Here is a 56,416-nt window from a genome sequence, read left to right as displayed (position 1 = left end):
AACTGGAAGCGGTCTTCCGGCTGTGCATTGGCCAGCGAAGGCTCGGCACGACAACCGGTCAGCACTTGCAGCGAATCAGGGTTGATGTTGTCCAGGAAGGTCTGGCCTTCCTCGGCCTTTTCCGGGCTGGACGAACGGAACAGACGATCGTACAGGCGCACTTCGCATTCCACGCTGGCGGCGGCCGGCACCCAGTGGATCACACCCTTGACCTTGCGGCCTTCAGGGTTCTTGCCCAGGGTATCGGGGTCGTAGCTGCACAGCAGTTCGACGATGTTGCCGTCGGCGTCCTTGATGGCCTCGTCGGCGCGGATCACGTAGCTGCCGCGCAGGCGCACTTCACCGGTGGGCTCCAGGCGCTTGTAGCCCATTGGCGGCTCTTCCATGAAGTCGTCGCGGTCGATGTAGATTTCGCGGGCGAACGGCAGCACGCGAACACCCATGTCTTCTTTCGGGTGGCGCGGCAGCTCCAGGGTTTCTTCCTGGCCTTCCGGGTAGTTGGTGATGGTCACCTTCAGCGGGCGCAGCACGCACATGGCGCGCGGGGCGTGGCGGTCCAGGTCGTCACGGATGCTGAATTCGAGCATGTTCATGTCGACCACGCCGTCGGAACGGTTGGTGCCGATCATTTCGCAGAAGTTGCGAATCGAGGCCGCGGTGTAGCCACGACGACGGAAGCCCGACAGGGTGGACATGCGCGGGTCATCCCAACCATGCACGTGCTTCTCGTCGACCAATTGCTTGAGCTTGCGCTTGCTGGTCACGGTGTAGCTCAGGTTCAGGCGGCTGAACTCGTACTGGCGCGGCTTGCATGGCACCGGCAGGTTGTCCAGGAACCACTCGTACAGCGGGCGATGGCCTTCGAACTCCAGGGTGCAGATGGAGTGGGTAATGCCTTCGATGGCATCCGACTGACCGTGGGTGAAGTCATAGTTGGGGTAGATGCACCATTTGTCACCGGTCTGGTGGTGATGGGCATGGCGGATGCGGTACAGGATCGGGTCGCGCAGGTTCATGTTCGGCGAGGCCATGTCGATCTTGGCACGCAGCACGCGCTCGCCGTCCTGGAACTCGCCAGCCTTCATGCGGGCGAACAGGTCCAGGTTCTCTTCCACCGAACGCTCACGGAACGGGCTGTTCTTGCCCGGCTCGGTCAGGCTGCCGCGGTATTCGCGGGCCTGCTCGGGGGTCAGGTCGCAGACGTAGGCGTTGCCCGACTTGATCAGGTCAACGGCCCAGTCGTGCAACTGGTCGAAATACTGCGAGGCGTAGCGCACCTCACCGGCCCAGTCGAAGCCCAGCCATTTCACGTCGCGCTCGATGGCGTCGATGTATTCCTGGTCTTCCTTGGCCGGGTTGGTGTCGTCAAAGCGCAGGTGGCACACGCCACCCAGCTCTTTGGCCAGGCCAAAGTTGACGCAGATCGACTTGGCGTGGCCGATGTGCAGGTAGCCGTTGGGCTCTGGGGGGAAGCGCGTGACGATGCTGGCGTGCTTGCCCGAGTCCAGGTCGGCCTGCAGGATGGGCCGCAGGAAATTGGTGGGAACTACCGGCGCGCCTTTGGCGTTTGCGGCATTGGGAGCGTTATCGGCGGTGGGCTTGCTCATAGGATCCTTGAAAACGTACCTGTGGCCATGGGTAGGCCGACTAAATCAAAGCGCTTATCATAGCCGAAGCTGTCAAGTCGCTGACAGGCCAGTCTGCCGGGTTTCGCCGGCCGTCTGCGAAAAAACAGCCTCGAAATGCGTATCGCGACCTGTAAACTGCGCGTCAGGGTTATAACGACCCGCCAAATTCTCCAGAAAAGAGCGAATCCTGAAATGTCCAAAGTAAAACTGACTACCAACTTCGGCGACATCGTGCTGCAGCTCAACGCTGACAAAGCGCCGAAAACCGTGGAAAACTTCATCGAGTACGTCAACGCTGGCCACTACGCCAACACCGTATTCCACCGCGTCATCAGCAACTTCATGATCCAGGGCGGCGGTTTCGAGCCAGGCATGAAGGAAAAGAAAGACAAGCGCCCAAGCATCCAGAACGAAGCCAACAACGGCCTCTCCAACACCAAGTACACCGTTGCCATGGCCCGCACCATGGAGCCGCATTCGGCATCGGCGCAGTTCTTCATCAACGTCGCCGACAACACCTTCCTGAACCACAGCGCACCGACCGTTCAAGGTTGGGGCTACGCCGTGTTCGGTGAAGTGGTTGAAGGCAACGACGTGGTCGACAAGATCAAGGGCGTGGCCACTGGCTCCAAGTCGGGCCACCAGGACGTACCGGTTGAAGACGTGATCATCGAGAAAGCCGAGATCGTTGAGTGATTCTGCTGATCTCCGATCTGCACCTGCAGGAAGAACGCCCGGACATTACCCGGGCGTTTCTGGAGTTTCTCGCCGGGCGCGCGCGCTCGGCGAGCGCTCTTTATATACTGGGGGACTTTTTCGAAGCCTGGATTGGCGACGATGGTGCCAGCCCCTACCAGCTTTCGATCGGCGAGGCCCTGCGCGCATTGAGCGACAGTGGCACGAAGATCTTTCTGATGCACGGCAACCGCGACTTCCTGATCGGCAAGCGCTTCTGCAAGGCCGCCGGCGCCACCCTGCTGGCCGACCCCACTGTGGTCGACTTCTACGGCGAGCCGGTGTTGCTGATGCACGGCGACAGCCTGTGCACCCTGGATGAAGGCTACATGCGCATGCGCCGTATCCTGCGCAACCCCCTGACGCTGTTCATCCTGCGCCACCTGCCCTTGCGCACCCGCCACAAGCTGGCGCGCAAGCTGCGCAGCGAAAGCCGCGCGCAAACCCGCATGAAGGCCAATGAGATTGTCGATGTGACGCCTGAAGAGGTGCCGCGGATCATGGCCCAGTACAAGGTGGCCACGTTGATCCATGGCCACACCCACCGGCCGGCCATCCACAAACTGCACGTGGGCGATGCGCCCGCGCGGCGGATTGTGTTGGGGGATTGGGACAAGGAGGGGTGGGCGCTGCAGGTGGATGAGCAGGGGATGTCGTTGGCGGCGTTTGCTTTTTAGACCGCGGTGCCCTTTTCCCGAGCTTCGCTCGGTCCCACACCTTTCGCGGCAGTGGTGTCAGCGAGGCAAAGCACTTAGCCCCTGGTGGCACCACAGATATTCCTGCGGTGCCACCAAGGGCTAAGTGCTTGATGTCATTGACTCAACTGCCGCGAAAGGTGTGGGACCGAGCGAAGCTCGGGAAGCAGGCACCACCGATCAGTGCCCTGAAGCCTCCGGCCCCGCCTTGGCCGCAAACGGCGGCTTGGCCAGCCACACGATCAACACCAAGCCCATGAACATCCAGCCCAGCAGCGTGAAGTAATCCACGGTGGAGAGCATGTACGCCTGCGCCTCGACGATCCCATCCAGCTGCTGGTAGGTCTTGAGCCCTGCCCCACCCATTTGCTGGATGGTGTGCTGGGTGGCCGGGTCGTACACGGTCACGCTTTCCGTCAGGTAGGCATGGTGCTGGTCCGCCCGGCGGATCCAGATCCAGGTGGTCAGCGACGCCGCGAAGCTGCCGCCCAGGGTGCGCAGGAAGGTCGCCAGGCCCGAGCCGTCGGCGATCTGGTGCGGCGGCAGGTCCGACAGCAGGATGGTCAGCGTCGGCATGAAGAACAGCGCCACGCCAATCCCCATGAACATCTGCACTAGGGCGATGTGGTTGAAGTCCACCTCATTGGTGAACCCGGCCCGCATGAAGCAGCTGGTACCAATGGCCAGGAACGCCAGCCCTGCCAGAATCCGCAGGTCGAACTTGGTGGCGTACTTGCCCACGAACGGCGACATCAGCACCGGCAATATGCCCAGCGGCGCCACCGCCAGCCCTGCCCACGTAGCGGTGTAACCCAACTGCGTCTGCAACCACTGCGGCAGGATCAGGTTGATGCCGAAGAAGCCGGCATAGCCCAGGATCAGCACAATGGTGCCGTAGCGGAAGTTGCGGTACTTGAACAGCTTGAGGTTGACCACCGGGTGCGCATCGGTCAGTTCCCAGATGACGAAGAACGCCAGGGCAATGGCCGAGATCACCGAGCCGATGATGATGAAGTTGGACTCGAACCAGTCGGCGTCGTTGCCCTTGTCCAGCACGATTTGCAAGGCGCCGACACCGATGATCAAGGCAATCAGCCCCACGTAGTCCATGGGCTGGCGACTGGTGACCACCGGTCGCGCAGCCAACTGCTGACGCACCACCAGGCAGGCAAAGATACCGATCGGCACGTTGATGAAGAAAATCCACGGCCAGCTGTAACTGTCAGTGATCCAGCCACCCAGGATCGGCCCGGCAATGGGCGCCACCACCGTGACCATGGCCAGCAGTGCCAGTGCCATCCCCCTTTTCGCCGGGGGGTACACCGCAATCAGCAGCGTCTGGGTCATGGGGTACAACGGCCCCGCCACCACGCCTTGCAGCACGCGGAAGCCGACCAGCTCGGGCATGGAGGTGGAAATACCGCACAGGAACGAGGCCAGCACGAACAGGATGGTGGCCCACAGGAACAGTTTCACCTCGCCAAAGCGTCGGCTCAGCCAACCGGTCAGCGGCAAGGCGATGGCGTTGCTCACCGCAAACGAGGTGATTACCCAGGTGCCCTGCTCGGAGCTGACGCCCAGGTTGCCGGAAATGGTCGGCAGCGCCACGTTGGCGATGGTGGTGTCGAGCACCTGCATGAACGTCGCCAGCGACAGGCCGATGGTGCTGAGCAACAGGCTGGGCGGCTTGAAGGAAGCGTTACTCATCGCAAATCCCCAGGAAAAAAGTCAGACAGGCCCCGCGCATGGGCGGCGGGGCCTGGGATCGGCGAATCAGCGTTGGGCAGTGCCGGCGGCAGCGCCGACGCTGTTGTCGTGGATCAGGCGGGCGATCATGTCGTCGGCCTCACCCAGTTGGCGGTCGTAGACCTGGGTGCTGAACGTGGCTTTCTGCGGCGGCTGCTGGGCCAGTACCGGGCCGCTCTGGTCGTGCAGGTTGACGTCGACCACGGTGGACAGGCCGATGCGCAGCGGGTGGTTTTTCAGCTCGTCGGCGTTCAGGTGGATACGCACCGGCACGCGCTGGACGATCTTGATCCAGTTGCCGGTGGCGTTCTGCGCCGGCAGCAGGGCAAAGGCGCTGCCGGTACCGGCGCCCAGGCTGTCGACGGTGCCGCTGAACTTGACGTCGCTGCCGTACAGGTCGGCGGTGATGTCCACCGGCTGGCCGATGCGCATCTTGCTTAGTTGGGTTTCCTTGAAGTTGGCGTCGATCCAGATCTGGTCCAGCGGGATCACGGCCATGGTCGCGGTGCCCGGCTGGATGCGCTGCCCCAGTTGCACGGTACGCTTGGCCACGTAGCCGGTCACCGGCGCGATCAGCGTGGTACGGGCGTTGGCCAGGTAGGCCTGACGCAGTTGCGCGGCGGCCGCCATTACGTCCGGATGAGTCGCCACGGTGGTGTCATCCACCAGCGCGTTGCTGCCCTTGAGCGCTTGCTGGGCGTTGGCCACGGCCGCCTGGGCGGCGTTCAGGTCGTCACGGGCGTGGGACAGTTCTTCCTGGGAAATCGCCCCGCCGGCCGCCAGGGTACGACGACGGTCGTAGTTGTCCTGGGCCTTTTTCAGGTCGGTCTGGCGCGACAGCAATTGCGCCTTGGAACCGTCGACGTTGCTGTACAGGCTGCGCGCCTGGCGCACGGCCTTGGCCAGGTTGGCCTGGGCGCTTTGCAGGTTGACCTTGGCATCGGCCGGGTCGAATTCGAGCAGCACTTGGCCGGCGTGCACCAGGTCGCCGTCGTCGGCGCCGATGCTGGTGACGGTGCCGGTGACCAGCGGGGTGATTTCCACCACGTTGCCGTTCACATAGGCGTCATCGGTGCTTTCGCTCCAGCGGCCGTACATTTCGTACCAGCCCCAGGTGCCCAGGCCGCCGAGGATCACCACCAACAGCAGAATGAACAACATCACCTTGCGCTTGCGCGGGTTGCCAGCGTTGGGTTGTTCCGTGCCCGGAGCCTTGTCCGGCGATTGTGTAGCGGAGGCAGTAGCCATGACAGATACCTTGCTTATTCAGTCTGTGTTGCGTGTGCGGGAGTGGCGGCTGCCTGGGTGACGTCTTCACCCTGGTAACCGCCGCCAAGGGCTTGCATCAACTGGATCGACAGATCGATCTGCTCGGCGTTGAGGCTGGCCAGTTGGCGCTGTGCTTGCAGCAGTTGCTGTTCGATGGTCAGCACGTCCACGTAGTTGCCGATACCCGACCCGTAACGCAGGGTGCCGGTGTCGAACGACTGTTTGGCGATGCTGGCGGCGCGTTCCTGCGCCTTGATCTGCAGGTCGATGGCGTGCAACTGGTTGATGGTGTCGCTGACATCGCCAAGGGCCTTGACCAGGCTCTTGTTGTACTGCGCCACGGCCAGGTCGTAGTCGGCGTCCTTGGCGTCGAGGGCGGCGCGCAGGCGGCCACCGTCGAAGATCGGCAGCGACACGGTCGGGGCGATAGTGAAGAACTTGCTGGCGCTGCCGAACAGCGCGTCACCCAGCAACGACTGCGTACCCGCTTGGGCGCTCAGGTTGAGGTTGGGGTAGAAGCGCGTCTTGCTCGCGGCCACGTCCTTGCTCGCCGCCTCCACGCGCCAGCGCGCGGCGACCAGGTCGGGACGGCGGCCCAGCAGCTCGGCGGGCAGCACTGACGGCAGGGCCACGGCGCTGGCTTGCAGTACTTTCGGGCGGGCGATTTCGTTGGCGCGGTCCGGGCCTTTGCCCAGCAACACGGCCAGGGCGATACGGGCGCTTTGCAGGCGTTTCTTGGCGTCTTCGGCCGAAGCCTGGGAGCTGGCCGCCAGGCTCTCGGTCTGCTGGAACTGGTAGTCGCTGTCGATGCCGGCCTTGAGACGGCGCTGGCCCAGATTGAGCATCTGCTGGGTGCGTTTGAGGTCCTCTTGGGCCAGGTCGTCCATGATGTACGCCTGGCCCAGGTCGCTGTAGGCACGGGCGACGTCGGCGGCCAGGGTCAGGGCAGCGGCCTGGCGATCGACTTCAGCGGCACGGGCCTGGCCCAGTGCGGCTTCCCAGGCATCACGCTGGCCGCCCCACAGGTCGAAGCTGTAATTGAAGGCCAGGTCGGCCTGGCGCACGGTGGCGTAAAGGCCGCCCACGCCTTGCGGGTCCTGCACCTTGGGCAGGCGCTCGCGGGTGACGCCGGCCTGGGCGTCCAGGGTCGGCATGCGTGAGGCGTCGACGGCATAGGCGGCAGCGTCGGCCTGGTGGGCACGGGCCGCGGCCACCTGCATGTCAGGGCTGTCACGCAGCGCTTCGCGGATCAGGCCGTCGAGCTGGTCATCGCCCAGGCTCTTCCACCAGTCGGCCTTGGGCCAGGCGGCCGGCGACAGGGTCACGCCCTTGAGCGTGCCATCGGCGTGCAGGGTTTTGGCGTCGGTGGCGACGCCCGAAGTGTTCAACCCGTGGAAATTGGCGCAGCCAGCCAGGCTCATGGCCAAAAACACCAGGCTGAACCGGTTGCGTAAGGACTTGCCGCTCATTTTGCACCTACCCGCAAGGCGGTGAGGGTGTCCCCTGCCGCCAGCAATACTTTGGTTAAGATTCGTTCCAGGCTTTCCAGTTCATCCGGCTCCAGCACGCCCACCAACTCGTTCATGGCGTCGGAACCCACCACCGGCAACTTGCCTGCCAGCTCAAGGCCGGCATCGGTCAGCCCGACCCGCACCTGGCGGCGATCGTCGGCACAGGGGCGGCGCACAATCAGTGCCTTCTGTTCCAGACGGTCGAGCATGCGCGTCATCGAACCGCTGTCCAGCGACAGGTAGCGGCACAGCTCGGCCGGCCGGTCGACGCCGAACTGTTCCATGATCAACAGCACCTTGAATTGCGCGGCGGTAACGCCCTCGGGCACCAGGTGGGTATCGAGGATGCGGTCCTTGACCGACGACGCACGGCCCAGCAACAGGCCGATGGTGCAGTTGCGGAAATTTTCGGGGGTGAAGTGTCTCATCGTGTAAAAGCCTGCCTAGGCAGTAATGTTCACACAATGTTACTGCCTAGGCAGCTAATGTCAAACTAAATTGTTAGCTTGCTTATTATTTAGACGATACCCACGCGGGAAAGTTTAGAAACTCACAAGGCGGGCAACGCCAACCTGACAGGCCATGGCACATTGCAACAAACGTGGGAGCGGGTTCTACCCGCGAAGCGCCGCGCGGGCGGCGCTCGATCTCGAGGGCGCCGTTACAACATCGCCTGGCACCTGGTGGCCGTGACGCTGTCTCCAGGCGGGACCTTCGAAGAAAGCTCGGTATGCCTGTCTTGAAACCGCGTCATGGCGCCTAGGTGCATGTCTTGGTTTTTTTATCGCTCTTGAGATCGAGCGCCGCCCGCGCGGCGCTTCGCGGGTAGAACCCGCTCCCACATCTGTTGCAACGTGCCATGGCCTGTTTGAGCGGCGTTGGCAGCTTTGTTCGCCAGACGTTGGAGAAGTTACGCGGTCGCAGGCACGCCGCTATGGAACCGGAATTCGGGGTCGGGACTGAGGATCAGGTCGGCCTCCACGGCGCGGACCTTTTCGATGGTCTGGGCGATGTCTTTCGCCTCGCCATACTGATGCGCCAGCTTCAGGTAGCCCTGGTAATGCCGCGCCTCGCTCTTGAGCAGGCCGTGATAGAAGGTGCCCAGCTCTTCGTCCAAATGCGGCACCAGCGCCTCGAAACGCTCGCAGCTACGCGCTTCGATGAAGGCGCCCACCACCAGGGTATCCACCAGCTTCACCGGCTCATGGCTGCGCACCACCTTGCGCAGGCCCGAGGCGTAGCGCCCGGCGTGCAGCGGCCGCAGTTCGATCTTGCGGCGTTTCATCAGGCGGATCACCTGCTCGTGATGCACCAGTTCTTCGCGGGCCAGGCGCGACATCATGTTGATCAGGTCGGCGTGGGTGCAGTACTTGGCGATCAGGCTCAGCGCGGTGCTGGCGGCCTTGAATTCGCAGTTCTTGTGATCGATCAGCATGGTTTCCTGATCGGCCAGGGCCGCCTCGACCCAAGCCTGCGGCGTCCTGCAACCGAGGAACTCATGGATTTCAGACAGCATGCGCAACTCCTGGCGGTGGGCAAAAGCGGGCGATTATACGGACCCCACGGCAGATCGCCAGCCGCTATGCTTTAGAGAGGTGAATGAGCCTGACTGACGGCTGTCTATAGTAGACAGGCGCCTACATCCCTACCCCCGCGGGAGAACCGTCATGCAAGCGATCCGCAGCCTTCTGGTGGTGCTGGACCCCGAACACGCCCACAGCCAGGCGCTGACCCGTGCCAAGCTGATCGCCGGCGTCACCCAGGCGCACATGCACCTGCTGATGTGCGATCCGCATCAGGAGCACAGCGCCCTGCTCTCCCTGCTGATCAGCCAGCTGCACGACGATGGCTTCACCGCCACCGCCGAGCAAGCCTGGGAAGGCAGCCTGGAGAAAACCATCATCAAGGTGCAGCAGGCCGAAGGCTGCGGGCTGGTGATCAAGCAGCACCGGCATGAAAGCGCCCTGAAGCGCTTTTTGCTCACGCCCACCGACTGGAAACTGCTGCGCCATTGCCCCTGCGCGGTGCTGATGGTCAAGAGCGAGCGCCCCTGGACCCATGGCGTGATCCTGGCTGCCGTCGATGTGGGCAATGCCGACGGCGAACACCGGCACCTGCACGGCAACATCGTCGAACACGGCTTCGACATCGCGCGCCTGGCCAAGGGCGACCTGCACGTCATCGCCGCCCACCCCTCGCCCATGCTGTCGGCGGCCGACCCGACCTTTCAGCTCAAGGAAACCATCGAGGCCCGCTACCGCGAGCAGTGCGCGGCGTTTCAGGCAGAGTTCGACATCGATGATGGGCACCTGCACATCGCCGAGGGGCCGGCGGACGTGCTGATTCCGTTTACCGCGCACAAGCTCAACGCGGCGGTGACGGTGATCGGTACGGTGGCGCGCACCGGGGTGTCGGGGGCGTTGATCGGCAATACCGCAGAGGTGGTGCTCGATGCGCTGGAAAGCGATGTGCTGGTGCTCAAGACCGATGAGATCATTGCGCATCTGGAGGAGTTGGCCCGCGGCTAACCCGTAGCCGCTGCCGAAGGCTGCGCTGGCCCTATGCCTCACTGCAGATCTCGAGGGTTCACACCGGCCTGCGCAGCCTTCGGCAGCGGCTACAGGTTATTCGCCCTGCAAGGCATCCTGCAAAAACCCCGGCGCGATGTAGCGCTCGTAGTGCGCCTCGGACAGAAGGAAAAATTCCCGATCAATGGCATCGCGCAGATCCGGCAGCTCCCAGTCACGGAATTCGGGCAGCAAGACCATGCCATAGGCCTCCAGCTGGTTGATCACCCGCGCGCCACGGGCAATCAACTGGTACGCCCAGCAGTATTCGGATTGATTAGGGACAAAACGGATCTTGCGTTGCTCCAGCTGAAGGCGCAGCTTGTCCTTGTCGAAGATTTCCAGCTTGGCGACCATCACCTGCACCAACAGCTGTTCCAGACGCAGCCACACGGCGCGCTTGGCTTCGTCGTCATACCCGTTCCAGTGGATCACTTCGTGATGGAAGCGCTTGCAGCCGCGGCACACGAGGTCCCCGTAAACCGTGGAGCAGAGGCCTACGCAGGGGGTCTTGATGGACTGGTTGGACATGGCTTGGCAACGCATTGAAAAGTAAGACAGGCGGCCATGTTAGCCCTTTGTCTAAGGATGATCACCCCCGAAGTGGTAGGGCTTAACTTACCTTTCTGGAATTTTTGCCGTAGAATCACGCTGCCTTTTTAGGCACCAATGTCCGCTAGAAGCTGTTTTCAAAGCGTCACGAGCACAGTTATCCGACAGAACGGCGTTGGCGCAGGTATTTGCAGGCTCGAATACCTGGCGCCAGCCCTCATCAGCTCCCCGTTCTGGAGGCGTAAAACTTTGAAAGCAGCTTCTACAAGGAATTTCTGCAGCCCAGGCTTGACGGCTCATAAAGCCGTGCGGCGCATGGGCGCAGAAGTGACTGGATGAGCGTCCCGGACAGGGACCACTGATGAGGGTAATAACTGTGCTTGAAGCCTACCGCAAACACATCGAAGAGCGTGCCGCCCAGGGTATCGTGCCCCAGCCGCTTAACGCCGAACAAACAGCCGGCCTGGTCGAGCTGTTGAAGAATCCTCCCGCTGGCGAAGAAGCCGTCCTTGTCGACCTGATCACCAACCGCGTTCCACCCGGTGTGGACGAAGCGGCCTACGTGAAGGCCGGCTTCCTCTCCGCTATCGCCAAGGGCGAAGCCACTTCCCCGCTGATCGACAAGAAACGTGCCGTCGAGTTGCTGGGCACCATGCAGGGCGGCTACAACATCGCCACCATGGTTGAGCTGCTGGACAGCGCCGAGCTGGCCGCTGTTGCCGCCGAACAACTCAAGCACACCCTGCTGATGTTCGACGCCTTCCACGACGTGGCGGAAAAAGCCAAGAACGGCAATGCTCACGCTCAAGGCGTGCTGCAGTCCTGGGCTGACGGCGAGTGGTTCAAGAAGCGCCCGGTACTGGCCGACAAGATCAGCCTGCGCGTATTCAAGGTCACCGGCGAAACCAACACCGACGACCTGTCGCCTGCCCCTGACGCCTGGTCGCGCCCGGACATCCCGCTGCACGCCCTGGCCATGCTGAAAATGGCCCGTGACGGTATCGTCCCGGACGTGCAAGGCTCCATCGGCCCGATGAAGCAAATCGAGCAGATGCGTGGCGAAGGCTTCCCGATCGCCTACGTGGGTGACGTGGTAGGTACCGGCTCGTCGCGTAAATCGGCGACCAACTCGGTGCTGTGGTTCTTCGGCGACGACATCCCTTACGTGCCTAACAAGCGCGCCGGTGGTTTCTGCTTCGGCTCCAAGATCGCCCCGATCTTCTACAACACCATGGAAGACGCCGGCGCCCTGCCGATCGAATTCGATGTCTCGAACATCAACATGGGCGACGTGATCGACCTGTACCCGCACGCTGGCAAAGTCTGCAAGCACGGTACCGACGAAGTCATCACCACCTTTGAAATGAAAACCCCGGTGCTGTTGGACGAAGTCCGCGCCGGCGGCCGTATCCCGCTGATCGTCGGCCGTGGCCTGACCGAAAAAGCACGCGCCGAGCTGGGCCTGGGCCCAACCGACCTGTTCAAGCTGCCAGAAGCCCCGGTCGACACTGGCAAGGGCTTCACCCTGGCGCAGAAAATGGTCGGCAAGGCCTGCGGCCTGCCAGTGGGCAAGGGCGTGCGCCCGGGCACCTACTGCGAACCGAAAATGACCACCGTGGGTTCGCAAGACACCACCGGCCCGATGACCCGCGACGAGCTGAAAGACCTGGCGTGCCTGGGCTTCTCCGCTGACCTGGTCATGCAGTCGTTCTGCCACACCGCTGCCTATCCGAAGCCGATCGACGTGGTCACCCACCACACCCTGCCGGACTTCATCCGTACCCGCGGCGGCGTTTCGCTGCGCCCAGGCGATGGCATCATCCACAGCTGGCTGAACCGCATGCTGCTGCCGGACACCGTTGGTACCGGTGGTGACTCGCACACCCGCTTCCCGATCGGCATCTCGTTCCCGGCAGGTTCGGGCCTGGTCGCCTTCGCCGCAGCCACTGGCGTGATGCCACTGGACATGCCGGAGTCGGTGCTGGTGCGCTTCAAGGGCAAACTGCAACCGGGCATCACCCTGCGTGACCTGGTACACGCCATCCCTTACTACGGCATCCAGAAAGGCCTGCTGACCGTCGAGAAGAAAGGCAAGATCAACGCCTTCTCGGGTCGCATCCTGGAAATCGAAGGCCTGGACGAGCTGACCGTTGAACAAGCGTTCGAACTGTCCGACGCCTCGGCCGAGCGCTCTGCCGCCGGTTGCACCATCAAGCTGCCGGAAAAGGCCATCGCCGAGTACCTGAAGTCGAACATCACCCTGCTGCGCTGGATGATCAGCGAAGGCTACGGCGATGCGCGCACCATGGAACGTCGTGCCCAAGCGATGGAAGCCTGGCTGGCCAACCCTGAACTGCTGACCGCCGATGCCGACGCCGAATACGCCGAAATCATCGAAATCGACCTGGCCGACGTCAAGGAGCCAGTCCTCTGCGCCCCTAACGACCCGGACGACGCTCGCCTGCTGTCCACCGTTCAAGGCCAGAAGATCGACGAAGTGTTCATCGGTTCGTGCATGACCAACATCGGTCACTTCCGCGCTGCCGGCAAGCTGCTGGACCAGGTCAAAGGCCAACTGCCAACCCGCCTGTGGCTGTCGCCGCCAACCAAGATGGACGCCCATCAGCTGACCGAGGAAGGCTACTACGGCATCTACGGCAAAGCCGGCGCGCGCATGGAAATGCCGGGCTGCTCGCTGTGCATGGGTAACCAGGCACGCGTTGAGCCGAACAGCACCGTGGTGTCGACCTCGACCCGTAACTTCCCGAACCGTCTGGGCGATGGCGCCAACGTGTTCCTGGCCTCCGCCGAACTGGCTGCCGTTGCCTCGATTCTGGGCAAGCTGCCAACCGTGGAAGAGTACATGGAATACGCGAAAAACATCGACAGCATGGCTGCCGACGTTTACCGCTACCTGAGCTTCGACCAGATCGCCGAGTTCCGTGAGGCTGCTGCCAGCGCGAACATTCCGGTGGTTCAGGCCTGAGGCCACGCTGAACGCCTGGGTGGTTGACGGGTGAATGAAGAAGGGTTGCCCCTGTGAGGGGGCAACCTTTTTTTTTCGGTAATGGGTGAGGGACTACATTACGGAGCCCCCCTATAGGCGTATTGCCGAAAATCCCGCAGCTCTCATGGGCAGTGATCGCGTAGTGATAGCGGCCTTTAGGCTTCTTTAGATATTTACCTTTCAATACCCCGGCCAAGTCCCTCCACGGCGTCGCCACCAACCACCCCCCCTGCGCTATTTTACCCCTCGCAATGGTGATGTAATATTTGCGACGGCCAACTCGGCAGAATAAGCTGGCAATAAAAGAATCGCCCATAAATCTTTTCATGACGACCTCCGTGGTCAATGTAAAGGCCGAGTGAAACTTTCAGATTTCAACCGGTTTGTGTCAACCTCGTGAACGAGGAGCCAGAATGCACGCAAAAACGTTCATCATCGCCGACAGTGGCGTACTGGGCTCTCACCCAACAAGCGTTGCGCGGAATACCGCAACGGTATCGGCGCCAAGCGTCAAATAGGTATCGTTGTAAATACCCACTTGGCGCCCGGCCTCGGAGCGAAGCGTGAAGTCCAGTAATGCCCCGCCCTGCCATTCCCCCATCGGCTGCACCTTCCAATAATCGGCCGTGCCGCTGTATTCCGGACGGTACATACCCAGATAATGATTACGACTAACATCAAGGATCGTGTCTTCCCAGATGCCTTTACGGGCATTATGGACTTCGAAGTGAATGCGATCCTCGGTCTGCTTCAGGTATTTGAAATAGAACAGCATGGGAGCCGCACTGGGGTCCAACGTCAACCACCCGTTATCCGTGGGCAAGGCGGCATTTTCTATAATATTGACCGCCCGAGGGTTCTCCGGACCTTCATAGCCGAGGGTCAGGCATTCCAGCTTTGCATAGAACGAGGACTGCGCGAACTTGTTCATCATATTCTCCTGATTGTTGATAATGCACATTTGGCTTGAGGGGCAGCGCGCCTGCTATTACAGCCACTTCAAGATGCGGGCATGAAAGCCTGTATCACCACTGCCGTAAACACCCATATAATGAACAATAAGATTGGCGCCATGAGCCTGATAGATAAACTCATCCTTTCGACCAACTTTATTCCCCGCTTTATCCAACCAATCAAAATCAAATTCAGTGTCACTGACCTGCCGGGTAACGTTAACCACCCAACGATTATCGGCCTCCGAAACCTTGTAAAAGCCCATGAAATTTTTAAGACTGAGGTCTAGTTTTCCATCGGCATATTCTCCGGCCGCCGGGGCGCCGCTAATCCGGAAGCACAGCCCTGTCTTCACCACCTCGACAAATTCGAAGCGTAACTCCACCTGCTCACCCTGTGGCTGAAGCCATCCCCCCTGAGCGGGCAGTATCGAATAACTGCAGGAAACCGGTCCGGACTCGCCTTTATCGGACCATTTAAGCGTTGCAATGAATGATTTACCTTCCAATGATTTCATGTTGACTTCCTTTTCTTATGAGTGCTACTGACAGGAAGGCGCTGGCGCCTCAAACAGGATGGAAATATGAATCGGTCCAACGCCGAACCCATACACAGAGCTTTGCGGACGAAAACCCTAAGATCTGACGTCCTCCAGGGTAAACTCCAGTATTGTCCCGCCCGAAGTGTTCAAGTAAGGAATGCTCACGGGCAGGTTCCCAACTCCGACTTCGATGGCTGTTACACGATATCCATCTTTGTCCCGCAGGAAAAAGCGCCCGTCCCGGTAACTGACGCTGACCAAATCGAACTTCCAGACGTTCTCGATACTGGCCAGGTGGTACAACCCCAGATATCCTCGGCTGCTGACGCCCAACGTGGCATTGGCGTAGTAGCCCGCGCTATCGGCGCCGGTAATGGCGTAATGAAAGCGGTCTTTGGTCTGGCTCAGGTAGGTGAACTTGAACTCCGCCGCTGGCCATTCACTGTCCGCAAAAGTAAGCCAACCCGACTGGCCTGCAATGACAGTGTCCGAGAGGGCAATCCTTCTTTGGTACCCTGGGGTAACGCCTCGAATCTTGGCAACGAATGACGTGCCCATTAAATCTTTCATGGTGACCTCCTTGGTCATTACCGCGATGCGGCCTGATGTGCTTCCTTCCACAGTTGATACGCTACAGGGCTTGAGCTTGGGCAGGCGTTACATAATTAAGCGCAATGGCCAGACGCTGCGGTCGCAGGCATAAAAAAACCCGTCGATGTCGACGGGTTTTTTTTGAAGCGCTTACGGTTTAAGGATTAGAGGTCCCACTCAGCGCCAGGTCCATCAACTCCCGGTTCGCCACGGCGTACATGGCGTAATCGGTCCCGGTCGCGGCTTTGAGCTCCTCTAGCATGGCGCGCCAGCGCACCACCATGTTTTTGTGCTGCTCGGCCCACAACTCCACACGCTCATCCATGTCCGCCGGGGCATCGGCCATCTGCAACACGGAGATGGTGATGGCCCGCTGCTGGAAGTCGATGTCATCGCGGAACGCCTCGCGGGCCAGGGCCTGCCAATTGTTTTCCACCGGCAGGCTGCTGATTTGCTGCAGGTACCAGTTCAGGTCCAGCGAGCTGCCCACCGCGAAGAACGCCTTGGCCACTTCGGCAGCGTTGTGCCCGGTGACGTCCGACGCCTCGATGATCGGCAGCAGCGTGTACAGGTGACTGGTGCCGGCAACCATGCGCGCCAGCAACTCCGGCACCCCCGCTTCCACGTAGGCTTGGTAACGGGTTTGCCAGACTTCGCGGGTCGGGCCTTCCAGCAACTCGTCGAGCTTGAGGCCCAATGCGGCGATGTGCGGCCCGAAGTGGGCCACGTCGCGGCCGGCGTCCTGCTCGTTGCGGCGGCTACGCAGGAACCAGCGCGTGGCACGACGACCCAGGCGCATCAGCTCATCCATCAGCGTCAGTTGCACCTCGGCAGCCACTTGGTAGTCCAGCGCCTCGATCTGGCGGAACCAGTGCGGCAGGTGGAAGATGTCGCGCACGATCACATACGCGCCGGCCACGTTGGCCGGGCTCATGCCGGTGGACTCCTTCAGGCGCTGAACGAAGGTAATGCCCATGTTATTGACCAGGTCGTTGGCGATCTGGGTGCTGACGATTTCACGCTTCAGGCGGTGACGGCGCATGGAATCGGCGTACTTGTTCACCAGGCTTGGCGGGAACGCGGTTTCCATGTCGCGGGTCAGGTAGTCGTCGTCCGGCACCTGAGACTTGAGCAAGGCTTCCTTGAGGTCGATCTTGCTGTAGGAAATCAGCACCGACAGCTCGGCACGGGTCAGGCCCTGACTGGCCGCCACGCGCTCTACCAGTTGCTCCTCGGTAGGGAGGAATTCAATGGCGCGGTCCAGCTTGCCGCGGCTTTCCAGATCGGCCATCAGACGCTTGTACTCGGCCAGGCGCTCGTAGGCACGGCGCGCGGCCAGGGACAGGGCCTGGGTCTGCTTGTAGTTATTGCCCAGCACCAGGTTGCCGACCTCATCGGTCATGCTGCCCAGCAGCTGGTTGCGCTGCTTCTCGGTCATGTCGCCGGCCTGCACCACTTCGTTGAGCAGGATCTTGATGTTGACCTCGTGGTCGGAGCAGTCCACGCCCCCGGCGTTGTCGATGAAGTCAGTGTTGGTGGCACCGCCCAGCAGGCCGAACTCCACGCGGCCCAGTTGAGTCATGCCCAGGTTGCCGCCCTCGCCCACCACCTTGCAGCGCAATTCGTTGCCGTTCACGCGCAGGGCGTCGTTGGCCTTGTCGCCGACGTCGGCATGGCTTTCCTGGCTGGCCTTGACGTAGGTGCCGATGCCGCCGTTCCACAGCAGGTCCACCGGCGCCTTGAGCAGCGCGTTGAGCAGCTCGGTCGGCGTCAGGCGATCCGCCAGGATGTCGAAGCGCGCCTTCATCTGCGGGCTGATGGCAATGCTCTTGGCGCTGCGCGGGAAGATGCCGCCACCCTCGGACATGATCGAGGTGTTGTAGTCGCTCCAGGCCGAGCGCGGCAGGTCGAACAGGCGCTGGCGTTCGGCGAAGCTGGTGGCCGGGTCCGGGTTGGGGTCGATGAAGATGTGCAGGTGGTTGAACGCGGCCACCAGTTGCAGCTTGTCGGACATCAGCAAGCCGTTGCCGAACACGTCACCGGCCATGTCGCCGATGCCGATGACCGTGGTCACGTCCTGCTGCACGTTGATGCCACGCTCGCGGAAGTGGCGCTGCACACCCACCCACGCGCCCTTGGCGGTGATACCCATCTTCTTGTGGTCGTAACCGGCCGAGCCGCCGGAGGCGAAGGCGTCGCCCAACCAGAAGCCGTAGTCGATGGCGATGCCGTTGGCGATGTCGGAGAAGGTCGCGGTGCCTTTGTCGGCCGCTACCACCAGGTAGGGGTCGTCGTCATCATGGCGCACCACGTTGGCCGGTGGCACCACGCCGCCGTCCTTGAGGTTGTCGGTGATGTCCAGCAAACCGGAGATGAAGATGCGGTAGCAGGCGATGCCCTCGGCCTGGATATCGTCACGGCTGCCGCCCAGGGGCAGGCGCCGTGGCAGGAAGCCGCCCTTGGCGCCCACCGGCACGATCACCGAGTTCTTCACCTGCTGGGCTTTGACCAGGCCCAGCACTTCGGTGCGGAAGTCTTCCTCGCGGTCCGACCAGCGCAGGCCGCCACGGGCCACGTTGCCGAAGCGCAGGTGCACGCCTTCCACGCGCGGGCTGTAGACGAAAATCTCGAACTTGGGCACCGGCTTGGGCAGCTCGGGAATCAGCTTGGGGTTGAACTTGAAGCTGAAGTACGACTTGGCGTGCCCCTTGGCGTCGGGCTGGTAGAAGTTGGTACGCAGGGTGGCCTTGATCAGGTCCAGGTAGCGGCGCAGGATGCGGTCTTCGTTGAGCACCTGCACGTCGTCCAGGGCCGTGAGGATGGCCTGTTCCAGACGCTGCTGCTTGTCGTCCAGGTCTTCTCCGGTGAGCTTGCGCGCCAGGTAGAAGCGCGTCTTGAACAGCCGGGTCAGCTCACGGGCGATGTCAGTGTGGTTGTTCAGGGTGCTGGCGATGTAGCCCAGGTCGAACCCCAGGCGGATCTGCTTGAGGTAGCGAGCGTAGGCACGCAGCAGTGCCACGTCACGCCACGGCAGGCCGGCGGTCAGCACCAGGCGGTTGAAGGCGTCGTTCTCGGCGTCGCCCTGCACGATGTGCACAAAGGCATCCTGCAGGGTGTCGTTGAGCTGCTGGATGTCCAGGTTCAGGCCTTCGGCGGCGGTGAAGGCGAAGTCGTGAATCCAGAACTCGCGGCCGTTGGTGTGGCGCAGGCGGTACGGGAATTCACCCAGCACGCGCAGGCCCAGGTTTTCCAGGATCGGCAGCACGTCGGACAGCGCCAGCGGCGTGTCGGCATGGTAGAGCTTGCAATGCAGCTGCTGTTTGCCGGTCTGCGCCAGCGGCTGGTAGAAGCTCATCACCAGCGGGCGCTTTTCCGACAGGGTCAGCAGGTGCTGCATGTCCACCACCGCCGAATGCGCGGCGAAGCGCTCGCGGTAACCGGCCGGGAAACCCTTCGGGAAATCAGCCAGCACGTTGGTGCCATGGGCCTCGCCGAAGGCCTCGACGGTGAGGCTGGCGTAGTCGTCCTGCCAGGAACGGCAGGCTTGCACCACTTCGTTTTCCAGCTGCAGCGGGTCGATGTCGATACGGTTTTTCGGGTCCACGCGCAGGATCAGTTGCACACGCGCCAGCACCGATTCGGAGAAGAAGGTCCAGAACTCGCAGTCGCTGGCCTTCAGGCGCTCCATCAGCACCTGCTGGATTTTCTGCCGCACCTCAGTGGAATAGACATCACGCGGCACGTAGGCCAGGCAGTAGCAGAAGCGCCCGTACGGGTCCTTGCGCAGGAACACGCGGACCTTGTTGCGTTCCTGAATCTGCACGATGGACATTACCGTGCTGAACAGCTCGTCCACCGGGGTCTGGAACAGGTCGTCGCGCGGCAGCACCTCCACCACCTGGGCCAGCTCCTTGCCCAGGTGCGCCTTGGCGTCGAAGCCCGAGCGGCGCTCGATCTCGGCCACCTTGCGGCGGATGTAGGGGATCTGACGCACGCTTTCGCCGTACACCGACGAGGTATACAGGCCCATGAAACGGCATTCCTTGATGACCTTGCCGTCGGCGTCGATCTGGCGCACCGACACGTAGTCCGGATAGGCCGGACGGTGCACGCGGCTGGGGTGCGCGGCCTTGGCGAACGACAGCAGCAGCGGCTCGTTGAGGTAGCTGACCGCGTAATCCTCGATGCGCAGGTCGTCGGCAGTAAGGCCGGCGCGCAGCAGGCGGGTCAGGCCCAGGAACGAGCTTTCGTCGTACACCAGGTGGCCGCCATCGGCGTCGTTGGTGACGGTGAATTCTTCATAGCCCAGAAAGGTGAAGTGGTTGCTCACAAGCCATTCCAGGAAGGTCTTGATCTCGGTCTTCTCGTCGGCGTCGACGGCGTAGGCGCTCTGCTCCACCACGTGCAGCACGTCGCGCACCTTGGCCTTCATCAGCTCGAAATCGCCGACGGCCACGCGCACTTCCACCAGCACCTGCTCCAGTTCACGCGCCAGCAGGGTCAGCTCGGCGGCGTTGGCGCAGCGGTCGATCTCCAGGTACATCAGCGATTCCTGCAGCACGCCGTCGCCCTGGGTGCCCTTGGGCAGCACTTCCAGCAGGCTGCCATCGGCGCCGCGGCGCACGCTCAGCACGGTGGTTTGCAGGGTGTGGATGCTGTAGCCGCGGCGGTTGAGTTCGGTACGCACCGAGTCCACCAAAAACGGCAGGTCGTGGTGCAGCACTTCGACGGCCGTGTGGGTGGATTGCCAGCCGTGGCGTTCGTAATCGGGGTTGTACACCCGCACCTGGGGCTGGGCGTGGTCGAAGCGCTCCAGCAGGCGCCAGGCCGAGAGGGTACAACCGGCCAGGTCGCTTAGGCGGCGCTGGGTGAGTTCGTCCAATGAGATGATGCCGAAGAACTGATCGGCGAACAGCGCTACTTGTGGCAGTGCCTGTTCACTGATGTGCTGCGCCAGGGCCGTCTGCAGTTGTTGCTGGAAATCGGCTTTGCTGGCTGCGGTGAAGAACGCCATCTGTGGTACTCCGCTTGGGCTTGTTTTTGAATGAAGCGTCGCGTGTGTTCCCCTCTGGGATCAACCATAGCCAACCCGCTGCGAGAGGGGAGGAAAAACCCGCTACCGAAGTTTTCCGGCACCGAGAGGCAAGGGTCCGAACGGGCGCCTTGGACGTTGCACCAAAATGGACCGCTTGCCGACTCCCCAGCTTAACGAGTGCAACAGGTTGGATACTTGCGGGGCTGCGACATATTCGGTCAATCAGGAGTTGTCATACGAGATACACAGGGCGTTGCACACACAGGTTTCTGATTCGACGCAAACAGTGTCAGAATCGCTGCCTGCCCACTAACCTTGGTAATAAACATGCAATTTCAAGCCAGCCAGTTGATGGTCAACCCTTGCGACGACGAAGAAGACAACATGGCGCTGCTGTGCTGCCATGATGAAAAGGGCGGCATGATCCTGATCACGCGTCTGGCCGAAGACAAGGACGTGGAGTTCACCCTGGGCGAGGAAGACCCCTGCTACGTGCGTGACTTCAAGGTAACCCTGGACGACAAGACCCTGACATTCGAGCTGGCCGCCGACGACGCCGACGTATTGAACGGCGACGTGGAACTGGTGATCAACTATGACAGCAGCCAGGTAGACCTGCCGGAAGTGGAAGAGACCCTGCGCAACATCCTCGACGGCACCGGCACCTACGTCAGCCACATCGCCCGCTGATCAGCGCACAGGAGCGCGCCATGACCCGCCAGGTATTCGACGCTCACTGCCACATCATCGACCCGCGCTTCCCGCTGGTCGCCAATGACGGCTACTTGCCACCCACCTACACGGTGGACGATTACCTGGCCCAGGTCACGCCGCTGGGCGTGAGCAGTGGCGCGGTGGTGTCCGGGTCGTTCCAGGTGTTCGATCAGGGCTACCTGCTGGATGCCCTGGCGCGCCTGGGCCCGGGTTTTGTCGGCGTTACCCAGTTGCCGGCCTCGGTGACCGATGACGAACTGCAGCACCTGGACCGCCATGGCGTGCGGGCGCTGCGCTTCAACCTCAAGCGTGGCGGTTCGGAGCAGCTGGACAAGCTGGAGCCGTTTGCCAAGCGCGTGCATGAGCTGCTGGGCTGGCATGCCGAGTTGTATGTCGATTCTCGTGATTTGCATGCCCTGGAGGCGCGCCTGCTGCGCTTGCCGGAAGTCAGCATCGACCATCTGGGGCTGAGCCGTGAAGGCTTGCCCACGGTGCTGCGCCTGGCCGAGCGCGGGGTGCGGGTGAAGGCCTGCGGGTTCGGGCGTGTCGATTTTCCGGTGGGTCCGGCGTTGCAGGCGCTGTATGCGGCCAATCCCCATGCCCTGATGTTTGGCACTGATCTGCCGTCTACGCGCGCGCCGCGGCCGTTTCAGGTGGATGACCTGACGTTGGTCGAGGATGTGTTGGGGGAAGACGGGGCGCAGATGGTGCTGTGGGGCAATGCGCGGGATTTCTACCGCCTGTAGCCGCTGCCGCCAGGCGGCGCTGGCCCGTGTACACCCTGGGGATCTCCAGCGAACATCAGGGCCTGCGCAGCCTGGCGGCAGCGGCTACGGTCAGTCGAGTTTCTTGCGAATCCAATACAGGTAAGTCCCCTCACCCTCCCGCTGCTCCACCAACTCATGCCCCAAAAACACACAGAACTTGGGGATATCACGCTTGGTCGACGGGTCTGTTGCAATCACTTTCAACACACCGCCCGCCGCCAGGTCGCGCACGTGCTGGTGCAGCATCATCACCGGTTCAGGGCAGTTGAGGCCGGTGGCGTCGAGCACACCATCCACGGCCAGTTCAGCGGGTTCAGACATACAACTCTCCAGAAACATGCAGGCAATCAGCCCTTGCGTGGGGCCTTCTTGGTCGGGGTGTCGAGGCGGCGCAGGTGGCAGGTCACTTCTTCGCGGTCGTGGTACAGCTGCTTGCAGCCGATTTCGACGTCGATACCACGGGCCTTGAAGCCGTCGGCAATGCGCTCCAGCAGGCGACGCACTTCGGCATAGCGCTGCTTCATCGGCAGTTTGAGGTTGACCACCGCTTCGCGGCATAGGCCCTCACCCAGCCAGGTTTCCAGCAGGAACGCACTGCGCGCCGGCTTTTCGACGATGTCGCAGACCATCCAGTCCACGGTGGGGCGCGGCTTGTAGGTGAAGCCATCGGCCATCAGGTGGGTGACCAGGCCGGTGTCCATCAGCCTCTGCGCCATGGGGCCATTGTCGATCGCGGTCACCAGCATGCCGCGGCGCACCAGCTGGTAGGTCCAGCCACCGGGGGCGGCGCCCAGGTCAACGCCGGTCATGTCTTCGGACAGACGCTCATCCCACTCATCGCGCGGGATGAAGTGGTGCCAGGCCTCTTCCAGCTTCAGGGTCGAACGGCTGGGCGCCTCGCGGGGGAACTTGAGGCGCGGGATACCCATGGGCCACATGGCCGAGTTGTCGGCCGGGGCCAGGCCCAAAAACACCTCGCGGCCGCTGCGGAAGGTCAGCAGCAAGCGTGGCAGGCTGTCGTCTTCCACCAGCTTGCCGGCCTTTAGCAGTGCCTTGCGCAGCGGGCCTTCGAATTTGCGACAGAAGGTCGACAGTTCCTTGCCGTCGTTGGTGTCCAGCACCTCCAGCCACAGGCTACCGCAGGTCGGATAAGCACCCAAGGCATCAAGCAGCACGCTGATGCGGTCAGTTTCCGGCAATTCCACGAATTCGCCGCGGGCCCACTGGCGCGGGAAGATCAGGTCGCTGAAGTTGACCTCATCCATCAACCGCTCAAGGTCGGCCGGTTCATGGCAAATGAACTCGGCAAAGGCGCTGGACGGCTTGGCCTTGGCGTAGCCAGCCACGTCGAAGTAGGCGGCCAATTCGGAAATTTCGGAACAGACTTCGCCTTCGAAGCCCGACCGGCAGTGCATAAACAGGGTATTCATTAACCACTCCTGGACCGGCGACCCGACAGTGGGCCGCCGCCATGGCGGGCGCGCCACTGGCACGCCGCCGAAATGGGCGCATGATAAAGGAAGTTCGGAACCGGCGACACGCCTGGACAGTCCAGTGTAATGATAGCTAGCTACGCTTTCTGCCCGGGTCCGTGCCGTGCGGACCTTCACGGCAACTGCCAAGGAGTGATTTCATGCCCTCGCTTGATAGCCTGAAGACCCTGACAACCCTGCAGGTTGACGACCGTCAGTACCACTATTTCAGCCTGCCCGAAGCCGCCAAGAGCCTGGGTGCCCTGCAACAACTGCCGATGTCCCTGAAGGTGCTACTGGAGAACCTGCTGCGCTGGGAAGACGGCAAGACCGTCACCGGTGACGACCTCAAGGCCTTGGCCGCCTGGCTCAAGGACCGCCGCAGCGACCGCGAGATCCAGTACCGCCCTGCCCGCGTGCTGATGCAGGACTTTACCGGCGTACCCGCCGTGGTCGACCTGGCGGCCATGCGCGCCGCCGTGGCCAAGGCCGGCGGCGACCCGCAGCGCATCAATCCGCTGTCGCCGGTGGACCTGGTGATCGACCACTCGGTGATGGTCGACAAATACGGCACTGACCATGCCTTCGGCGAAAACGTCGACATCGAAATGCGGCGCAACGGCGAGCGCTATGCGTTCCTGCGTTGGGGCCAGAGCGCTTTCGACAATTTCAGCGTGGTGCCGCCGGGCACCGGCATCTGCCACCAGGTGAACCTGGAATACCTGGGCCGCACCGTGTGGACCAAGGACGAGGACGGGCGCACCTACGCCTTCCCCGACACCCTGGTGGGCACCGACTCGCACACCACCATGATCAACGGCCTGGGCGTACTGGGCTGGGGTGTGGGCGGTATCGAGGCGGAAGCGGCCATGCTGGGGCAACCGGTGTCGATGCTGATCCCCGAAGTGATCGGCTTCAAGCTCACCGGCAAGCTCAACGAAGGCATCACCGCCACCGACCTGGTGTTGACCGTCACGCAGATGCTGCGCAAGAAAGGCGTGGTGGGCAAATTCGTTGAATTCTACGGCGACGGCCTGGCAGACCTGCCCCTGGCGGACCGCGCCACCATCGCCAACATGGCCCCGGAATACGGCGCCACCTGCGGCTTTTTCCCCGTGGATGACATTACCCTGGACTACCTGCGCCTGTCAGGCCGGCCCGACGCCACCGTGAAACTGGTGGAGGCCTACACCAAGGCCCAGGGCCTGTGGCGCCTGCCCGGCCAGGAACCCCTGTTCACTGACAGTCTGGCGCTGGACATGGGCGAGGTGCAGGCCAGCCTGGCCGGCCCCAAGCGGCCGCAGGACCGCGTGGCCCTGCCCAACGTGCCCCAGGCGTTCTCGGACTTCATCGGCCTGCAACTCAAGCCGTCGAGCAAGGACGAAGGCCGCCTGGAAAGTGAAGGCGGCGGTGGCGTGGCCGTGGGCAATGCCGCCCAGGCCGGCGAGGCGCAGTACAGCTGGCAAGGCCAGACCCATCACTTGAAGGACGGCGCCGTCGTAATCGCGGCCATCACTTCATGTACCAACACCTCCAACCCCAGCGTGATGATGGCCGCCGGGCTGGTGGCGAAAAAAGCCGTGGAAAAAGGCCTGCAACGCAAGCCGTGGGTGAAGAGCTCCCTGGCGCCTGGCTCCAAGGTGGTCACCGACTACTACAACGCCGCCGGCCTGACCCACTACCTGGACGCGCTGGGCTTCGACCTGGTGGGTTACGGCTGCACCACCTGCATCGGCAACTCGGGGCCGCTGGACGAGCCGATCGAAAAAGCCATCCAGCAAGCCGACCTCACTGTGGCCTCGGTGCTGTCGGGCAACCGCAACTTCGAAGGCCGCGTGCACCCGCTGGTCAAGACCAACTGGCTTGCCTCCCCGCCCTTAGTTGTGGCTTACGCCCTGGCCGGCAGCGTGCGCATCGACATCAGCAGCGAGCCGCTGGGCACCGGCAGCGACGGCCAGCCGGTGTACCTGCGCGACATCTGGCCCAGCCAGCGGGAAATCGCCGAAGCGGTCAGCCGCGTCGACACCGCCATGTTCCACAAGGAGTACGCCGAAGTGTTCGCCGGCGACGCCCAGTGGCAAGCCATCGAAGTCCCCCAGGCTGCGACCTACGTGTGGCAGGACGATTCCACCTACATCCAGCATCCGCCGTTCTTCGACGACATTACCGGGCCGCTGAAGGCCATCACCGATGTGCAGGGCGCGCGGGTGCTGGCGTTGCTGGGCGACTCGGTGACCACCGATCACATCTCCCCCGCCGGCAATATCAAAATCGACAGCCCCGCCGGCCGCTACCTGCGCGACAAAGGCGTGGAGCCTCGCGACTTCAACTCCTACGGCTCGCGCCGGGGCAACCATGAAGTGATGATGCGCGGCACGTTTGCCAACATCCGCATCCGCAACGAAATGCTCAACGGCGAGGAAGGCGGCAACACTTACTACATCCCCACCGGCGAACGCCTGGCAATCTACGATGCGGCCATGCGCTACCAGGCCGATGGCACGCCGCTGGTGGTTATCGCCGGCCAGGAATATGGCACGGGCTCCAGCCGCGACTGGGCAGCCAAGGGCACCAACCTGTTGGGGGTCAAGGCAGTGATTGCCGAGAGTTTCGAGCGCATTCACCGTTCCAACCTGGTGGGCATGGGCGTGTTGCCGTTGCAGTTCAAGGATGGCCGGAGCCGCAAGACCTTGCAGCTGACTGGCCGTGAAACCCTGGACATCACGGGCCTGACCGGTGCCCAGGTGCGGCCGCACATGGACGTGGGGTTGCGCATTACCCGGGAGGACGGCAGCCAGGAGAACGTGACGGTGTTGTGCCGTATCGATACGCTGAACGAGGTGGAATACTTCAAGTCGGGGGGCATCCTGCACTACGTGCTGCGGCAGTTGATTGCCTCTTGAGTTCGAGTCGTCTGCATCGCGGCCAAGGCCGGCTCCTACGCTATGCGTGGTAGGAGCCGGCCTTGGCCGCGATGCAGGCAACGCGTTTTCAGATCCGAACTACAGACAACCAACCACCACACCCGGTAGCCTCGCAGTTTTTGAAAACCCGGCTGCCCCAATGCCCGCCCCACGCCTACTCGCCCTGCTCCTGCTGACCACCGGCTATGCCCTGGCCCTTTGCTTTGGCGCCCTGGACAGCGATGCCATACCCGTCTTCGCCCTGCTTACCGTAGTGGCCTTCGCGGCATACCAACCGCGCCTGAAACCACTGGCCCACACCCTCTTCATCCTCCTGGCCCTGGCCCTCGCCGCCCACCTGCTGCCCGGCTTCGACAACGCCTTGGTGATTGACCGGCAAGTCATGAGCCCCGACGCGCCACCGTTTTCCATGGCCCTGAACCTGGACAAACCGCTGATCGGCTTTTGGCTGTTGCTGGCGTGCCCGTGGACGGTGCCCAACACCCCCTGGCGCCAGGCGGCACAGGCAACCGTGGTTACCCTTGCCGCCACCAGCGCGGTGGTGTTCGGCCTGGCCTTGGCCGTGGGCGCGGTGGCCTGGCAGCCCAAATGGCCGGCCAACGGCGGCCTATGGCTGCTCAACAACCTGTTGCTGGTGTGCATCGTCGAGGAACTGCTGTTTCGCGGCTACCTGCAGCAGGCGCTTCAACGCTACCTGCCCGGTGCGATGGCGATAGCGATCACCGCGCTGCTGTTCGGCGCCACTCACCTGGCGGGCGGCTGGCAATGGGCCGTATTGGCCACCCTGGCGGGCATTGGCTATGGCCTGGCGTTCAAACGTGGGGGGCTGTGGGCTGCAATAGCCTGTCACTTGGGCCTCAACCTGCTGCACTTCAGCCTCTTCAGCTACCCATTGGCGATCTGAACCAGGTCGAAAGTACGAGAAATATAATTTCAATTTCGTGTCACCGCTGCCGACAACCTGTGAAAGCCTTGCGGAACCCCACAGCCATGCGTAACAACCAGCCTGTCACCCAGCGCGAACGGACTTTTCCTGCCCAACAGCGCCTGATTTCCACCACCGACGCCAAAGGAATGATCACCTACTGCAATGACGCATTCGTCGATATCAGTGGTTTTTCCCGTGAAGAGCTGATCCGCGCGCCGCACAACACCGTGCGCCACCCGGACGTGCCCCAGGCCGTGTTCGAACACATGTGGGCCACCCTGCGCCAGGGCCAGCCGTGGATGGGCATCGTCAAGAACCGCTGCAAGAACGGCGATTTCTACTGGGTCAACGCCTACGTCACACCGATTTTCGAGAACAACCACGTGGTGGGTTACGAGTCGGTGCGGGTCAAGCCCACCGCCGAAATGATCCGCCGTGCGCAATCGCTGTATGAACGTCTGAACAACGGCAAATCCGCCGTGCCCCAGCGCGACCGCTGGTTGCCGGTGGTGCAGGATTGGCTGCCGTTCATCCTGGTCAGCCAGGTCGGCTTCCTGATCGGCAGCTGGCTGGGCACCTGGTGGGGCTTCGCTGTAGCGGCGCTGCTGTCGGTACCGCTGGGCCTGGTTGGCCTGAGCTGGCAACAGCGCGGCATCAAGCGCTTGCTGCGCCTGGCCGAACAGACCACCTCCGACCCGCTGATCGCGCAGATGTACACCGACAGCCGCGGCGCCCAGGCACGCCTGGAAATGTCGATCCTCAGCCAGGATGCACGCCTGAAAACCTGCCTGACCCGCCTGCAGGACACGGCCGAGCACCTCAATGACCAGGCGCGCCAGTCCGACGGCCTGGCCCACCAGAGCTCCGAGGGCCTGGAGCGCCAGCGCGTGGAAACCGAACAAGTGGCCGCCGCCGTCAACCAGATGGCCGCCACCACCCAGGAAGTGGCCAACCACGTGCAGCGCACCGCCGACGCCACCCAGCAGGCCAACCTGCTGACCAGCCAGGGCCGCAGCATTGCCGGTGAAACCCGCGAAGCCATCCAGCGCCTGTCGGTGGTGGTGGGCGAAACCGGGCAGACCGTGACCCAGCTGGCCAAGGACAGCGACGAGATCGGCGGCGTGGTGGACGTGATCAAGGGCATCGCCGACCAGACCAACCTGCTGGCGCTGAACGCCGCCATCGAGGCTGCACGCGCCGGTGAAATGGGCCGCGGTTTTGCCGTGGTGGCCGACGAAGTGCGGCAACTGGCGCAGCGCACCAGCGAATCCACCGGGCAGATCCACGCCCTGATCGCCAAGCTGCAACAGACCGCCGGCAACGCCGTGCAGACCATGGACGCCGGTCACCGCCAGGCCGAAGAAGGCGTGGCACGGGTGCTGGAAGCCGATCAGGCGCTGGTGGGCATCAGCGAAGCGGTGGCGCACATCACCGACATGACCACGCAGATCGCTGCCGCCACCGAGGAGCAGAGCGCGGTGGCCGAGGAAATCAGCCGCAACATCAGCACCATCGCCGACCTGGCTGACCAGACCAGCGAACAGGCGCAGAACTCGGCGCTGCTGAGCGAAGAGCTGACCCGTACTGCGCACAGCCAGTACTCGCTGGTAGAGCGCTTCAACCGCTGATCCTGTAGCCGCTGCCGCAGGCTGCGCTGGGCCTATGCCTCACTGGAGATTTTCAGTGTACTCAGGGGCCAGCGCAGCCTGGCGGCAGCGGCTACACGTCACGCCAAAAACCGCGTCACGGCCTCGGCTGCCGCCGCGATATGCTGCTCATGGCTGTAGCCTGATGCCTTCAACGGCTTGAGGTCATGATCCCCCGCCACCAGCCAGCACAGCTGGATCTGCGCCGACAACTCATACCCCTCCACCGTCGCCCGATTGCCCAAGGCATCGCGCTCGCCCTGCACAATCAGCGTCGGCGTTTTCAGCCCGGCCAAGTGCTCTACCCGTGGTTTCTCCGGCTTGCCCGCGGCATAGAACGGGTACCCCAGGCACACCAACTTATCCGCCCCCAATTCGTCCGCCAGCAGGCTGGCCATGCGGCCACCCATGGACTTGCCACCCATCGCCAACCTGCCCCTCACCAGCGGCCGCACCTGGGCGTACACCTCGCGCCAGCACTCCAGCAGTTTGGGCTTGGGGTTGGGCGGCCGTTTGCCGCCGTCAATGCGACGCTGGGCCATGTACGGGAACTCGAAACGAACCACCCCCACGCCGCGCTCGGCCAGTTGCCCGGCGATGCTGTCCATGAACCCGCTGTCCATCGGCGCCCCGGCGCCATGGGCCAGGATCAGGCAGGCCACCGGCGTGCCCTGGGGCGCGGTCCACAACCAGCCCCGTGCCTGGGCCAGCGCGGCCAATTGATCCTGGTCAATGCCGCCATCCTGCGCGTCTTTCATGCTTGCCCCACCGTGAAAAAAATTTGATCGCCATGATGCCATGCCCGCAATGGCGCCTGCGTGCGGTATGTCCACACAACGACTAAGCTCATAGCGATCAATACGGGCCCGGCGGATATGTTTCCGGATGTGCGGAAACCCCTTCGCCAGCGACCCCGGCCAGGCCCTCGGCAGCGCTGCAGGCCACGCCAGGTGGACGTCGGAGCGACCAACAAGGATTGCTAGCCATAATTGCTAGCAACTCTTGCATCACCCCTTTGCATTCTCCATACTGCGGCCGGTTTATAACCCTAATAACAACACCTGAACCGTGGATAACCAGCTATGAGCACCGTAATCGCTCCGACTGCGTACAACTACAAAGTGGTTCGGCAGTTCGCCATCATGACGGTGGTCTGGGGAATCGTCGGCATGGGCCTGGGGGTGTTCATCGCCTCGCAACTGGTCTGGCCGCAGCTCAACTTCGACCTGCCCTACACCACCTTCGGCCGCCTGCGCCCTCTGCACACCAACCTCGTAATCTTCGCCTTCGGCGGTTGCGCGCTGTTTTCCACGTCGTACTACGTGGTGCAGCGAACCTGTCAGACGCGACTGATTTCCGACGGCCTGGCAGCGTTCACCTTCTGGGGCTGGCAGGCGGTGATCGTCAGCGCCATCATCACGCTGCCGCTGGGCTACACCACGACCAAGGAATACGCCGAGCTGGAATGGCCGATCGCCATCCTGCTGGCCATCGTCTGGATCAGCTACGCCATCACTTTTTTCGGCACCATCGTCAAGCGCAACACCAAGCACATTTACGTGGGCAACTGGTTCTACGGCGCGTTTATCCTGGTCACGGCGATGCTGCACATCGTCAACCACATCTCGCTGCCGGTGAGCCTGTTCAAGTCCTACTCGGCCTACGCCGGCGCCACCGACGCGATGATCCAGTGGTGGTACGGCCACAACGCCGTGGGCTTTTTCCTCACCACCGGGTTCCTGGGGATGATGTATTACTTCGTGCCCAAGCAGGCCGAGCGCCCGATCTACTCCTACCGCCTGTCCATCGTGCATTTCTGGGCGCTGATCACCCTGTACATCTGGGCCGGCCCTCACCACCTGCACTACACCGCCCTGCCCGACTGGGCGCAGTCGCTGGGCATGGTCATGTCGATCATCCTGCTGGCGCCCAGCTGGGGCGGCATGATCAACGGCATGATGACCCTCTCCGGTGCCTGGCATAAGCTGCGCACCGACCCCATCCTGCGCTTCCTGGTGGTGTCCCTGGCCTTCTACGGCATGTCCACCTTCGAAGGTCCGATGATGGCCATCAAGACGGTCAACTCGCTGTCGCACTACACCGACTGGACCATCGGCCACGTGCACGCACGCCGGTGCCCTGGGCTGGGTGGCGATGATCTCCATCGGCGCCGTCTACCACATGATCCCGAAACTGTTCGGCCGCGTGCAGATGCACAGCATCGGCCTGATCAACGCGCACTTCTGGCTGGCCACCATCGGCACCGTGCTGTACATCGCCTCGATGTGGGTGAACGGCATCACCCAGGGCCTGATGTGGCGCGCCATCAACGACGACGGCACGCTCACCTATTCCTTCGTCGAAGCCCTGCAGGCCAGCCATCCGGGCTACATCGTGCGTGCCCTGGGCGGCTCGTTCTTCGCCAGCGGCATGCTGCTGATGGCCTACAACGTGTGGCGCACCGTGCGGGCTTCAACGCCTGAAGAAGCCGAAGCGGCCAGCCAGATCGTCGTCCTGGGGGCTCACTGATGAAACATGAAGTGGTTGAAAAGAACATCGGCCTGCTGGCGTTCTTCATGGTCATCGCCGTGGCCATCGGCGGCCTGACCCAGATCGTCCCGCTGTTTTTCCAGGACGTCACCAACAAGCCCATCGAAGGCATGAAACCACGCCCGGCGCTGGAGCTGGAAGGCCGCGACGTGTTCATCGCCAATGGCTGCGTGGGTTGCCATTCGCAGATGATCCGGCCGTTCCGTGCCGAGACCGAACGCTACGGCCATTACTCGGTGGCGGGTGAAAGCGTGTGGGACCACCCCTTCCTGTGGGGCTCCAAGCGCACCGGTCCGGACCTGGCCCGCGTGGGCGGACGCTACTCGGACGACTGGCACCGCGCACACCTGTACAACCCGCGCAACGTGGTGCCCGAGTCGGTGATGCCGGCCTACCCGTTCCTGGTGGAGCGCAAGGTCGACGCCAGCCTCACGGCCAAGAAGATGCAAGTGTTGCGTGAACTGGGCGTGCCCTACACCGACGCCGACATCGGCGGCGCCGAAGCGGCCGTCAAGGGCAAGACCGAAATGGACGCACTGGTGGCCTACCTGCAAGGCCTTGGCACCCTCATCAAAAGCAAACGGTGACGCACATGGATATCGGAACCATCCGAGGCCTGGGCACCGTCGTGGTGATGGTGGCCTTCATCGGCCTGGCGTTGTGGGTATTCAGCAGCCGGCGCAAGAAGGACTTCGACGAAGCCACCTTGCTGCCCTTTGCCGATGACCCCGACGCCATCGCCAAGGTAGAACAAGCCCAGGCGCAAGCGCGCGCGTCCAGGAGTGACCAGCAATGACAACGTTTTGGAGTCTGTACGTAACCGTCCTGACCCTGGGCACCATCGTGGCCCTGACCTGGCTGCTGTTCTCGACCCGTCGCGGGCAGCGCAGCGAGGCCACCGAGGAAACCGTGGGGCACTCGTTCGACGGCATCGAGGAATACGACAACCCGCTGCCCAAGTGGTGGTTCCTGCTGTTCGTGGGCACCATCATCTTCGCCCTCGGCTACCTGAGCCTGTACCCCGGCCTGGGCAGCTGGACCGGGCTGCTGCCGGGTTACCAGTACCTGGACAACGACACCCAGAAGCAGTTTGCCGACGGCAAGAGCGGCTGGACCGGCGTGCACGAATGGGAAAAGGAAATGGCCCGCGCCGACGCCCGTTTCGGTCCGATCTACGCCAAGTTCGCGGCCATGCCCATCGAAGACGTGGCCAAAGACCCGCAAGCGCTGAAAATGGGCGGCCGCCTGTTCGCCAGCAACTGCTCGGTGTGCCACGGCTCTGACGCCAAGGGCGCCTACGGCTTCCCCAACCTGACCGACCAGGACTGGCGCTGGGGCGGCGAGCCCGCCACCATCGAAACCACCATCCTGGGCGGCCGCCACGCGGTGATGCCGGCCTGGGCCGAAGTGATCGGCGAGCAGGGCGTGGCGGACGTTTCCGCCTTCGTCATCACCCAGCTCGACGGCCGCAAACTGCCCGAGGACGCCAAGGCCGACCCCGCCAACGGCCAGAAAATCTTCGCCGCCAACTGCGTCGCCTGCCACGGCCCCGAAGGCAAAGGCACCCCGGCCATGGGCGCGCCCAACCTCACCCACCCGCAGGCGTTCATCTACGGCTCAAGCTTTGCCCAGTTGCAGCAGACCATCCGCTACGGCCGCCAGGGCCAGATGCCGGCGCAGGAATTGTTGCAGGGCAAGGACAAGGTGCATTTGCTGGCGGCGTATGTGTACAGCCTTTCCCACGGCGAACAAAAAACCGAGGAGTAACCTGTAGCCGCTGCCGCCAGGCTGCGCTGGCCTTACGCCCCACAGGGGATCTCTAGCGTGCCCAAGGGCCAGCGCAGCCTACGGCAGCGGCTACGGATGTATTGATTTCAAAAGTTGTAGTAACGTGACTACATTCACGTATAGGGGTACGCTTCCATGACCATCACAACGGTTTCCAGCAGGGAATTCAATCAGGACACCAGCGGCGCCAAAAAGGCTGCGCAGCTCGGCCCAGTGTTTATCACCGACCGCGGCCGGCCAGCCCATGTGCTGATGACTATCGAGGAGTATCAAAAGTTGACCGGACATACCCAAAGCATTGTGGAGCTCCTGGCCATGCCGGAATCCGATGACATCGAATTTGAAATAGAGCGGGCCCATATCGTCCCCCGCCCAGTCGACCTCTCCTGATGTTCCTGCTCGACACCAATGTCGTGTCAGAACTGCGCAAGTCGACCGCAGACCCACACGTGCGGGCTTGGGCCAGCGATGTTGCCCCCGCCAGCCTTTACATCAGCGCGATCACTGTCATGGAGATAGAAAAAGGCGTCCTCAGAATCGAACGACGGGACGCTCAGCAAGGCAAGACCCTGCGCAAGTGGCTGGATTCGCGTCTGATACCTGCCTTTGCCGGGCGGGTACTGGCCGTTAACACGCAGGTCGCCATCCGCTGTGCGCAACTGCATGTTCCAGATCAGCGCAGCGAGTGCGATGCACTGATCGCCGCCACCGCATTGGTGCACGGCCTGACCCTGGTAACGCGCAATGTGGCAGATTTCCAGGGCAGTGGCGTGCCCATCATCAATCCTTGGCAGGCCTGAACAGTATACCCGGTAGTTCTACCAATTTCTGACCGCGCTCGGCATGCACCGAACCGGCACCCCAGCCCCACCGTGAGGCTCACTGATGAGCAAGCAGATTCCGGTACACGATGTCACCCCGCCGGCCGCCAAAGGCGACAGCGTCGACCTGTACGCGGCGCGGGAGAAGATCTACACCCGGGCCTTCACCGGGGTGTTCCGCAACCTGCGGCGGGTGGGCGGGGCGTTTCTGTTCGCGCTGTATTTCGGCATCGTGTGGCTGGACTGGGGCGGGCATCAGGCGGTGTGGTGGAACCTGCCCGAGCGCAAGTTCTACATCTTCGGCGCCACGTTCTGGCCGCAGGATTTCATCCTGCTGTCGGGCATCCTCATCGTCAGCGCCTTCGGGCTGTTTTTCATCACCGTGTTCGCCGGCCGCGTGTGGTGCGGCTACACCTGCCCGCAAAGCGTGTGGACGTGGATTTTCATGTGGTGCGAAAAGGTCACCGAAGGCGACCGCAACCAGCGCATCAAGCTCGACAAGGCGCCCACCAGCACCCACAAGATCCTGCGCAAAACCGCCAAGCACAGCCTGTGGCTGTTGATCGGCTTCGTCACCGGCATGACCTTCGTCGGCTATTTCTCGCCCATCCGCGAGCTGGCCGTCGACTTCTTCACCGGCCAGGCCGATGGCTGGTCGTATTTCTGGGTAGGCTTCTTCACCCTCGCCACCTACGGCAACGCCGGTTGGCTGCGCGAGCAGGTTTGCATCTACATGTGCCCCTATGCGCGCTTCCAGAGCGTGATGTTCGACAAAGACACGCTCATCGTCTCCTACGACCCGCGCCGCGGCGAGAAACGCGGCCCGCGCAAGAAGGAGGCGGACTACAAGGCCATGGGCCTGGGCGACTGCATCGACTGCACGATGTGCGTGCAGGTGTGCCCCACCGGCATCGACATCCGCGACGGCCTGCAGATCGAATGCATCGGCTGCGCCGCCTGCATCGACGCCTGCGACAGCATCATGGACAAGATGGACTACCCGCGCGGGCTGATCAGCTACACCACCGAACACAACCTGTCCGGCCAGCAGACGCACAAATGGCGGCCGCGCCTGATCGGCTACGCCGTGGTGCTGCTGGTGATGATCGGTGTGCTGGCCGGCGCCTTCTTCACCCGGTCGCTGGTGGGCTTCGACGTCAGCAAGGACCGCGTGCTGTACCGTGAAAACGCCGAAGGGCGCGTCGAGAACGTCTACAGCCTGAAGATCATGAACAAGGACCAGCGCCCGCACACCTACGTGATCGAAGCCTCCGGCCTGCCCGACCTGCGACTGCAAAGCCGCAACGAAATACAGGTGGCCGCCGGCGACATCGTCAGCCTGCCCGCCGAGCTCTCGGTGGCCCCCGAACAACTGCCGTCCAGCACCAACGAGGTGATGTTCACCCTGCGCGACGCCGAAGACGGCGACGTGCACGTGCAGGCCAAAAGCCGCTTCATCGGCCCCCAAGTCCGTTAAGGAATTGCTATGTTCAACGCCACGGCGAATGCCGCCACCCCTTGGTACAAACACCTCTGGCCCTGGATCATCATCGCCATCCTCAGCTGCTCGGTGGCCCTGACGCTGTCAATGGTGACCATCGCCGTGCAGCACCCGGATAACCTGGTCAGCGACAACTATTACGAAGCCGGCAAGGGCATCAACCGTTCGCTGGAACGTGAACGCTTGGCCCAGGATTTGAGGCAGCGTGCCGACATCACCCTCGACAACCTCACCGGCGAAGTCGACGTGCGCCTGAGCGGCGACAGCCAACCGGCGCAACTGACCCTGAACCTGATTTCGCCGACGCAGCCGGACAAGGATCGGCGTATCGACCTGAACCTTGCGGGCAATGGCCGCTACGTGGGCCACGTGGTGGACCAGGTGCAAGGCCGACGCTTTGTCGAGCTGCTGGGCCTGCAGAACGGCATGACCTGGCGGCTATTTGAAGAAGAACAAGTATCGCCCGACAAACCCCTGACCCTGGGCGACGAACCCCTGCAAGGCGCCGAAGACTTGAAACCTTGAGGCAATCACCCGTAGCCGCTGCCGACAGGCTGCGCTGGCCCTCATTGCCACCGCTGATTCTTGGGTTGTATCGGCTGGCCAGCGCAGCCTTCGGCAGCGGCTACAGAGTATTTGGACCACCATGATCATCCCCTGCTACCACTGCGCCCTCCCCGTCCCGCCCGGCGCCCCTTTCACCGCCGTGGTCCTGGGCCAACCGCGAGCCTTCTGCTGCCCCGGTTGCCAAGCCGTGGCCGAAGCCATCGTCGCCGGTGGCCTGGACAGCTACTACCAGCACCGCGACCAGGCCAGCGCCAACCCCCAGGCGCTGCCACGGCAACTGGCCGACGAACTGGCGCTGTATGACCGCGACGACGTGCAGCGCCCCTTCGTCCACCACCAGGGCGAGCTGCGCGACACCACGCTGATGATCGAAGGCATCACCTGCGCCGCCTGCGGCTGGCTGATCGAAAAGCATGTGAGAGCCCTGGACGGCGTGGTCGAGGCGCGCCTGAATCTGTCCAACCACCGCCTGTTCGTGCAATGGGACCCCGCCCGCCTGGCCCTGAGCCACCTGCTGGCCGAACTGCGCCACATCGGCTACGCCGCCCACCCCTGGCAACCCGACCGCGCCGCCGAGCAACTGGCCAGCGACAACCGCCGCGCCTTGCGCCAACTGGGCGTGGCCGGCCTGCTGTGGTTCCAGGCGATGATGGCGACCATGGCCACCTGGCCCGAATTCAACATCGACCTCAGCCCGCAACTGCACACCATCCTGCGCTGGGTGGCGATGTTCCTCACCACGCCCATCGTCTTCTACAGTTGCGCGCCATTCTTCCGCGGCGCGCTACGCGACTTGCGCACCCGTCACCTGACCATGGACGTCTCGGTGTCGCTGGCCATCGGCGGCGCCTACGTGGCGGGTATCTGGACGGCCATCAGCGGTAGCGGCGAGCTGTATTTCGATGCGGTCGGCATGTTCGCCCTGTTCCTGCTGACCGGGCGTTACCTGGAGCGCCGCGCCCGCGAGCGCACGGCGGCGGCCACTGCGCAACTGGTCAACCTGCTGCCGCCCTCCTGCCTGCGCCTGAACAGCGAGGGGCTGGCCGAGCGCATCCTGCTCAGCGAACTGAACCTGCATGACCGGGTGCAGGTGTTGCCCGGTGCCGTGATCCCCGCCGACGGCCGCATTGTCGACGGCCAGTCCAGTGTCGATGAATCGCTGCTGACCGGCGAGTATCTGCCCCTGCCTCGACACACCGGCGATGCCGTCACCGCTGGCACCCTCAACGTCGAGGGCGCGCTGACCGTGCAAGTCACCGCCTTGGGGCAACACACCCGGCTGTCGGCCATCGTCCACCTGCTGGAGCGGGCCCAGGCAGAAAAACCGAAACTGGCGCAGTTGGCCGACCGCGCCGCGCAGTGGTTCCTGCTGTTTTCCCTGGCCTGCGCGGCGGCCATCGGCCTGTTGTGGTGGCAGCTGGATGCCAGTCGCGCGTTCTGGGTGGTGCTGGCCATGCTGGTCGCCACCTGCCCGTGCGCCCTGTCGCTGGCCACGCCCACCGCGCTGACCACCGCCACCGGCAGCCTGCACCGCCTGGGCCTGCTGCTGACCCGCGGGCACGTGCTGGAAGGCCTGAACCAGATCGACACGGTGATCTTCGACAAGACCGGCACCCTCACCGAAGGGCGCCTGCAACTGCACGGCATTCGCCCCCTGGCGCAGTTGGACAGCGACCATTGCCTGGCGCTGGCGGCGGCGCTGGAAAGCCAGTCCGAGCACCCCATCGCCCGCGCCTTCGGCCATGCCCGCCTGGCCGCCGAACAGGTCGTCAGCCACCCCGGCCTGGGCCTTGAAGGTCACGTCGACGGCGGGTCATTGCGCATTGGCAACCCCGCCTATGCCTGCGCCCTGAGCGGCTGCCCGGTGCCCACCGCCCCGGACAACCACGGCCAATGGCTGCTGCTGGCCGACAACCGCCAGGCGCTGGCCTGGTTCGGGCTGGATGATCGCCTGCGCGATGACGCCAAACCCTTGCTCGACGCCTGCCGTGCACGGGGCTGGCACACCCTGCTGCTGTCCGGCGACAGCTCGCCGATGGTGGCCAGCGTGGCCAAGGCGCTGGGCATCGACGACGCCCACGGCAGCCTGGCGCCGGACGCCAAGCTGGCCATCCTGCAGCGCCTGCACCGTGAGGGGCGCAAGGTGCTGGTGGTGGGCGACGGGGTCAACGACGTGCCGCTGCTGGCCGCCGCCGACATCAGCGTGGCCATGGGCAGCGCCACCGACCTGGCCCGCACCTGCGCCGACGCGGTGCTGCTCAACAACCGCCTGGACACCCTGGTGCAGGCCCTGCACATGGCCCGTCGCACGCGGCGGGTGATTATCCAGAATCTGGCGTGGGCGGCGCTGTACAATGGCTTGATGCTGCCTTTCGCGGCCGCAGGGCTGATCACCCCCGTGTGGGCCGCCGTGGGCATGTCACTCAGCTCGCTGACCGTGGTGCTCAACGCTCTGCGCCTGAGCCGCACCGCGCCGCCACGTCGGCCGCAGACCACGGCCGCCGCCCCCAAGACACCGGAGCTAGCATGCCCGCCCTCTACATCATGATCCCGGCCGCGCTGGTGATCGTCGCCATCGCTATCTACGTGTTCTTCTGGGCCGTGGACAGCGGCCAGTACGACGACTTGGACGGCCCGGCGCACAGCATTTTGTTCGACGACCAGGACCCACGCCACCAGGCCGGCGTCGATGAGGCCAACGCCAGCAAGCCCAGCCAGGACAAGGCCCCGCCCCATGCTTGAACTGGCCCCGCAACTGGTCTCCGCCCTGGTGCTGGGCCTGCTGGGCGGCGGTCACTGCCTGGGCATGTGCGGCGGCCTGATGGGCGCGCTGACCCTGGCCATCCCCGCCGAGCAACGCGGCCGTCGCCTGCGCCTGCTGCTGGCCTACAACCTGGGGCGCATCCTCAGCTACGCCTGCGCCGGCCTGCTGCTGGGCGTGGCTGGCTGGGCGCTGGCCAGCAGTCCGGCGGCCATGGCCCTGCGCGTGGTGGCGGCCCTGCTGCTGATCGCCATGGGCCTGTACCTGGGCGGCTGGTGGAGCGGCCTGGTGTATATCGAGCGCGCCGGGCGCGGCCTGTGGCGGCTGGTACAGCCCCTGGCCAACCGCCTGTTGCCGGTCAGCAGCGTGCCCCGCGCCCTGCTGCTGGGCGCCCTGTGGGGGTGGCTGCCGTGCGGGCTGGTGTACAGCACCCTGCTGTGGGCAGCCAGCCAGGGCAATGCCGCCGACAGCGGGCTGCTGATGCTGGCGTTCGGCCTGGGCACCTGGCCGGTGCTACTGGCCACCGGCCTTGCCGCCGAGCGCACGCGGCGGCTGTTGCGCCAGCGCGGCGTACGCACCGCCGGCGGTATCCTGGTGATAGTGTTCGGCCTGTGGACGCTGCCCGGCCCCCACCAGCACTGGCTGATGGGCCACTGATAACCCCGTTGATGCACATCAATACGCCCTGGTACGCACGTCCCTAGACTGGCCCCACGCACGCCAACCGGGGAGTCCCGCATGCTCGATAGTCTTGTCTGGGACGCTGAGCTGATCCGTCGTCACGATCAGCCAGGTCCGCGCTACACGTCCTACCCCACCGCGGTTCAATTCGACAACCAGGTGGGCTCGTTCGACCTGCTGCACGCCCTGCGCGACAGCCGCAAGGCCTTGCGCCCACTGTCGTTGTACGTGCACCTGCCGTTCTGCGCACACATTTGCTATTACTGCGCCTGCAACAAGGTCATCACCAAGGACCGCGGCCGCGCCCAGGCCTACCTGCAACGGCTGGAGCAGGAAATCCAGCTGATCGCCTGTCACCTGGACCCGCGCCAGAGTGTGCAGCAGCTGCATCTGGGCGGCGGCACGCCGACCTTCCTCAGCCACGATGAACTGCGCCAGCTGATGGCCAGCCTGCGCAGCCATTTCAATCTGCGCCTGGACGACGGCGGCGACTACGGCATCGAAATCGACCCGCGCGAGGCCGACTGGTCGACCATGGGCCTGCTGCGCGAGCTGGGCTTCAACCGCGTCAGCGTCGGCGTGCAGGACTTCGACCCGCAGGTGCAGCGCGCCGTCAACCGGCTGCAGACCCTGGACGAAACCCGCGCCATCATCGAGGCGGCGCGCACCCTGCAGTTCCGCTCGGTGAACCTGGATCTGATCTACGGCCTGCCGCGCCAGACCGTCGACAGCTTCGCCCGCACCGTGGACGAAGTGATCCAGCTGCAACCCGACCGCCTGTCAGTGTTCAACTACGCCCACCTGCCCGAGCGTTTCCCGCCCCAACGGCGCATCGACCACGTCGAACTGCCGCCTCCCGGCGTGAAGCTGCAGATGCTCAAGGGCACCATCGAGCAACTGACCGCCGCCGGTTACCGCTACATCGGCATGGACCACTTCGCCCTGCCCGACGACGACCTGGCCATCGCCCAGGAAGAAGGCCAGTTGCAGCGCAACTTTCAGGGCTACACCACCCATGGCCACTGCGACCTGATTGGGTTGGGGGTGTCGGCGATCAGCCAGGTGGGCGACCTGTACAGCCAGAACAGCAGCGACTTGAACGAGTACCAGAACACCTTGGCCGGCGCGCAACTGGCCACCGCGCGGGGCTTGAACTGCGACGCGGACGACCGCCTGCGGCGGGCGGTGATCCAGCAGTTGCTCTGCCATTTCGAGGTGGATTTCGCGGCGTTCGAGCAGCGCTTCGGGATTGAGTTTCGCGGGTATTTTGCGGCGATCTGGACGCAGTTGCAGCAGATGCAAGGCGAGGGGTTGATCGCGCTGGATGCAGCGGGCATTCGAGTGAAGCCGGTGGGACGGTTGTTGGTGCGCTCCGTGTGCATGCTGTTCGATGCACACCTGGCGCCGCAGGATCAGCTGCGCTTCTCCCGCGTCATCTAACCTTCCTTTGTGGGAGCGGGCTCTGCCCGCGAAGGCCTCACTGCGGTATTACTGATCTATCGCGGTGCCCTTTTCGCGGGCAGAGCCCGCTCCCACAGTGGCAGGATGTGATGATATTCAAGGCGCTATTTGGCGGCCAGGGCGCCCGCCTTGAGCACTTGCTCAGGCGACAGGTTCTGATCTTTCATCGACTGTGCCAGGCTGGACATGGCCACGATCATCGCCGCGTTGATGGCGTTGATCGCACTTTGCAGTGCCGCCATGCGTGCCTGGCGCTGCTGCGCAGGCATGTCCTTGTCACCGGCCAGCGCCTGCAGCTCGGCCATTTTCTCCGCCAGTTGCTTCTTCAACTCGCGGATCATTTTCAGGGTTTCCTGAATGCTTGCAGGCAAACCGCTATCTTCTATGTCCTTATTGTTACTTTGCTGCGCCGCCTTGCTCATGCCCGGTGAGGAAAGCGTCACTTTGACCGCCGGACTGGCTACAGGCTCCGTGCCATCATTGCTGGCCGTGGCCTGCGCTTGGGTGTCGTGTATCTGCCACTGGGCGGGCGTGGGCGTGGTGCGGGGGTCGAAAATCAGCATCGCGGGGCTCCGTGCGCAGGTCATGATGTCAATTGTATCGACGATGAAATACTTTTCTTGAGCGCGCGCTGCGACTAAACGTCGGCTGGTCTCGTACGTTTCAAAAAGGTACCCTTACAGTCAATGTGTGTTTTTTCCAAAGGATTTGAATAGATGTCCGAGCCAGTCAAAGTACGTACTGTCACTCAGGCCCACTGCAAGGATTGCAGCCTGGCACCCCTGTGCCTGCCCCTGTCGTTGAACCTGGAAGACATGGACGCGCTGGACGAAATCGTCAAACGTGGCCGTCCCATGAAAAAAGGTGAGTACCTGTTCCGCCAGGGCGACCGCTTCAATTCGGTGTACGCCGTGCGTTCCGGCGCGCTGAAAACCTTCAGCCTCAGCGATGGCGGCGAAGAACAGATCACCGGCTTCCACCTGCCCAGCGAACTGGTGGGGCTGTCGGGCATGGACACCGAGTCCTACCCGGTGACCGCGCAGGCCCAGGAAACCACCTCGGTGTGCGAAATCCCTTTCGAGCGCCTGGACGAACTGAGCGTGCAATTGCCGCAGCTGCGTCGGCAATTGATGCGGGTGATGAGCCGCGAGATTCGCGACGATCAGCAGATGATGTTGCTGCTGTCGAAGAAAACCGCCGACGAACGGATCGCTACCTTTCTGGTCAACCTGTCCGCGCGTTTCCGCGCCCGCGGCTTTTCCGCCAACCAGTTCCGCCTGAGCATGTCGCGCAACGAGATCGGCAATTACCTGGGGCTGGCCGTGGAGACGGTGTCGCGGGTGTTCACGCGCTTCCAGCAGAACGAGCTGATTGCTGCCGAGGGCAAGGAGATCCACATCCTCGACCCGATCCAGCTGTGCGCCCTGGCCGGCGGCACCCTGGAAGCCTGATTTCGACCTGACCGATCGAACAGGTATACTGGCGGGCATATTTTGCCTGCCAGGACCTCCCCACGATGGTTATCGATACCTTCAGCTTCAAATCCCTGATCCGCCCCGTCGTGGACTTCCCCAAACCCGGTGTGATCTTCCGCGACATCACCCCGCTGTTCCAATCGCCCAAAGCCTTGCGCATGGTGATCGACAGCTTCGTGCACCGTTACATCGATGCCGAGTTCAGCCACATCGGCGCCATGGACGCGCGCGGCTTCCTGATCGGCTCCATCGTCGCCCACGAGCTGAACAAGCCGCTGATCCTGTTCCGCAAGCAAGGCAAGCTGCCCGCCGACGTGCTGGCCGAAGGCTACAAGACCGAATACGGTGAAGCGTTCCTGGAAGTGCACGCCGACAGCCTGTGCGAAGGTGACTCGGTGATCCTGTTCGACGACCTGATCGCCACCGGCGGTACCCTGATCGCCGCCGCCAACCTGGTACGCCGCATGGGCGCACGCGTGCATGAAGCCAGCGCGATCATCGACCTGCCGGAGCTGCTGGGTTCCCAGCGTCTGGAAGACATGGGCATCCCGACGTTCTGCCTGACCAACTTTGCGTTGACTGATATGTGATCGCCTGTAGCCGCTGCCGCGAGGCTGCGCTGGCCGGTGTGAACCCTGAAGATCTTCAGTGGGTTACAGGGCCAGCGCAGCCTGGCGGCAGCGGCTACAGATCAGGGTCAGATCTTACAGGCTGACCGGCTTGCGCCCGGCAAAGGAATGCGCCAGCGTACCGCCGTCGACCATGTCCAGCTCGCCGCCCAACGGCACGCCGTGGGCAATGCGCGAAGCGACCAGGCCTTTGCTGGCCAGCAACTGGGCGATGTAGTGCGCCGTGGCTTCGCCTTCAACCGTCGGGTTGGTGGCCAGAATCACTTCCGTGAAACTGCCCTGCTCTTCAATCCGCGCCATCAGTTGCGGAATGCCGATCGCCTCCGGCCCCAGGCCGTCGAGCGGCGACAAATGCCCCTTGAGCACAAAGTAGCGACCGCGATAGCCGGTCTGCTCCACCGCGTACACATCCGTCGGGCCTTCCACCACGCACAGCAAGGTGTCGTCACGGCGATGGTCGGCGCACTGCGGGCACAGTTCCTCTTCGGTCAAGGTGCGGCATTGGCGGCAGTGGCCCACGCCTTCCATGGCCTGGCTCAGCGCCTGGGCCAGCCGGGTGCCGCCGCTGCGGTCGCGCTCCAGCAGTTGCAGCGCCATGCGCTGGGCGGTTTTCTGACCCACGCCCGGCAGGGTGCGCAGGGCATCGATCAGTTGGCGGATCAGTGGGCTGAAGCTCATGGGTAAATGCCTGACAAAAACAACGAGACGCGGTTTATACCCGCGCCTCCGGGTGGCGTCAAATGCTCACGCCTCTGACACTTTGACCACCAGCTTGCCGAAATTGCGCCCCTGCAGCAGGCCGATGAAGGCTTCGGGGGCATTCTCCAGGCCCTCCACCACATCCTCGCGGTAACGCACCTTGCCATCACGCACCCATGGCAGCATGGCGGCGATGAATTCGGCCTGGCGGTCGCCAAAGTCGTCGAAGACGATGAAGCCCTGCATGCGGATACGCTTGGTCAGCAACAGGCGTGGCAACAGCGACAGACGGTCGGGGCCAGCTGGCAATTCAGTGGCGTTGTACTGGGCGATCAGCCCGCACACCGGGATACGCGCACAGGGGTTTAGCAACGGCATCACGGCGTCAAACACGGCGCCGCCAACGTTTTCGAAGTAAATGTCGATGCCCTTGTCGCAGGCCTTGGCCAGGTCCTGGGCGAAGGTGGGCGACTTGTGGTCCAGGCAGGCGTCGAAGCCCAGTTCGTCGACCACGTAGCGGCATTTGTCGGCACCACCGGCCACGCCCACCACTTTCAGGCCCTTGAGCTTGGCCACCTGCCCCACCACCGAGCCGACGGCGCCCGATGCGGCGGCCACTACCACGGTCTCGCCGGCCTTGGGCTGGCCGATGTGGGTGAGGCCCATGTAGGCGGTCATGCCGGGCATGCCCAGCACGCCCAGTGCCAGGGAGGGGTTGGGGATACCGGCGGGCAGCACGATCAGGTCGTCGCCGTTGGAAATGCTATGGGACTGCCAGCCGGTCATGCCCACCACCTGGTCGCCGACCTGGTACTTGGGGTGGCGCGACTGCTCCACCACGCTGACCGCGCCGCCGGTCATCACCTCGTCGATTTGCACGGGGGCGGCGTAGGACGGCGCGTCGCTCATGCGGCCGCGCATGTAGGGGTCCAGGGACAGGTACAAGGTGCGCAGCAGAACCTGGCCGTCTTCCAGGTCAGGGAGCGTCACGCGTTCAAGGCGGAAGTGCTCGGGGGTGGGGGCGCCCTTGGGGCGCGATACCAGCACGATGCGCTGGTTGAGGATCAGGTCCTGGGACATCGAGGGGCTCCTTCAGGTGGGACGATATAGAGCAGACCCTATCATGCCTGACGGCGTTCCCCCGCTTCGCGTAGCCGCTGCCAAAGGCTGCGCTGGCCCCGTGCGGCACCGGTATTCTTCAGCGTATGAGAGGGCCAGCGCAGCCTGGCGGCAGCGGCTACGGGTGTGACGCGGCGAATAAACAACAATGCCAGGCATGAGCCTGGCATTGGGGTACAGCGCAAGACGCCTTAGAACGGCATCTTGAAGCCCGGTGGCAGTTGCATGCCAGCGGTCATGCCGCCCATTTTGTCCTGGCTGTTGGCTTCGATCTTGCGCACGGCGTCGTTGACGGCGGCGGCGATCAGGTCTTCCAGCACTTCCTTGTCTTCCTGCATCAGGCTGTCGTCCAGGCTGATGCGCTTGACGTCGTGACGACCGGTCATCACCACGCTCACCAGGCCGGCGCCGGATTGACCGGTCACTTCGGCGTTGGCCAGTTCTTCCTGCATCTTGGCCATTTTTTCCTGCATCTGCTGCGCCTGCTTCATCAGGCCGGCCATGCCACCTTTCATCATGGGGATCACCTCATCGGTTGTTTGGTTTGCCGCGCAGCGTGCCCCGGCGGGGTACGCTGCGCGTGGTTAACGGGTTACTGGCTTTGGCTGACCAAAGCGTCGACAGGTTCAATAGTATCCTCGCGCACGCTGGCGCCGAACTGGCTGATCATCTGCCGGATGAACGGATCGGCATGGATCGAGGCCACGGCTTCGCCCTGGCGCTCGTTGCGGCGGCGCGAAGCGGCCTGGGCAGGGGTTTCCTGCTCGGGGCGGATCAGTTCGATGGTCAGCGTCAGCGTACGGCCATGGTACTGGTTGAGGGCGTCGTTGAGGCGCCGCTGCTGGGTGCTGTTGAACAGCGCGCTGTGCCCCGGGTCCAGGTGCAGCAACCAGTGGTCACCGTCCACGGCAATCAGGCTGCAGTTGGCGGCAATGCTGCCCGTCATGCCGGAAATCGGCAGTTTGGGGAACAGTTCAAGCCACTGCAGGGCCAGGCCGGTGGCCGGCTGTGAGGCCGGCAATGGCTCGGGTTCGGGCGCAGGCTCGGGCGCGCTCTCGCTGGCCAAGTCGTCCAGGTAGCTGTAGGAAGCGGTGTCGATGTCCGCTTCGTAATAATCTTCGTCAAGCGGCGGCTCGTCGTCGCGGTCCATGCCGGCGGGCACGTACTCGATGGGCGGCACGTCCACCTGGGGCGCTGGCGGCACCACGCTGGCCGGCACCGGTGCGGGCATGGGCGTGAGGGCCGGTTGCTCAGCGACCACGTCCAGCACCGGCTCGTCGACCGGGACGGGCTGCGGATCGGGCTCTACCTGCGGCGCAGGCGGTGGCTCGATGGCCGCGGGCTCGTTCCACGGCAGGTCGACGTCGGCGACCATGGGCGCGGGGGCTGGCTGTGGCTGGGGTTCTGGCACAGGCTCGCGCACGGGCTCAGGCGCTGGTTGCACCGGGGCTGGCGCAGGCTGCGGCGCGGCCACAGGGGCCGGCGCAGGCGCGGCGATGGCCGCCACGGCGGGCGCGGCAGCCAGGGCTTGCGGGGACTCAGCTGTGGCTTGGCTGGTCCCCACCGGCTTTAGCACCGGCCTGGGGGCGTCGCCGGTGTCTGCCGGGCGGAAGGCCAGCATGCGCAGCAACACCATCTCGAAGCCACTGCGCGGGTCGGGCGCCAGCGGCAGGTCGCGACGGCCGATCAGGCCCATCTGGTAGTAGAATTGCACGTCCTCGGCCGGCAAGGCCTGGGCCACTGCCAGCACACGGTCGCGGTCGCCGTGGCCGTTGTCCACCGCCTCCGGCAGGGCCTGGGCCACCGCCACGCGGTGCAGCACATTGAGCATTTCGGCCAGCACGCCATTCCAGTCCGGGCCCTGTTCGGCCAGGTGACGCACGGCCTCGAGCAAGGCCCGGGCGTCGCCCTCCAGCAGCGCCTGCAACACGCCGTACACCTGACCATGGTCGAGGGTACCGAGCATGGCGCGCACATCGGCGGCCAGTACCTTGCCTTCACCGAAGGCAATCGCCTGGTCGGTCAGGCTCATGGCGTCACGCATCGAGCCGTCCGCGGCGCGGCCCAGCAACCACAGGGCATCGTCTTCATACGGCACGTGTTCGGCGCCCAGCACGTGGCTCAGGTGCTCCACCACGCGCTCAGGCGTCATGTTTTTCAGCGAGAACTGCAGGCAGCGCGACAGGATGGTCGCCGGCAGCTTCTGCGGGTCGGTGGTGGCCAGGATGAACTTGACGTAGGGCGGCGGCTCTTCCAGCGTTTTCAGCAAGGCGTTGAACGAGTGGCTGGACAGCATGTGCACTTCGTCGATCAGGTAGACCTTGAAGCGCCCGCGGCTGGGGGCGTACTGCACGTTGTCGAGCAGTTCGCGGGTGTCCTCGACCTTGGTGCGGCTGGCGGCGTCGATCTCGATCAGGTCGACGAAGCGGCCTTCATCGATCTCGCGGCACACCGAACATTCGCCGCAGGGCGTGGAGGTGATGCCGGTCTCACAGTTGACGCACTTGGCGATAATGCGGGCGATGGTGGTCTTGCCCACACCGCGGGTACCGGTAAACAGGTAGGCGTGGTGCAGCCGCTGATTGTCCAGTGCGTTGATCAGCGCCTTGAGCACGTGGGTCTGCCCAACCATTTCGCGGAAGGAGCGCGGACGCCATTTACGTGCAAGAACCTGATAACTCATCGAAAACCGTCGCAACTAGAATGCCAAAGACCGCTAATCGTAGCGGAGCAGGGGCAAAAAAGCATCCAATGGCGCGCCTAACTTGTCGCAGCCTGTCACGGCGAGTGCTGCAATTGCAGTCACGGCCCTGGCAGATAGTGGCTACGCTATCGGATTGAAGGTTTTTTCACGGCACGGAGACGCCGATGCGCCTGACCTTGATCGCGCTGGTGCTGATTGCCGGCCAATGCCTGGGCGCCGAGCCACCGCTGCGATTTTCCATCGCGCAGAGCTGGCCCATGCCGCTGGTTCAGGTCGAAGACGGCCACCCCACCCAGGGTATCCTCTACGACATGATGCAAAGCCTGGCCCGCCAGGTGGGCTCACCGGCCGAGTTTCGCGTCATTGCCCGCCTGCGGTTGCAGGCGGCCATGGAGCGCGGCGATGTCGACGTGCGCTGCTACGCCGCGCAGTCGTGGCTGCCGGGGTTGTCGGGGGACTACATCTGGAGCCTGCCGCTGATCACCCAGCGCGACTACGTGGTGGCGCGCCCGGAGGATGCCACTCCGGTCAGCCTAAACGCCTTGGCCCCGCAGGTGATCGGCACGGTGCTGGGCTACACCTACGACGGCTTGCAGCACCAGTTCGCCAGCGGCCAACTGCAACGCGACGACGCGCGCAGCGAAGACCAGGTGCTGCTCAAGCTGCAAGCCCGGCGCTACCGCTACGCCATCATCAGCAAGCTGTCACTGGACTGGTTCAACCAGCACCTGGCGCCGGCGCAGCAGCTCAAGCCGGTGGCGTTCGTGGAGGAACAGGCGCTGGGCTGCTACGTACGCAATGACCCGGCGGTGCCGGTGCAGCGCATCCTGCGCACCTTGCTGCGAATGAAAATGTCGGGGGAAATTGATCGCCTGGTCGAGCACTACACCGGCGTGCCGGTTGCCGCGCAACCCTGACCCTTGTAGCCGCTGCCGCCAGGCTGCGCTGGTCCGTGTGAACCCTGAACGTCTTCAGCGAGGCAGAAGGCCAGCGCAGCCTGGCGGCAGCGGCTACAGGGCTGGTGGCATAACGGTCTCATCTGTATCCTGTGCGACAAATTTGATTCAAAATGTAAGGGAATACGATGAAATACCTGCGCCCCCTCCTGGCCGCAGCACTGCTGTGCGCGGTTCAATTGCCTGCCTATGCCGATACACCTGCCGGCACCACGCAAACCCAACCGAAGATGACCGCCGAACAACTGATGGCTTCCCTCAAGCCCCAGCACGGCACCATCAACCTGCCCGGCGACATCGCCACCCTCAAGCTCAACGACGACTTCTATTACTTGTCACCCGATGACGCCGAACGCGTACTGAACATCGGCTGGGGCAATCCGCCGGGCATCAAGACCCTGGGCATGATCGTGCCCAAGGCCACCAACCCGCTGTCAGAGCGCGGCTGGGGTGTGATCGTCAGCTACACCGAAGACGGGCACATCTCTGACGAAGACGCCAACAAGATCGACTACAGCCAGCTGCTCAAGGACATGCAGGCCGAAGACGAGGACGACAACAAGGAGCGTCGCGAGCAGGGCTATGACGGCATCAGCCTGGTGGGCTGGGCCGAACCACCGCACTACGACGGCCAGAGCCACAAGATCTATTGGGCCAAGGAACTCAAGGCCGACCACGCCGACGTCAACAGCCTCAACTACAGCATCCGCGTGCTGGGCCGCAAAGGCGTGCTGGAGCTCAACGCGGTGGCCGCCATGAGCGACCTGCCCACCATCAAGCGCGAACTGCCGCAGGTGATGGGCTTTGCCGATTTCACCGATGGCAACCGCTACGCCGATTACAGCCCGTCCACCGACAAGCTGGCCTCCTACGGCCTGGCCGCGCTGGTAGCGGGCGGCATCGCCAGCAAGGCGGGCCTGTTCGCCAAGCTGGGCATCATGCTGCTGGCCTTCAAGAAGTTCATCGTCATCGGCGTAGTGGCCGTGGGCGCCTTCCTGCGCAAGCTGTTCAGCCGCAAGGGCTGATCACGCTCACGAAACGCTGGCGAGGTGCCCCAACAGCACCTCGTTACGCTGGCTGAACCCGCCATCGTCGGTGCCCAGCATGCGGTTGTAGATCAACCGGCTGAGCGCCGACTGCGGCACATTGAAATTGCGCTTGAACGGCGCGATCTCCCAGTCATTGGCCAAGGCCTTCTCCATCAAGCGCTCGAAGCTGCCCACCACGGTCTTGGCGGCATGGTCGCGGCTGACCCCGCCACGCTGGTAATAAGCTGCTGCATCGCGTGCGGCCCGATGCAGCAGGTTACAGACCTGGGCGACGGTAAAGCATTGCAACGCCCGGGTGATCATGGCGCAGGTCTTGACCCCCGCGCGGTACCCCAGGCGATATTCCTCCAGCGCGGTTTCCAGGAAGGCCAGGCACTCCAGCAGCGCCAGGTGTTCGCAGCATTCGCGGATATCCTCGGCGCCTTGCTGCAGAAAATCGGCTTGCAACACCTGAGCTTCCAGGCGCTCGTACAGGGCCGCACCGCTGAGCCCCTCCACCACCGGCTGCCAGCGCACTTCGTTGAAGTGCACCCGGGCATCCTGCTCGCTGTCCAGTTCGAAGGCTGCCGTGTCCGACTCGGGGTCCACGGCAATGACGCCGGTGCGCCATAATTGGTTGATCAGGTCGCGGTCCACATCGCGCATCGGCGTCAAACGTCCGTGCCGCACCTGGCAATAGGGGCGGATGTGGCTGAGGTCTTCGCTGCCCGCATGCTTGATCAGGGCCAGCAGGTACAGGCAGTGACGCGGCCGCAGTGCCGTCAGCGGCTGCGCGGCGGCCATTGCCTGTTGGTAGGCCTCAACGATGCGCATGCGCTTGGCTGTGTCCAGTTGTTGCTGTTCCAGGGCCTTGCACACGCCGCAACGAAACGGCCTGCCTTCGCGACGCCCGATGAAGTCGGTGCGCGTGGCAAACTGCACCGGCTCGCCGCAACGCGAGCACTTCATCACGGTCGACCACGCCCGGGAATGGCGTTTGACCAGCGCGGTCAGCTCGCCCGAGCCCATGCTCTCGGCGCGATAAATGGTGGCCACGGTTTCCAGGAAACGTCCGGTGTCCTGGCTGACGCGCCAGTAACGCTGGCACAGGGCGCGGATCCGGGGGTCGGCATCCAGGTACTCGATATGCAGGCCTGGGTGATCGGGCATGGCGACAGCTCTCGCGTGGTTCTTCAGGGCCCATCACAGTAGAGCGGAGCTGGGGGGAAGTAAGCCGGACAATTCCCAAGCAAGGGAGGGAAATTTCCGAAACCAGGGCCCCTTGCGTCCTACAACGCAAGCCGATACGCCACACTCCGTCGCCGCTGCCGGAGGTAGCGCTGGCCGGTGTGAGCCTGAATTATCTACAGCGGGGCGCTGGGCCAGCGCAGCCTGGCGGCAGCGGCTACGGGATCGACGCCAGCCTTGTATCCATGACAATTATTTGATTGCACTGTCTGGCAGGCTCAGGATTAGCACCCAGCAACCCTACTGATCAGGACCCGTCATTGGAACAGACCGCCACACCCCCTTCGCCCCTGGCCGCCCCTTCCAGCGGCTGGCTCAACGGCTTCATCGGCGTGCTGATTTTCAGCGGCTCGCTGCCCGCCACGCGGCTGGCGGTGATGGACTTCAGTCCGCTGTTCCTGACCGTCGCGCGCGCCAGCCTGGCCGCCCTGCTGGCGCTGTGCATCCTGCTGCTGTTCAAGGAAAAACGCCCGGCGCGCGCTCAACTGGGATCGCTGGTCATCGTCAGCCTGGGCGTGGTGGTGGGTTTCCCGCTGCTGACCGCCTTGGCGCTGCAGCATGTCACCTCGGCCCACTCCATCGTGTTTCTTGGACTGCTGCCGCTGTCCACCGCCCTGTTCGGCGTACTGCGCGGCGGCGAGCGGCCGCGGCCGGCGTTTTGGCTGTTCTCGCTGGTCGGCAGCCTGATGGTGGTGGGTTACGCCGTGGCTCAGGGGCTGTCGGCCTCACCGATGGGCGACGTGCTGATGCTGTGCGCGATCATCGTCTGTGGCCTGGGGTATGCCGAAGGCGCCCGGCTGTCGCGCAGCCTGGGCGGCTGGCAGGTGATTTCCTGGGCGCTGGTGGTGGCCCTGCCCTTCATGGCGGTAGGCACTGTCGCCCTGCTGCCGTCGAGCTTCGCCCAGGTGCACTTGGCGGGCTGGCTCAGCCTGGGTTACGTGGCGCTGTTCAGCATGTTCATCGGCTTTGTGTTCTGGTATCGCGGCCTGGCCCAGGGCGGGATCGCCGCCGTTGGCCAACTGCAATTGCTGCAACCGTTTTTCGGGCTGGCGCTGGCCGCCACATTGCTGGGTGAACAGGTGAGCTGGGGCATGCTGGGGGTCACTGTCGGCGTGATCGGCTGTGTGGCCGGTGCGCGGCGGTTTGCGCGCTGAGCGCGGCATTCACGCCTGGTTGATGACGTTACCGCGCATCTGTGCCACACCCTTGTCATCCAGATCGCGCCGCGTGCGAATCGGCCGCAACTCACCTTGAATACGGCTGTTGATCTCATCAATGCCGGTCTGCTGCCTGTTGGCGTTGGACTTGCCCACCAGATACCGCAACGACAAGCGAAACTGCTCCGACTCATGAGCCACCGGCCGCGTGCCGTGTAACGTGCAGTTGTGCCACAGCCCTACATACCCCGGGCCGCCGATCAGGCGCTGGTCAGTGCAGGCCAGGCTGTTGCCCTGATCGTCGCCATACACCCAACTGTCACCTTGCTGATGCTGTAACCGATGGGGAAACAGCGTGGCGCCCAGCCGATGGGTGCCCGGCATCAGGTGCAGCGGCGAGTCATGCTCGGTGACCTCGTGCAGGTATACATACAGCGTCATGAACGTGGAAGGGTCCAGCTCCACACGACCGCGCGGCCAGTCGATGATGTCCTGGTGGAAATCGATACCGCGAAAGTAGGTAATGTCGCGGTACGGCTTCTTGATATATGGCCCCAGGTTGGCCACGTTCACGTCGCGAATACGCTCGCGAATCCAGTCCGGCAGCCAGGCGTCCGGCACCCCGCACACGGCCTTGCGGATGACCACCTCGTAATCCTCCCCCAGTACATGCGCAAGCACCTGGGTCAGGCGTGGGTCCTGTTCGATGAACTGCAACTGCTCGTCGAACTGGTTGAGGAAATTGAATGCAGGGGTGGGGTTGGCGTTGAAATGGTTTTCCTGCGCCAGGTACTCGGCCTGGTCCATGAACAGGCTGCCGTCAAAGGCACGGGCCGCAATCATTTGCTGATAGAGCGCGTGCGTGCGGTCTGCGTCGAGGATTTCGCCGAAGACGTGGGCGCCTTGATTCAGGAGATTGTTGACGCAGGTATGCATGGGGGCTCGCTTGATGTTGCGCAGGTATAAAGGCGTTATCGGCGGCAAGGCCAGCAATTTGATACCGGCAACGAAAAACACGACCGCGCCGTGCCAAGATGCAGCAAGGCACACACCCAGGAGCAGACATGGATATCCAACTCGGCAAGGCCGGCATTCAGCACGCAGACGTTATTGCACCGCTGTTTGATGCCTATCGAATTTTTTATGGCAAAACCTCGGACTTACCCAAGGCCAGGGCTTTTATTGGCGAACGGCTTGAGCGCGAGGAATCAGTGATCTTTTACGCCTGTGACAGCGAACACGGGGCGGTGGGGTTCACGCAGCTGTATCCGACGTTCTCGTCGCTGGATGCGCAACGTACGTGGCTGCTCAATGACCTGTACGTCAGTGAAGTCGCACGGGGGCAAGGGGTGGGCAGGTTGCTGCTCGATGCTGCCAGGGCGTTTGCCATCGACAGCGGGGCCGTGGGGATTGTGCTTGAGACAGGGCGCGGGAATCTGGGTGCGCAGCGGCTGTATGAGTCGTTGGGGTATGTGAGGGATGAGGGGTATTACACCTATTGGCTGGCGCTTCCGGTGAGTCACGATATCGAAACGTGAGCGCTCTAGCCTCTGCGTCTCTTACTTGCCGACGCTAGCGAACCACGTATGTTGATTCGAATCGCCCTACCCTCTGATGCAGGCGCTGTCGCCCCCCTGTAGCCGCTGCCGGTAGGCTGCGCTGGGCTTGGTGTGCGCTAGAGATCTTCGGTGGGGCTTGGGGCCAGCGCAGCCTGGCGGCAGCGGCTACGGCAAGGTGGTACTGGCCCGGTCCCACAAGGGCGGGGGGCGCGGAGCCATAAAGACAAAACCCCCACCTGCCTTCGCAAGTGGGGGTTTCGGAATTTAATCTTGACGATGACCTACTCTCACATGGGGAAACCCCACACTACCATCGGCGATGCATCGTTTCACTGCTGAGTTCGGGATGGGATCAGGTGGTTCCAATGCTCTATGGTCGTCAAGAAATTCTGTAGCCAGGATGCCCTTTGGGAGGCACACCAGCGAATCGGGTATGTGATGGTATTTGTGAATCAGCAAACTTTCGGTTCGTATCATCTTCACAACACCGCAATCTGGTCTATTCGACGCAAATTGCTTGGGTGTTATATGGTCAAGCCTCACGGGCAATTAGTATTGGTTAGCTCAACGCCTCACAGCGCTTACACACCCAACCTATCAACGTCGTAGTCTTCGACGGCCCTTCAGGGAACTCAAGGTTCCAGTGAGATCTCATCTTGAGGCAAGTTTCCCGCTTAGATGCTTTCAGCGGTTATCTTTTCCGAACATAGCTACCCGGCAATGCCACTGGCGTGACAACCGGAACACCAGAGGTTCGTCCACTCCGGTCCTCTCGTACTAGGAGCAGCCCCTCTCAAATCTCAAACGTCCACGGCAGATAGGGACCGAACTGTCTCACGACGTTCTAAACCCAGCTCGCGTACCACTTTAAATGGCGAACAGCCATACCCTTGGGACCGGCTTCAGCCCCAGGATGTGATGAGCCGACATCGAGGTGCCAAACACCGCCGTCGATATGAACTCTTGGGCGGTATCAGCCTGTTATCCCCGGAGTACCTTTTATCCGTTGAGCGATGGCCCTTCCATACAGAACCACCGGATCACTAAGACCTACTTTCGTACCTGCTCGACGTGTCTGTCTCGCAGTCAAGCGCGCTTTTGCCTTTATACTCTACGACCGATTTCCGACCGGTCTGAGCGCACCTTCGTACTCCTCCGTTACTCTTTAGGAGGAGACCGCCCCAGTCAAACTACCCACCATACACTGTCCTCGATCCGGATAACGGACCTGAGTTAGAACCTCAAAGTTGCCAGGGTGGTATTTCAAGGATGGCTCCACGCGAACTGGCGTCCACGCTTCAAAGCCTCCCACCTATCCTACACAAGCAAATTCAAAGTCCAGTGCAAAGCTATAGTAAAGGTTCACGGGGTCTTTCCGTCTAGCCGCGGATACACTGCATCTTCACAGCGATTTCAATTTCACTGAGTCTCGGGTGGAGACAGCGCCGCCATCGTTACGCCATTCGTGCAGGTCGGAACTTACCCGACAAGGAATTTCGCTACCTTAGGACCGTTATAGTTACGGCCGCCGTTTACCGGGGCTTCGATCAAGAGCTTCGCGTTAGCTAACCCCATCAATTAACCTTCCGGCACCGGGCAGGCGTCACACCCTATACGTCCACTTTCGTGTTTGCAGAGTGCTGTGTTTTTAATAAACAGTCGCAGCGGCCTGGTATCTTCGACCGGCATGAGCTTACGGAGCAAGTCCTTCACCCTCACCGGCGCACCTTCTCCCGAAGTTACGGTGCCATTTTGCCTAGTTCCTTCACCCGAGTTCTCTCAAGCGCCTTGGTATTCTCTACCCAACCACCTGTGTCGGTTTGGGGTACGGTTCCTGGTTACCTGAAGCTTAGAAGCTTTTCTTGGAAGCATGGCATCAACCACTTCGTCGTCTAAAGACAACTCGTCATCAGCTCTCGGCCTTAGAATCCCGGATTTACCTAAGATTCCAGCCTACCACCTTAAACTTGGACAACCAACGCCAAGCTGGCCTAGCCTTCTCCGTCCCTCCATCGCAATAACCAGAAGTACAGGAATATTAACCTGTTTTCCATCGACTACGCTTTTCAGCCTCGCCTTAGGGACCGACTAACCCTGCGTCGATTAACGTTGCGCAGGAAACCTTGGTCTTTCGGCGTGGGTGTTTTTCACACCCATTGTCGTTACTCATGTCAGCATTCGCACTTCTGATACCTCCAGCAAGCTTCTCAACTCACCTTCACAGGCTTACAGAACGCTCCTCTACCGCATCACCAAAAGGTGATACCCGTAGCTTCGGTGCATGGTTTGAGCCCCGTTACATCTTCCGCGCAGGCCGACTCGACTAGTGAGCTATTACGCTTTCTTTAAAGGGTGGCTGCTTCTAAGCCAACCTCCTAGCTGTCTAAGCCTTCCCACATCGTTTCCCACTTAACCATGACTTTGGGACCT

Annotated in this window: 47 protein-coding genes, 2 rRNA genes and 1 pseudogene (2 of these 50 running past the window's edge); 27 read left to right on the top strand and 23 right to left on the bottom strand. The window is 63.0% G+C overall.

Going from position 1 to position 56,416, the window contains the following annotated elements:
• Positions 1 to 1,607, bottom strand: the 5' portion of a protein-coding gene (locus tag ACZ9GA_RS05420; RefSeq protein WP_457356726.1) for a glutamine--tRNA ligase/YqeY domain fusion protein. Its footprint begins 100 nt before the window's first position; 1,607 of the gene's 1,707 nt are visible here — the first part of the coding sequence; its start codon is at positions 1,605 to 1,607; its stop codon lies beyond the left edge, outside the window.
• Positions 1,608 to 1,820: 213 nt separating this feature from the next.
• Here ACZ9GA_RS05420 and ACZ9GA_RS05415 point away from each other — a divergent pair, with 213 nt between their 5' ends.
• Together ACZ9GA_RS05415 and lpxH are read left to right on the top strand one after the other, a co-directional pair.
• Entirely contained in the window at positions 1,821 to 2,324 is a 504-nt protein-coding gene (locus ACZ9GA_RS05415) for a peptidylprolyl isomerase (RefSeq protein ID WP_457356727.1), read from the top strand.
• Positions 2,321 to 3,040, top strand: a complete 720-nt coding sequence (gene lpxH / locus ACZ9GA_RS05410; RefSeq protein WP_457356728.1) for a UDP-2,3-diacylglucosamine diphosphatase — start codon at positions 2,321 to 2,323, stop codon at positions 3,038 to 3,040. The genes ACZ9GA_RS05415 and lpxH overlap by 4 nt, the downstream gene beginning before the upstream one ends.
• A gap of 198 nt (positions 3,041 to 3,238) precedes the next feature.
• Here lpxH and ACZ9GA_RS05405 read toward each other — a convergent pair whose 3' ends face one another.
• The 5 genes from ACZ9GA_RS05405 to ACZ9GA_RS05385 all read right to left on the bottom strand — a co-directional run bounded on the left by ACZ9GA_RS05405 (position 3,239) and on the right by ACZ9GA_RS05385 (position 9,100).
• On the bottom strand, positions 3,239 to 4,765 hold the full coding sequence (locus ACZ9GA_RS05405) for a DHA2 family efflux MFS transporter permease subunit (protein ID WP_476226420.1): 1,527 nt from the start codon (positions 4,763 to 4,765) through the stop codon (positions 3,239 to 3,241).
• Between the two features lie 66 nt (positions 4,766 to 4,831).
• Positions 4,832 to 6,052, bottom strand: a complete 1,221-nt coding sequence (locus ACZ9GA_RS05400) for an efflux RND transporter periplasmic adaptor subunit (protein ID WP_457356731.1) — start codon at positions 6,050 to 6,052, stop codon at positions 4,832 to 4,834.
• Between the two features lie 14 nt (positions 6,053 to 6,066).
• Positions 6,067 to 7,542, bottom strand: coding sequence for an efflux transporter outer membrane subunit (locus ACZ9GA_RS05395; protein WP_457356732.1), 1,476 nt, complete (start codon positions 7,540 to 7,542; stop codon positions 6,067 to 6,069).
• On the bottom strand, positions 7,539 to 8,012 hold the full coding sequence (locus ACZ9GA_RS05390; protein ID WP_457356733.1) for a MarR family winged helix-turn-helix transcriptional regulator: 474 nt from the start codon (positions 8,010 to 8,012) through the stop codon (positions 7,539 to 7,541). The genes ACZ9GA_RS05395 and ACZ9GA_RS05390 overlap by 4 nt, the downstream gene beginning before the upstream one ends.
• Before the next feature lie 482 nt (positions 8,013 to 8,494).
• Positions 8,495 to 9,100, bottom strand: a complete 606-nt coding sequence (locus ACZ9GA_RS05385; RefSeq protein WP_455923650.1) for a MiaE family protein — start codon at positions 9,098 to 9,100, stop codon at positions 8,495 to 8,497.
• Positions 9,101 to 9,251: 151 nt separating this feature from the next.
• Between ACZ9GA_RS05385 and ACZ9GA_RS05380 the strand changes: the two genes are divergently transcribed.
• On the top strand, positions 9,252 to 10,112 hold the full coding sequence (locus ACZ9GA_RS05380; RefSeq protein WP_457356734.1) for a universal stress protein: 861 nt from the start codon (positions 9,252 to 9,254) through the stop codon (positions 10,110 to 10,112).
• 96 nt (positions 10,113 to 10,208) lie between these two features.
• Here ACZ9GA_RS05380 and ACZ9GA_RS05375 read toward each other — a convergent pair whose 3' ends face one another.
• Entirely contained in the window at positions 10,209 to 10,682 is a 474-nt protein-coding gene (locus ACZ9GA_RS05375; protein ID WP_457356735.1) for a DUF1289 domain-containing protein, read from the bottom strand.
• Between the two features lie 397 nt (positions 10,683 to 11,079).
• On the opposite strand from ACZ9GA_RS05375, the gene acnB reads away from it, so the two are divergent.
• Positions 11,080 to 13,689: a bifunctional aconitate hydratase 2/2-methylisocitrate dehydratase gene (acnB, locus tag ACZ9GA_RS05370; RefSeq protein ID WP_455923657.1), complete on the top strand. Its 2,610-nt coding sequence runs from the start codon at positions 11,080 to 11,082 to the stop codon at positions 13,687 to 13,689.
• Positions 13,690 to 14,170: 481 nt separating this feature from the next.
• Here acnB and ACZ9GA_RS05365 read toward each other — a convergent pair whose 3' ends face one another.
• The 4 genes from ACZ9GA_RS05365 to ACZ9GA_RS05350 all read right to left on the bottom strand — a co-directional run bounded on the left by ACZ9GA_RS05365 (position 14,171) and on the right by ACZ9GA_RS05350 (position 20,810).
• Positions 14,171 to 14,641 carry a hypothetical protein gene (locus ACZ9GA_RS05365; protein WP_457356736.1) on the bottom strand — a complete coding sequence of 157 codons (471 nt, stop codon included), beginning with the start codon at positions 14,639 to 14,641 and terminating at the stop codon, positions 14,171 to 14,173.
• 57 nt (positions 14,642 to 14,698) lie between these two features.
• Positions 14,699 to 15,181: a hypothetical protein gene (locus tag ACZ9GA_RS05360; protein ID WP_457356737.1), complete on the bottom strand. Its 483-nt coding sequence runs from the start codon at positions 15,179 to 15,181 to the stop codon at positions 14,699 to 14,701.
• Between the two features lie 117 nt (positions 15,182 to 15,298).
• The gene (locus tag ACZ9GA_RS05355) at positions 15,299 to 15,775 is read right to left on the bottom strand and encodes a hypothetical protein (RefSeq protein WP_457356738.1); all 477 of its coding nucleotides are present in this window, start codon (positions 15,773 to 15,775) and stop codon (positions 15,299 to 15,301) included.
• A 178-nt stretch (positions 15,776 to 15,953) separates the two neighbouring features.
• Entirely contained in the window at positions 15,954 to 20,810 is a 4,857-nt protein-coding gene (locus tag ACZ9GA_RS05350) for an NAD-glutamate dehydrogenase (protein WP_457356739.1), read from the bottom strand.
• Positions 20,811 to 21,158: 348 nt separating this feature from the next.
• Between ACZ9GA_RS05350 and ACZ9GA_RS05345 the strand changes: the two genes are divergently transcribed.
• Together ACZ9GA_RS05345 and ACZ9GA_RS05340 are read left to right on the top strand one after the other, a co-directional pair.
• The gene (locus ACZ9GA_RS05345; protein ID WP_455923644.1) at positions 21,159 to 21,521 is read left to right on the top strand and encodes a hypothetical protein; all 363 of its coding nucleotides are present in this window, start codon (positions 21,159 to 21,161) and stop codon (positions 21,519 to 21,521) included.
• Between the two features lie 20 nt (positions 21,522 to 21,541).
• A complete protein-coding gene (locus ACZ9GA_RS05340) occupies positions 21,542 to 22,291 on the top strand; it encodes an amidohydrolase family protein (RefSeq protein ID WP_457356740.1) in 750 nt (249 codons plus the stop codon).
• 90 nt (positions 22,292 to 22,381) lie between these two features.
• On the opposite strand, the gene tusA is transcribed toward ACZ9GA_RS05340, so the two are convergent.
• Together tusA and rlmM are read right to left on the bottom strand one after the other, a co-directional pair.
• Positions 22,382 to 22,633 carry a sulfurtransferase TusA gene (tusA, locus tag ACZ9GA_RS05335; protein ID WP_457356741.1) on the bottom strand — a complete coding sequence of 84 codons (252 nt, stop codon included), beginning with the start codon at positions 22,631 to 22,633 and terminating at the stop codon, positions 22,382 to 22,384.
• Positions 22,634 to 22,659: 26 nt separating this feature from the next.
• On the bottom strand, positions 22,660 to 23,742 hold the full coding sequence (gene rlmM / locus ACZ9GA_RS05330) for a 23S rRNA (cytidine(2498)-2'-O)-methyltransferase RlmM (RefSeq protein WP_457356742.1): 1,083 nt from the start codon (positions 23,740 to 23,742) through the stop codon (positions 22,660 to 22,662).
• Positions 23,743 to 23,945: 203 nt separating this feature from the next.
• Between rlmM and acnA the strand changes: the two genes are divergently transcribed.
• The 3 genes from acnA to ACZ9GA_RS05315 all read left to right on the top strand — a co-directional run bounded on the left by acnA (position 23,946) and on the right by ACZ9GA_RS05315 (position 29,264).
• Positions 23,946 to 26,687: an aconitate hydratase AcnA gene (gene acnA, locus ACZ9GA_RS05325; RefSeq protein WP_457356743.1), complete on the top strand. Its 2,742-nt coding sequence runs from the start codon at positions 23,946 to 23,948 to the stop codon at positions 26,685 to 26,687.
• Positions 26,688 to 26,847: 160 nt separating this feature from the next.
• A complete protein-coding gene (locus ACZ9GA_RS05320; RefSeq protein ID WP_457356744.1) occupies positions 26,848 to 27,612 on the top strand; it encodes a CPBP family intramembrane glutamic endopeptidase in 765 nt (254 codons plus the stop codon).
• An 86-nt stretch (positions 27,613 to 27,698) separates the two neighbouring features.
• Positions 27,699 to 29,264, top strand: a complete 1,566-nt coding sequence (locus ACZ9GA_RS05315; protein WP_457356745.1) for a methyl-accepting chemotaxis protein — start codon at positions 27,699 to 27,701, stop codon at positions 29,262 to 29,264.
• 98 nt (positions 29,265 to 29,362) lie between these two features.
• Here ACZ9GA_RS05315 and ACZ9GA_RS05310 read toward each other — a convergent pair whose 3' ends face one another.
• Positions 29,363 to 30,040, bottom strand: coding sequence for an alpha/beta family hydrolase (locus ACZ9GA_RS05310; RefSeq protein ID WP_457356746.1), 678 nt, complete (start codon positions 30,038 to 30,040; stop codon positions 29,363 to 29,365).
• A gap of 324 nt (positions 30,041 to 30,364) precedes the next feature.
• On the opposite strand from ACZ9GA_RS05310, the pseudogene ccoN reads away from it, so the two are divergent.
• The 12 genes and pseudogenes from ccoN (at position 30,365) to hemN (ending at position 41,391) form a co-directional block, all read left to right on the top strand.
• Positions 30,365 to 31,811 (top strand): annotated as a pseudogene (gene ccoN, locus ACZ9GA_RS05305) (cytochrome-c oxidase, cbb3-type subunit I).
• The gene (ccoO, locus tag ACZ9GA_RS05300; protein ID WP_457356748.1) at positions 31,811 to 32,419 is read left to right on the top strand and encodes a cytochrome-c oxidase, cbb3-type subunit II; all 609 of its coding nucleotides are present in this window, start codon (positions 31,811 to 31,813) and stop codon (positions 32,417 to 32,419) included. The pseudogene ccoN and the gene ccoO overlap by 1 nt, the downstream one beginning before the upstream one ends.
• Before the next feature lie 5 nt (positions 32,420 to 32,424).
• Positions 32,425 to 32,628: a CcoQ/FixQ family Cbb3-type cytochrome c oxidase assembly chaperone gene (locus tag ACZ9GA_RS05295; RefSeq protein ID WP_027981441.1), complete on the top strand. Its 204-nt coding sequence runs from the start codon at positions 32,425 to 32,427 to the stop codon at positions 32,626 to 32,628.
• Positions 32,625 to 33,599, top strand: coding sequence for a cytochrome-c oxidase, cbb3-type subunit III (ccoP, locus tag ACZ9GA_RS05290; protein ID WP_457356749.1), 975 nt, complete (start codon positions 32,625 to 32,627; stop codon positions 33,597 to 33,599). The genes ACZ9GA_RS05295 and ccoP overlap by 4 nt, the downstream gene beginning before the upstream one ends.
• Positions 33,600 to 33,755: 156 nt before the next feature.
• Positions 33,756 to 34,010, top strand: a complete 255-nt coding sequence (locus tag ACZ9GA_RS05285; RefSeq protein ID WP_457356750.1) for a type II toxin-antitoxin system Phd/YefM family antitoxin — start codon at positions 33,756 to 33,758, stop codon at positions 34,008 to 34,010.
• Entirely contained in the window at positions 34,010 to 34,420 is a 411-nt protein-coding gene (locus tag ACZ9GA_RS05280; RefSeq protein ID WP_027981438.1) for a type II toxin-antitoxin system VapC family toxin, read from the top strand. Before ACZ9GA_RS05285 ends, ACZ9GA_RS05280 begins: the two co-directional genes overlap by 1 nt.
• A gap of 85 nt (positions 34,421 to 34,505) precedes the next feature.
• Complete coding sequence (gene ccoG / locus ACZ9GA_RS05275; RefSeq protein WP_457356751.1) at positions 34,506 to 35,918, top strand: cytochrome c oxidase accessory protein CcoG; 1,413 nt, start codon at positions 34,506 to 34,508, stop codon at positions 35,916 to 35,918.
• Positions 35,919 to 35,927: 9 nt separating this feature from the next.
• Positions 35,928 to 36,467 (top strand): FixH family protein, encoded by a 540-nt coding sequence (locus ACZ9GA_RS05270; protein WP_457356752.1) that lies wholly within the window; start codon positions 35,928 to 35,930, stop codon positions 36,465 to 36,467.
• Between the two features lie 121 nt (positions 36,468 to 36,588).
• The gene (locus tag ACZ9GA_RS05265) at positions 36,589 to 39,057 is read left to right on the top strand and encodes a heavy metal translocating P-type ATPase (protein WP_457356753.1); all 2,469 of its coding nucleotides are present in this window, start codon (positions 36,589 to 36,591) and stop codon (positions 39,055 to 39,057) included.
• On the top strand, positions 39,036 to 39,251 hold the full coding sequence (gene ccoS / locus ACZ9GA_RS05260) for a cbb3-type cytochrome oxidase assembly protein CcoS (RefSeq protein WP_457356754.1): 216 nt from the start codon (positions 39,036 to 39,038) through the stop codon (positions 39,249 to 39,251). The genes ACZ9GA_RS05265 and ccoS overlap by 22 nt, the downstream gene beginning before the upstream one ends.
• Positions 39,244 to 39,927 carry a sulfite exporter TauE/SafE family protein gene (locus tag ACZ9GA_RS05255; protein WP_457356755.1) on the top strand — a complete coding sequence of 228 codons (684 nt, stop codon included), beginning with the start codon at positions 39,244 to 39,246 and terminating at the stop codon, positions 39,925 to 39,927. Before ccoS ends, ACZ9GA_RS05255 begins: the two co-directional genes overlap by 8 nt.
• 81 nt (positions 39,928 to 40,008) lie before the next feature.
• Positions 40,009 to 41,391 (top strand): oxygen-independent coproporphyrinogen III oxidase, encoded by a 1,383-nt coding sequence (gene hemN / locus ACZ9GA_RS05250; protein WP_457356756.1) that lies wholly within the window; start codon positions 40,009 to 40,011, stop codon positions 41,389 to 41,391.
• A gap of 125 nt (positions 41,392 to 41,516) precedes the next feature.
• Here hemN and ACZ9GA_RS05245 read toward each other — a convergent pair whose 3' ends face one another.
• The gene (locus tag ACZ9GA_RS05245) at positions 41,517 to 41,975 is read right to left on the bottom strand and encodes a hypothetical protein (protein WP_457356757.1); all 459 of its coding nucleotides are present in this window, start codon (positions 41,973 to 41,975) and stop codon (positions 41,517 to 41,519) included.
• A gap of 153 nt (positions 41,976 to 42,128) precedes the next feature.
• Here ACZ9GA_RS05245 and fnr point away from each other — a divergent pair, with 153 nt between their 5' ends.
• Together fnr and ACZ9GA_RS05235 are read left to right on the top strand one after the other, a co-directional pair.
• Positions 42,129 to 42,863, top strand: coding sequence for a fumarate/nitrate reduction transcriptional regulator Fnr (fnr, locus tag ACZ9GA_RS05240; protein ID WP_455923629.1), 735 nt, complete (start codon positions 42,129 to 42,131; stop codon positions 42,861 to 42,863).
• A 65-nt stretch (positions 42,864 to 42,928) separates the two neighbouring features.
• Positions 42,929 to 43,477, top strand: a complete 549-nt coding sequence (locus tag ACZ9GA_RS05235; protein ID WP_027981430.1) for an adenine phosphoribosyltransferase — start codon at positions 42,929 to 42,931, stop codon at positions 43,475 to 43,477.
• Positions 43,478 to 43,591: 114 nt separating this feature from the next.
• Here the strand turns inward: ACZ9GA_RS05235 and recR are convergent, their stop codons facing one another.
• The 4 genes from recR to dnaX all read right to left on the bottom strand — a co-directional run bounded on the left by recR (position 43,592) and on the right by dnaX (position 48,017).
• Complete coding sequence (gene recR, locus ACZ9GA_RS05230) at positions 43,592 to 44,194, bottom strand: recombination mediator RecR (protein ID WP_457356758.1); 603 nt, start codon at positions 44,192 to 44,194, stop codon at positions 43,592 to 43,594.
• 66 nt (positions 44,195 to 44,260) lie between these two features.
• The gene (locus ACZ9GA_RS05225) at positions 44,261 to 45,295 is read right to left on the bottom strand and encodes an NADP-dependent oxidoreductase (protein ID WP_457356759.1); all 1,035 of its coding nucleotides are present in this window, start codon (positions 45,293 to 45,295) and stop codon (positions 44,261 to 44,263) included.
• A gap of 230 nt (positions 45,296 to 45,525) precedes the next feature.
• Entirely contained in the window at positions 45,526 to 45,852 is a 327-nt protein-coding gene (locus ACZ9GA_RS05220; protein WP_455923656.1) for a YbaB/EbfC family nucleoid-associated protein, read from the bottom strand.
• A gap of 74 nt (positions 45,853 to 45,926) precedes the next feature.
• Positions 45,927 to 48,017 (bottom strand): DNA polymerase III subunit gamma/tau, encoded by a 2,091-nt coding sequence (gene dnaX, locus ACZ9GA_RS05215; protein WP_457356760.1) that lies wholly within the window; start codon positions 48,015 to 48,017, stop codon positions 45,927 to 45,929.
• A 185-nt stretch (positions 48,018 to 48,202) separates the two neighbouring features.
• Between dnaX and ACZ9GA_RS05210 the strand changes: the two genes are divergently transcribed.
• Positions 48,203 to 48,955 (top strand): substrate-binding periplasmic protein, encoded by a 753-nt coding sequence (locus ACZ9GA_RS05210; RefSeq protein WP_457356761.1) that lies wholly within the window; start codon positions 48,203 to 48,205, stop codon positions 48,953 to 48,955.
• Between the two features lie 167 nt (positions 48,956 to 49,122).
• Positions 49,123 to 50,019: a DUF2167 domain-containing protein gene (locus ACZ9GA_RS05205; protein WP_457356762.1), complete on the top strand. Its 897-nt coding sequence runs from the start codon at positions 49,123 to 49,125 to the stop codon at positions 50,017 to 50,019.
• A 6-nt stretch (positions 50,020 to 50,025) separates the two neighbouring features.
• On the opposite strand, the gene ACZ9GA_RS05200 is transcribed toward ACZ9GA_RS05205, so the two are convergent.
• The gene (locus tag ACZ9GA_RS05200) at positions 50,026 to 51,192 is read right to left on the bottom strand and encodes a hypothetical protein (protein ID WP_457356763.1); all 1,167 of its coding nucleotides are present in this window, start codon (positions 51,190 to 51,192) and stop codon (positions 50,026 to 50,028) included.
• A gap of 338 nt (positions 51,193 to 51,530) precedes the next feature.
• On the opposite strand from ACZ9GA_RS05200, the gene ACZ9GA_RS05195 reads away from it, so the two are divergent.
• Positions 51,531 to 52,424, top strand: coding sequence for a DMT family transporter (locus ACZ9GA_RS05195; RefSeq protein WP_457356764.1), 894 nt, complete (start codon positions 51,531 to 51,533; stop codon positions 52,422 to 52,424).
• A gap of 9 nt (positions 52,425 to 52,433) precedes the next feature.
• Here the strand turns inward: ACZ9GA_RS05195 and ACZ9GA_RS05190 are convergent, their stop codons facing one another.
• Positions 52,434 to 53,363, bottom strand: coding sequence for a phytanoyl-CoA dioxygenase family protein (locus tag ACZ9GA_RS05190; protein ID WP_457356765.1), 930 nt, complete (start codon positions 53,361 to 53,363; stop codon positions 52,434 to 52,436).
• A gap of 128 nt (positions 53,364 to 53,491) precedes the next feature.
• On the opposite strand from ACZ9GA_RS05190, the gene ACZ9GA_RS05185 reads away from it, so the two are divergent.
• Complete coding sequence (locus tag ACZ9GA_RS05185; protein ID WP_457356766.1) at positions 53,492 to 53,965, top strand: GNAT family N-acetyltransferase; 474 nt, start codon at positions 53,492 to 53,494, stop codon at positions 53,963 to 53,965.
• Between the two features lie 289 nt (positions 53,966 to 54,254).
• Here ACZ9GA_RS05185 and rrf read toward each other — a convergent pair.
• A 5S ribosomal RNA gene (gene rrf / locus ACZ9GA_RS05180) occupies positions 54,255 to 54,370 on the bottom strand.
• 144 nt (positions 54,371 to 54,514) lie between these two features.
• Positions 54,515 to 56,416: ribosomal RNA gene (locus ACZ9GA_RS05175) — 23S ribosomal RNA — on the bottom strand (it continues 991 nt past the right edge of the window).

The organism is Pseudomonas sp. TE3644 (assembly GCF_056278815.1).
The sequence above is the reverse complement of the archived record's forward strand: the minus strand, read 5'-3'. Positions and strand labels throughout refer to the sequence as shown.

What these genes read in the sequence shown, in the direction of transcription:
- ACZ9GA_RS05245 (WP_457356757.1), bottom strand. Translation starts at nt 41,975, where the DNA reads ATGCTGATTTTCGACCCCCGCACCACGCCCACGCCCGCCCAGTGGCAG.
- ACZ9GA_RS05285 (WP_457356750.1), top strand. Translation starts at nt 33,756, where the DNA reads ATGACCATCACAACGGTTTCCAGCAGGGAATTCAATCAGGACACCAGC.
- ACZ9GA_RS05280 (WP_027981438.1), top strand. Translation starts at nt 34,010, where the DNA reads ATGTTCCTGCTCGACACCAATGTCGTGTCAGAACTGCGCAAGTCGACC.
- ccoS (WP_457356754.1), top strand. Translation starts at nt 39,036, where the DNA reads ATGCCCGCCCTCTACATCATGATCCCGGCCGCGCTGGTGATCGTCGCC.
- ACZ9GA_RS05415 (WP_457356727.1), top strand. Translation starts at nt 1,821, where the DNA reads ATGTCCAAAGTAAAACTGACTACCAACTTCGGCGACATCGTGCTGCAG.
- ACZ9GA_RS05190 (WP_457356765.1), bottom strand. Translation starts at nt 53,363, where the DNA reads ATGCATACCTGCGTCAACAATCTCCTGAATCAAGGCGCCCACGTCTTC.
- ACZ9GA_RS05355 (WP_457356738.1), bottom strand. Translation starts at nt 15,775, where the DNA reads ATGAAAGATTTAATGGGCACGTCATTCGTTGCCAAGATTCGAGGCGTT.
- ACZ9GA_RS05310 (WP_457356746.1), bottom strand. Translation starts at nt 30,040, where the DNA reads ATGAAAGACGCGCAGGATGGCGGCATTGACCAGGATCAATTGGCCGCG.
- ACZ9GA_RS05400 (WP_457356731.1), bottom strand. Translation starts at nt 6,052, where the DNA reads ATGGCTACTGCCTCCGCTACACAATCGCCGGACAAGGCTCCGGGCACG.
- ACZ9GA_RS05390 (WP_457356733.1), bottom strand. Translation starts at nt 8,012, where the DNA reads ATGAGACACTTCACCCCCGAAAATTTCCGCAACTGCACCATCGGCCTG.
- ccoO (WP_457356748.1), top strand. Translation starts at nt 31,811, where the DNA reads ATGAAACATGAAGTGGTTGAAAAGAACATCGGCCTGCTGGCGTTCTTC.
- ACZ9GA_RS05385 (WP_455923650.1), bottom strand. Translation starts at nt 9,100, where the DNA reads ATGCTGTCTGAAATCCATGAGTTCCTCGGTTGCAGGACGCCGCAGGCT.
- ccoG (WP_457356751.1), top strand. Translation starts at nt 34,506, where the DNA reads ATGAGCAAGCAGATTCCGGTACACGATGTCACCCCGCCGGCCGCCAAA.
- ACZ9GA_RS05185 (WP_457356766.1), top strand. Translation starts at nt 53,492, where the DNA reads ATGGATATCCAACTCGGCAAGGCCGGCATTCAGCACGCAGACGTTATT.
- hemN (WP_457356756.1), top strand. Translation starts at nt 40,009, where the DNA reads ATGCTCGATAGTCTTGTCTGGGACGCTGAGCTGATCCGTCGTCACGAT.
- ACZ9GA_RS05365 (WP_457356736.1), bottom strand. Translation starts at nt 14,641, where the DNA reads ATGAACAAGTTCGCGCAGTCCTCGTTCTATGCAAAGCTGGAATGCCTG.
- ACZ9GA_RS05235 (WP_027981430.1), top strand. Translation starts at nt 42,929, where the DNA reads ATGGTTATCGATACCTTCAGCTTCAAATCCCTGATCCGCCCCGTCGTG.
- ACZ9GA_RS05220 (WP_455923656.1), bottom strand. Translation starts at nt 45,852, where the DNA reads ATGATGAAAGGTGGCATGGCCGGCCTGATGAAGCAGGCGCAGCAGATG.
- ACZ9GA_RS05295 (WP_027981441.1), top strand. Translation starts at nt 32,425, where the DNA reads ATGGATATCGGAACCATCCGAGGCCTGGGCACCGTCGTGGTGATGGTG.
- ccoP (WP_457356749.1), top strand. Translation starts at nt 32,625, where the DNA reads ATGACAACGTTTTGGAGTCTGTACGTAACCGTCCTGACCCTGGGCACC.
- ACZ9GA_RS05315 (WP_457356745.1), top strand. Translation starts at nt 27,699, where the DNA reads ATGCGTAACAACCAGCCTGTCACCCAGCGCGAACGGACTTTTCCTGCC.
- dnaX (WP_457356760.1), bottom strand. Translation starts at nt 48,017, where the DNA reads ATGAGTTATCAGGTTCTTGCACGTAAATGGCGTCCGCGCTCCTTCCGC.
- ACZ9GA_RS05205 (WP_457356762.1), top strand. Translation starts at nt 49,123, where the DNA reads ATGAAATACCTGCGCCCCCTCCTGGCCGCAGCACTGCTGTGCGCGGTT.
- ACZ9GA_RS05265 (WP_457356753.1), top strand. Translation starts at nt 36,589, where the DNA reads ATGATCATCCCCTGCTACCACTGCGCCCTCCCCGTCCCGCCCGGCGCC.
- acnA (WP_457356743.1), top strand. Translation starts at nt 23,946, where the DNA reads ATGCCCTCGCTTGATAGCCTGAAGACCCTGACAACCCTGCAGGTTGAC.
- ACZ9GA_RS05225 (WP_457356759.1), bottom strand. Translation starts at nt 45,295, where the DNA reads ATGTCCCAGGACCTGATCCTCAACCAGCGCATCGTGCTGGTATCGCGC.
- ACZ9GA_RS05210 (WP_457356761.1), top strand. Translation starts at nt 48,203, where the DNA reads ATGCGCCTGACCTTGATCGCGCTGGTGCTGATTGCCGGCCAATGCCTG.
- ACZ9GA_RS05345 (WP_455923644.1), top strand. Translation starts at nt 21,159, where the DNA reads ATGCAATTTCAAGCCAGCCAGTTGATGGTCAACCCTTGCGACGACGAA.
- ACZ9GA_RS05270 (WP_457356752.1), top strand. Translation starts at nt 35,928, where the DNA reads ATGTTCAACGCCACGGCGAATGCCGCCACCCCTTGGTACAAACACCTC.
- tusA (WP_457356741.1), bottom strand. Translation starts at nt 22,633, where the DNA reads ATGTCTGAACCCGCTGAACTGGCCGTGGATGGTGTGCTCGACGCCACC.
- rlmM (WP_457356742.1), bottom strand. Translation starts at nt 23,742, where the DNA reads ATGAATACCCTGTTTATGCACTGCCGGTCGGGCTTCGAAGGCGAAGTC.
- fnr (WP_455923629.1), top strand. Translation starts at nt 42,129, where the DNA reads ATGTCCGAGCCAGTCAAAGTACGTACTGTCACTCAGGCCCACTGCAAG.
- recR (WP_457356758.1), bottom strand. Translation starts at nt 44,194, where the DNA reads ATGAGCTTCAGCCCACTGATCCGCCAACTGATCGATGCCCTGCGCACC.
- ACZ9GA_RS05255 (WP_457356755.1), top strand. Translation starts at nt 39,244, where the DNA reads ATGCTTGAACTGGCCCCGCAACTGGTCTCCGCCCTGGTGCTGGGCCTG.
- ACZ9GA_RS05375 (WP_457356735.1), bottom strand. Translation starts at nt 10,682, where the DNA reads ATGTCCAACCAGTCCATCAAGACCCCCTGCGTAGGCCTCTGCTCCACG.
- ACZ9GA_RS05320 (WP_457356744.1), top strand. Translation starts at nt 26,848, where the DNA reads ATGCCCGCCCCACGCCTACTCGCCCTGCTCCTGCTGACCACCGGCTAT.
- ACZ9GA_RS05380 (WP_457356734.1), top strand. Translation starts at nt 9,252, where the DNA reads ATGCAAGCGATCCGCAGCCTTCTGGTGGTGCTGGACCCCGAACACGCC.
- ACZ9GA_RS05395 (WP_457356732.1), bottom strand. Translation starts at nt 7,542, where the DNA reads ATGAGCGGCAAGTCCTTACGCAACCGGTTCAGCCTGGTGTTTTTGGCC.
- ACZ9GA_RS05360 (WP_457356737.1), bottom strand. Translation starts at nt 15,181, where the DNA reads ATGAAATCATTGGAAGGTAAATCATTCATTGCAACGCTTAAATGGTCC.
- ACZ9GA_RS05350 (WP_457356739.1), bottom strand. Translation starts at nt 20,810, where the DNA reads ATGGCGTTCTTCACCGCAGCCAGCAAAGCCGATTTCCAGCAACAACTG.
- ACZ9GA_RS05340 (WP_457356740.1), top strand. Translation starts at nt 21,542, where the DNA reads ATGACCCGCCAGGTATTCGACGCTCACTGCCACATCATCGACCCGCGC.
- ACZ9GA_RS05405 (WP_476226420.1), bottom strand. Translation starts at nt 4,765, where the DNA reads ATGAGTAACGCTTCCTTCAAGCCGCCCAGCCTGTTGCTCAGCACCATC.
- ACZ9GA_RS05200 (WP_457356763.1), bottom strand. Translation starts at nt 51,192, where the DNA reads ATGCCCGATCACCCAGGCCTGCATATCGAGTACCTGGATGCCGACCCC.